The sequence below is a fragment of the Desulfomicrobium macestii genome (assembly GCF_014873765.1).
Classification (GTDB): domain Bacteria; phylum Desulfobacterota; class Desulfovibrionia; order Desulfovibrionales; family Desulfomicrobiaceae; genus Desulfomicrobium; species Desulfomicrobium macestii.
The window spans coordinates 54,471-104,696 of record NZ_JADBGG010000015.1; the positions used below are offsets into that span (position 1 = coordinate 54,471).

General features: G+C 59.5%; 44 protein-coding genes. 11 read left to right on the top strand and 33 right to left on the bottom strand.

All coding sequences use genetic code 11. From position 1 onward, the window contains the following. Positions 1 to 122: 122 nt before the first annotated feature. A complete protein-coding gene (locus H4684_RS10950) occupies positions 123 to 362 on the bottom strand; it encodes a hypothetical protein (RefSeq protein ID WP_192623756.1) in 240 nt (79 codons plus the stop codon). A gap of 192 nt (positions 363 to 554) precedes the next feature. On the opposite strand from H4684_RS10950, the gene H4684_RS10955 reads away from it, so the two are divergent. The 4 genes from H4684_RS10955 to H4684_RS10970 are packed head-to-tail and all read left to right on the top strand — an operon-like array spanning position 555 to position 3,845. Continuing rightward, complete coding sequence (locus H4684_RS10955; RefSeq protein WP_092192110.1) at positions 555 to 2,150, top strand: peptide chain release factor 3; 1,596 nt, start codon at positions 555 to 557, stop codon at positions 2,148 to 2,150. A 16-nt stretch (positions 2,151 to 2,166) separates the two neighbouring features. Next, entirely contained in the window at positions 2,167 to 3,057 is an 891-nt protein-coding gene (locus H4684_RS10960; RefSeq protein WP_192623757.1) for a zinc dependent phospholipase C family protein, read from the top strand. Further along, the gene (locus H4684_RS10965; protein WP_192623758.1) at positions 3,029 to 3,388 is read left to right on the top strand and encodes a hypothetical protein; all 360 of its coding nucleotides are present in this window, start codon (positions 3,029 to 3,031) and stop codon (positions 3,386 to 3,388) included. The genes H4684_RS10960 and H4684_RS10965 overlap by 29 nt, the downstream gene beginning before the upstream one ends. 31 nt (positions 3,389 to 3,419) lie before the next feature. Further along, positions 3,420 to 3,845 carry an FKBP-type peptidyl-prolyl cis-trans isomerase gene (locus tag H4684_RS10970; protein WP_192623759.1) on the top strand — a complete coding sequence of 142 codons (426 nt, stop codon included), beginning with the start codon at positions 3,420 to 3,422 and terminating at the stop codon, positions 3,843 to 3,845. A 252-nt stretch (positions 3,846 to 4,097) separates the two neighbouring features. Here H4684_RS10970 and H4684_RS10975 read toward each other — a convergent pair whose 3' ends face one another. After that, positions 4,098 to 6,245: a RelA/SpoT family protein gene (locus H4684_RS10975; RefSeq protein WP_192623760.1), complete on the bottom strand. Its 2,148-nt coding sequence runs from the start codon at positions 6,243 to 6,245 to the stop codon at positions 4,098 to 4,100. 504 nt (positions 6,246 to 6,749) lie between these two features. On the opposite strand from H4684_RS10975, the gene H4684_RS10980 reads away from it, so the two are divergent. Together H4684_RS10980 and H4684_RS10985 are read left to right on the top strand one after the other, a co-directional pair. Beyond that, on the top strand, positions 6,750 to 9,956 hold the full coding sequence (locus H4684_RS10980; RefSeq protein ID WP_192623761.1) for a DEAD/DEAH box helicase: 3,207 nt from the start codon (positions 6,750 to 6,752) through the stop codon (positions 9,954 to 9,956). A gap of 57 nt (positions 9,957 to 10,013) precedes the next feature. Then, the gene (locus tag H4684_RS10985; RefSeq protein WP_192623762.1) at positions 10,014 to 10,394 is read left to right on the top strand and encodes a DUF2784 domain-containing protein; all 381 of its coding nucleotides are present in this window, start codon (positions 10,014 to 10,016) and stop codon (positions 10,392 to 10,394) included. 4 nt (positions 10,395 to 10,398) lie between these two features. Here the strand turns inward: H4684_RS10985 and H4684_RS10990 are convergent, their stop codons facing one another. The 12 genes from H4684_RS10990 to H4684_RS11045 form a co-directional block, all read right to left on the bottom strand. Next, complete coding sequence (locus tag H4684_RS10990; RefSeq protein ID WP_192623763.1) at positions 10,399 to 10,920, bottom strand: NlpC/P60 family protein; 522 nt, start codon at positions 10,918 to 10,920, stop codon at positions 10,399 to 10,401. A 68-nt stretch (positions 10,921 to 10,988) separates the two neighbouring features. Further along, a complete protein-coding gene (locus tag H4684_RS10995) occupies positions 10,989 to 11,603 on the bottom strand; it encodes an NlpC/P60 family protein (RefSeq protein ID WP_192623764.1) in 615 nt (204 codons plus the stop codon). A 293-nt stretch (positions 11,604 to 11,896) separates the two neighbouring features. Further along, positions 11,897 to 13,021: an alanine racemase gene (gene alr, locus H4684_RS11000; RefSeq protein WP_192623765.1), complete on the bottom strand. Its 1,125-nt coding sequence runs from the start codon at positions 13,019 to 13,021 to the stop codon at positions 11,897 to 11,899. Positions 13,022 to 13,045: 24 nt separating this feature from the next. After that, positions 13,046 to 14,380 carry a trypsin-like peptidase domain-containing protein gene (locus tag H4684_RS11005; RefSeq protein ID WP_192623766.1) on the bottom strand — a complete coding sequence of 445 codons (1,335 nt, stop codon included), beginning with the start codon at positions 14,378 to 14,380 and terminating at the stop codon, positions 13,046 to 13,048. Positions 14,381 to 14,468: 88 nt separating this feature from the next. Beyond that, positions 14,469 to 14,927 (bottom strand): Hsp20/alpha crystallin family protein, encoded by a 459-nt coding sequence (locus H4684_RS11010; protein ID WP_092192134.1) that lies wholly within the window; start codon positions 14,925 to 14,927, stop codon positions 14,469 to 14,471. Between the two features lie 70 nt (positions 14,928 to 14,997). Next, positions 14,998 to 15,495 carry a zinc ribbon domain-containing protein gene (locus tag H4684_RS11015; RefSeq protein ID WP_143077883.1) on the bottom strand — a complete coding sequence of 166 codons (498 nt, stop codon included), beginning with the start codon at positions 15,493 to 15,495 and terminating at the stop codon, positions 14,998 to 15,000. A gap of 5 nt (positions 15,496 to 15,500) precedes the next feature. After that, a complete protein-coding gene (locus H4684_RS11020) occupies positions 15,501 to 17,816 on the bottom strand; it encodes a GspE/PulE family protein (RefSeq protein ID WP_092192138.1) in 2,316 nt (771 codons plus the stop codon). Between the two features lie 99 nt (positions 17,817 to 17,915). After that, positions 17,916 to 18,434 carry a response regulator gene (locus tag H4684_RS11025; RefSeq protein WP_092192140.1) on the bottom strand — a complete coding sequence of 173 codons (519 nt, stop codon included), beginning with the start codon at positions 18,432 to 18,434 and terminating at the stop codon, positions 17,916 to 17,918. Further along, positions 18,431 to 22,210, bottom strand: a complete 3,780-nt coding sequence (locus tag H4684_RS11030) for a response regulator (protein WP_192623767.1) — start codon at positions 22,208 to 22,210, stop codon at positions 18,431 to 18,433. The genes H4684_RS11025 and H4684_RS11030 overlap by 4 nt, the downstream gene beginning before the upstream one ends. Before the next feature lie 69 nt (positions 22,211 to 22,279). Then, entirely contained in the window at positions 22,280 to 22,699 is a 420-nt protein-coding gene (locus H4684_RS11035) for a response regulator (RefSeq protein ID WP_161949121.1), read from the bottom strand. Next, positions 22,696 to 24,453 carry a phosphate ABC transporter substrate-binding/OmpA family protein gene (locus tag H4684_RS11040; protein WP_192623768.1) on the bottom strand — a complete coding sequence of 586 codons (1,758 nt, stop codon included), beginning with the start codon at positions 24,451 to 24,453 and terminating at the stop codon, positions 22,696 to 22,698. Before H4684_RS11040 ends, H4684_RS11035 begins: the two co-directional genes overlap by 4 nt. Before the next feature lie 37 nt (positions 24,454 to 24,490). Further along, on the bottom strand, positions 24,491 to 24,982 hold the full coding sequence (locus tag H4684_RS11045) for a PilZ domain-containing protein (protein ID WP_092192148.1): 492 nt from the start codon (positions 24,980 to 24,982) through the stop codon (positions 24,491 to 24,493). Positions 24,983 to 25,673: 691 nt separating this feature from the next. Between H4684_RS11045 and phrB the strand changes: the two genes are divergently transcribed. From phrB to H4684_RS11060, 3 genes are read left to right on the top strand one after another with little or no spacing between them, the layout of a single operon-like run. Next, complete coding sequence (gene phrB / locus H4684_RS11050) at positions 25,674 to 27,032, top strand: deoxyribodipyrimidine photo-lyase (protein ID WP_192623769.1); 1,359 nt, start codon at positions 25,674 to 25,676, stop codon at positions 27,030 to 27,032. Positions 27,033 to 27,048: 16 nt separating this feature from the next. Beyond that, complete coding sequence (locus H4684_RS11055; RefSeq protein WP_192623770.1) at positions 27,049 to 28,824, top strand: autotransporter assembly complex protein TamA; 1,776 nt, start codon at positions 27,049 to 27,051, stop codon at positions 28,822 to 28,824. Further along, the gene (locus tag H4684_RS11060) at positions 28,824 to 33,038 is read left to right on the top strand and encodes a translocation/assembly module TamB domain-containing protein (protein WP_192623771.1); all 4,215 of its coding nucleotides are present in this window, start codon (positions 28,824 to 28,826) and stop codon (positions 33,036 to 33,038) included. Before H4684_RS11055 ends, H4684_RS11060 begins: the two co-directional genes overlap by 1 nt. 41 nt (positions 33,039 to 33,079) lie before the next feature. Here H4684_RS11060 and H4684_RS11065 read toward each other — a convergent pair whose 3' ends face one another. The 13 genes from H4684_RS11065 to H4684_RS11125 form a co-directional block, all read right to left on the bottom strand. After that, positions 33,080 to 33,331 carry a hypothetical protein gene (locus H4684_RS11065; protein ID WP_092192156.1) on the bottom strand — a complete coding sequence of 84 codons (252 nt, stop codon included), beginning with the start codon at positions 33,329 to 33,331 and terminating at the stop codon, positions 33,080 to 33,082. A gap of 2 nt (positions 33,332 to 33,333) precedes the next feature. Continuing rightward, positions 33,334 to 35,442 (bottom strand): ATPase, T2SS/T4P/T4SS family, encoded by a 2,109-nt coding sequence (locus H4684_RS11070; RefSeq protein WP_192623772.1) that lies wholly within the window; start codon positions 35,440 to 35,442, stop codon positions 33,334 to 33,336. A 59-nt stretch (positions 35,443 to 35,501) separates the two neighbouring features. Next, the gene (gene ilvC, locus H4684_RS11075) at positions 35,502 to 36,491 is read right to left on the bottom strand and encodes a ketol-acid reductoisomerase (RefSeq protein WP_092192160.1); all 990 of its coding nucleotides are present in this window, start codon (positions 36,489 to 36,491) and stop codon (positions 35,502 to 35,504) included. Between the two features lie 61 nt (positions 36,492 to 36,552). Further along, positions 36,553 to 37,041: an acetolactate synthase small subunit gene (gene ilvN, locus H4684_RS11080; protein ID WP_092192162.1), complete on the bottom strand. Its 489-nt coding sequence runs from the start codon at positions 37,039 to 37,041 to the stop codon at positions 36,553 to 36,555. 9 nt (positions 37,042 to 37,050) lie between these two features. Further along, entirely contained in the window at positions 37,051 to 38,739 is a 1,689-nt protein-coding gene (gene ilvB, locus H4684_RS11085; protein ID WP_192623773.1) for a biosynthetic-type acetolactate synthase large subunit, read from the bottom strand. A gap of 6 nt (positions 38,740 to 38,745) precedes the next feature. Next, positions 38,746 to 38,976: a DUF465 domain-containing protein gene (locus H4684_RS11090; RefSeq protein WP_092192166.1), complete on the bottom strand. Its 231-nt coding sequence runs from the start codon at positions 38,974 to 38,976 to the stop codon at positions 38,746 to 38,748. A 17-nt stretch (positions 38,977 to 38,993) separates the two neighbouring features. Further along, entirely contained in the window at positions 38,994 to 39,314 is a 321-nt protein-coding gene (locus H4684_RS11095; protein WP_092192168.1) for a DUF167 domain-containing protein, read from the bottom strand. 5 nt (positions 39,315 to 39,319) lie between these two features. Further along, positions 39,320 to 39,613 (bottom strand): YggT family protein, encoded by a 294-nt coding sequence (locus tag H4684_RS11100; protein WP_012805615.1) that lies wholly within the window; start codon positions 39,611 to 39,613, stop codon positions 39,320 to 39,322. 54 nt (positions 39,614 to 39,667) lie between these two features. Then, positions 39,668 to 40,342: an HAD family hydrolase gene (locus H4684_RS11105; RefSeq protein ID WP_192623774.1), complete on the bottom strand. Its 675-nt coding sequence runs from the start codon at positions 40,340 to 40,342 to the stop codon at positions 39,668 to 39,670. Positions 40,343 to 40,344: 2 nt separating this feature from the next. Further along, positions 40,345 to 41,997: an AMP-binding protein gene (locus H4684_RS11110; RefSeq protein ID WP_192623775.1), complete on the bottom strand. Its 1,653-nt coding sequence runs from the start codon at positions 41,995 to 41,997 to the stop codon at positions 40,345 to 40,347. Positions 41,998 to 42,022: 25 nt separating this feature from the next. Further along, positions 42,023 to 42,592 (bottom strand): helix-turn-helix domain-containing protein, encoded by a 570-nt coding sequence (locus tag H4684_RS11115; protein WP_092192174.1) that lies wholly within the window; start codon positions 42,590 to 42,592, stop codon positions 42,023 to 42,025. Positions 42,593 to 42,608: 16 nt separating this feature from the next. Beyond that, positions 42,609 to 43,373 (bottom strand): hypothetical protein, encoded by a 765-nt coding sequence (locus H4684_RS11120; RefSeq protein ID WP_092192176.1) that lies wholly within the window; start codon positions 43,371 to 43,373, stop codon positions 42,609 to 42,611. Between the two features lie 20 nt (positions 43,374 to 43,393). Next, positions 43,394 to 43,768 (bottom strand): hypothetical protein, encoded by a 375-nt coding sequence (locus H4684_RS11125; protein WP_143077884.1) that lies wholly within the window; start codon positions 43,766 to 43,768, stop codon positions 43,394 to 43,396. 166 nt (positions 43,769 to 43,934) lie between these two features. On the opposite strand from H4684_RS11125, the gene H4684_RS11130 reads away from it, so the two are divergent. Next, a complete protein-coding gene (locus H4684_RS11130) occupies positions 43,935 to 44,132 on the top strand; it encodes a twin-arginine translocase TatA/TatE family subunit (RefSeq protein WP_012805609.1) in 198 nt (65 codons plus the stop codon). A 54-nt stretch (positions 44,133 to 44,186) separates the two neighbouring features. On the opposite strand, the gene H4684_RS11135 is transcribed toward H4684_RS11130, so the two are convergent. The 5 genes from H4684_RS11135 to H4684_RS11155 all read right to left on the bottom strand — a co-directional run bounded on the left by H4684_RS11135 (position 44,187) and on the right by H4684_RS11155 (position 48,790). Continuing rightward, entirely contained in the window at positions 44,187 to 45,062 is an 876-nt protein-coding gene (locus tag H4684_RS11135; protein ID WP_192623776.1) for a hypothetical protein, read from the bottom strand. A 67-nt stretch (positions 45,063 to 45,129) separates the two neighbouring features. Then, positions 45,130 to 46,059, bottom strand: coding sequence for a tRNA (adenosine(37)-N6)-dimethylallyltransferase MiaA (gene miaA, locus H4684_RS11140; protein WP_192623777.1), 930 nt, complete (start codon positions 46,057 to 46,059; stop codon positions 45,130 to 45,132). After that, entirely contained in the window at positions 46,056 to 46,598 is a 543-nt protein-coding gene (coaD, locus tag H4684_RS11145; protein ID WP_192623778.1) for a pantetheine-phosphate adenylyltransferase, read from the bottom strand. The genes miaA and coaD overlap by 4 nt, the downstream gene beginning before the upstream one ends. After that, positions 46,583 to 47,143, bottom strand: coding sequence for a 16S rRNA (guanine(966)-N(2))-methyltransferase RsmD (rsmD, locus tag H4684_RS11150; RefSeq protein WP_192623779.1), 561 nt, complete (start codon positions 47,141 to 47,143; stop codon positions 46,583 to 46,585). Before rsmD ends, coaD begins: the two co-directional genes overlap by 16 nt. 3 nt (positions 47,144 to 47,146) lie before the next feature. Beyond that, positions 47,147 to 48,790, bottom strand: a complete 1,644-nt coding sequence (locus tag H4684_RS11155; protein ID WP_192623780.1) for an MBL fold metallo-hydrolase RNA specificity domain-containing protein — start codon at positions 48,788 to 48,790, stop codon at positions 47,147 to 47,149. Positions 48,791 to 48,939: 149 nt separating this feature from the next. On the opposite strand from H4684_RS11155, the gene H4684_RS11160 reads away from it, so the two are divergent. Beyond that, on the top strand, positions 48,940 to 49,791 hold the full coding sequence (locus H4684_RS11160) for an HDOD domain-containing protein (protein ID WP_192623781.1): 852 nt from the start codon (positions 48,940 to 48,942) through the stop codon (positions 49,789 to 49,791). Between the two features lie 3 nt (positions 49,792 to 49,794). On the opposite strand, the gene H4684_RS11165 is transcribed toward H4684_RS11160, so the two are convergent. Continuing rightward, on the bottom strand, positions 49,795 to 50,115 hold the full coding sequence (locus H4684_RS11165; protein ID WP_192623782.1) for a hypothetical protein: 321 nt from the start codon (positions 50,113 to 50,115) through the stop codon (positions 49,795 to 49,797). Positions 50,116 to 50,226 lie beyond the last annotated feature (111 nt).

The following is a 50,226-nucleotide window of genomic DNA, read 5'->3' on the forward strand; positions in this document are numbered from 1 at the left end:
AAGCCCCCACACGAAAACCCTTGGCGCAGAGGCTTTGATCACTGCTCTCAAGCAAGGCGCGTGATCGCGCCATGACGGGAGTAAATCAATGAAATCCGGTCATCCCGGCGTTACGCGAAACATCAGGCCTTCTTGACCTCCAAGGCATCCTCGAAAAATGCGGTCAGCGCGAAATTCCTGCCGCCGATGTTCACCGTCTCGCTCTGGTTGGGAAACAGTTCGAATGTCGGCTCAAAGCTGCTGCCGATGAAAATCGCCTTGGCTTCACCGTTGCTCTCCCAGCGCACCTCGTTGCCGTCATCCAAAACAAGCAGTTCACCATCGTGCACCCGAACAGGCAGATCTTTTTCTGAATACTGCATTGAGCACCTCCATAACTGGTTGAATGGTCGAACACTATTTTGGTTCAACATACCAGAGCGGGGGGCAGGGTCAAGGGTGCATCCGCATTTTCGCCAATTTGAAAGCCATGGCGGGTTCCTTGACTGTTCCCATGATCGCGCCTACTGCCTCCTAGGCCCTGAAGGCAGGGTTACACAGCATTTGGAGAGTCTATGAGCGCATTGGCAAGAGAAATACGACAGAATGTGGAAAAACGCCGCACGTTCGGCATCATCAGTCACCCCGACGCGGGCAAGACGACCCTGACCGAGAAGCTGCTTCTCTTTGGCGGAGCCATCACCCTGGCCGGCACGGTCAAGTCGCGCAAGGCTTCCCGCCACGCGACATCGGACTGGATGAAGATGGAACAGGAACGCGGCATCTCCGTGACCACCTCGGTCATGAAGTTCGAATACGGCGGGTACGACATCAACCTGCTCGACACCCCCGGCCACGAAGATTTTTCCGAGGACACCTATCGCGTCCTGACCGCCGTGGATTCCGCCCTGCTGGTCATCGACAGCGCCAAGGGCGTCGAGGCCCAGACCAAGAAACTGATGGACGTCTGCCGCATGCGCAACACGCCCATCATGACTTTCATCAACAAGCTCGACCGCGACGGTCTTGAGCCGCTGGACCTTTTGGCCGACATCGAGGACCATCTGGGCATCGAGTGCGCCCCCTTGAGCTGGCCCATCGGCATGGGCAAGGGATTCAAGGGCACCTACTCCATCCACAAGAAGCAGATCCATCTCTTTTCGGCCACCCACGGGGGGCGCATCCAGCAGGGCGTGGTCATCGACGACGTGAACGACCCCAAGCTCGACGAACTGCTCGGCCTGCAGGCGCAGGATCTGCGCCGGGATCTCGAACTGCTCGAAGGCGCGGGCAACCCCTTCTCCGTCGAGCGCTATCTGGAAGGCAGCCAGACTCCGGTCTTCTTCGGCAGCGCCATCAACAATTTCGGCGTGCAGGAAATGCTCGACACCTTTGTCGAGCTGGCCCCCTGTCCGCGCCCTCGGGCGACCCTGACCCGCGAAGTTTCGCCCTTCGAGGAGGAATTCTCGGGCGTGGTCTTCAAGATCCAGGCGAACATGGACAAGGCCCACCGGGACCGCATCGCCTTCATGCGCATCTGCTCGGGCAAATACGAAAAAGGCATGAAGATCCGCCACCACCGCATCGGCAAGGACGTGCAGATCTCAAACGCCACCATCTTCATGGCCCAGGACCGGACCGGCGTGGAGGAAGCCTTCGCCGGGGACATCATCGGCCTGCACAACCACGGGACCATCAAGATCGGCGACACCTTCAGCCTGAAGGAAGAGCTCAAGTTCACGGGCATCCCGAGCTTTGCGCCCGAGCATTTCCGCAAGGTCATCCTGAAAAGCCCGCTCAAGACCAAGCAGCTGCAAAAAGGCCTCCAGCAGCTCGCCGAAGAGGGCGCGGTGCAGGTGTTCCGCCCCACGCTCGGCAACGAGTACATTCTGGGCGCGGTGGGCGTCCTGCAGTTTGACGTGATCATTTCACGCCTTAAAGATGAATATGCCGTCGACGCCATCTACACCCCGGTCAACCTGTCCGCGGCGCGGTGGGTGCAAGCCGACGACAAGGCCCTTCTCGAACGATTCCAAAAGGATCTTCACTCGTCCCTGGCCACGGATTCCGAAGGCAACCTGGCCCTGCTGGCCGACAGCACCTGGCGACTTGAATACATCATGGAGCAGTGGCCGGACATCACCTTTCACACCACCAGGGAAAAGAACTAAACTCGGCTGGCGACCCATGGCTTTATTATTTGCTTTTCTTCTTCTGCTTCTGCTTCCCGGCGAGGCGCTGGCCTGGGGGCCGGGGGTGCACATGGCCATCGGCAACCATGTCCTGACCCATCTGCACCTTCTCGCCCCGGCGGTAGCCGCCGTGCTGACGGCCCACCCCGAGCAGTTCCTGTACGGATGCCTGTCGGCCGATATTTTCATCGGCAAGGGCAGCAAATTCACGCCCTCCCATTCCCACAACTGGGACACGGGCAAGGCCCTCTTGCGCCAGGCCGAAGACGGAAAGGCCCAGGCCTACGCCTATGGCTACCTGTCCCATCTGGCCGCCGACGTCATCGCGCACAACTATCTGGTCCCGAACATGCTCGGCTTCTCCGCCGGACGTGGCAAATTCGCCCACACCTATGTGGAGATGCTGGCCGACCTGCAGGTCGAATGGCCCCGCAAACAGGCCTCGCGCATCTTTCGCATCCCGCATCCCGAGGCCGACGATTCCCTGGTCCTGACCATGGGACAGAAAAAATTGCCCTTCAGCATCAAAAAACGCATCTTCCGCCAAAGCCTGCATCTGGTGGAGGAAAAATCCTACAAACGCTCCCTGCGCATGTTCCAGAGTTTTCTGCCCTTTGCCCGCAAGAAGGCGTTCATCGCCGAAGCCATCGCCCATGCCCAGAATCTGGTCATGGATCTGCTCAGAAATCCGCAACGCTCGCCGGTGCTGGAGTGCGACCCCATCGGCAGCCAGAACCTGGACCAGGTGCGCAGATTCCAGCGCAAGCAGCGCTCCTATTACACCGCACGCGGTGAAGGCATCATTTTTCCCATGGACACCCGTCTTGAACCCTGTCTGCAAGTTTTCGGAGGCACCGATGACCGATTTTCTCAATTTTCTGAGTGATCAGATCCGGCAAGTGCGGAACATCGAAAGCACCGCGCACGACCTGCTGCACAATGCGGGCGACGATGCCGGATATCGCGAGGCCATGCATCGCAAGGCGGAACTGCTGGCCAACCTGTCCGCCAACGCGGCCCCTTTTCTTGATGCGCTGAGCCTTGAACGGCGTCCCATGATCGAACACAAGCTGGACATGTTTTCCCAAAGCGCGCGGCGCAGCCTGGACATAGGCAGCGTCTTCTACATGTCCGCGCTGCTCTACCCGGACGACCACAAACCAGGAGAGCCCAACACCCTCGAACTCTGGCTTGCGGAACTCGAGCGGTCCAAATAAAACCAGTAACCTTAAATCCACAGGAAACATCATGACACTTGAAGCTGGAACCAAAGTACTGGTTCATTACACGGGCACGCTCGACGACGGCACCCAGTTCGATTCCTCCCGGGAGCGCGACCCCCTGGAGATCATCCTCGGCCAGGACATGGTCATCCCCGGCTTTGAAAAAGCCATCGTCGATCTCGAGCCCGGCCAGAGCGTCACCGTGACCATCCCGGAGGAAGAGGCCTACGGCCCGCACAACGAGGAAATGGTCATCCGCGTTCCCAAGACGTCCTTCCCCCCGGAGATCGTACCCACCGTCGGCGAACAGCTGGTGCTGCGCTCCCCCGACGGCAACGAGCTCCCGGCCCTCATCGTCGACGTCGATGACGACGAAGCCACCCTGGACGCCAACCATCCCCTGGCCGGATTCGCCCTGACCTTTGAGATCGAGCTGGTCAGCGTAGGCTAGGCGCAGACATTCAAGACAAAAGGCATGGGTTCCCGCCTGCGCGCGGGAATGACGTCGAGACAGCACGGCGGGCAACGCCTTCAAACGGTCCAGAAACGCCATTGTCATTCCCATGAAGACTGGAATCCATGCCTTTTGTCAGCATTCTCCCGCCCCACCCGATTCAGACTCCGTCAAAACCCAAAAAAAAGGGATTCCGAGCTTTCCCCGAAATCCCCCGTCCCAGCCGGACAGCCCGGCTTCAACCAGGCCTCAACCCGCCGAAGTCCGCGTAACCTCCTGCACTGCCTCAAGATTCCGCAATTTCTCGATGATGGCGTAAAGCTGGGTCGTGGTCTTGACCTCGATGACGAAATCGAGCTCCGACATCCCGTCCACGGCGGACGTGAACTTGCCTGAATCGATGTTGATGCCTTCCTTGGCCAAAAGCCCGCTGACCAGACCCAGAACGCCGCGCTCGTTCTTGCAGACGACCTTGATCCTGGCCGGCAGGGGCTTGGTTTCCTCCTGACCGCCCCAGCTCACGTCAAGCAGGCGTTCGGGCTCCATGTTGGCCACGTTGGGACAGTCCTGGGTGTGAACTGTCACCCCGAGGCCCCGGCTGATATAGCCCACAATGGGGTCCCCGGGCAGCGGATTGCAGCACTGGGCATAGCGGATGAGCACCCCGTCGACGCCCTGGATGCTGATGGAATCGGGATCCTGGGGCTTGGTCTGGGGCGCGGCCGGACCCGTGGGCTTGCGCTCCTCGGTTTTTTGCTCCTCCTTGGGCAGAAGCTTCCGGAGCACCTGCCGGGCGGTGATGCGTCCATGCCCCACGGCGGAAAAAAGGTCGTCGAGCTGGCGAAAGGAAAACTCCTTGACCACGGGGTCGAAATCGCCGCTCTTGATGGCCTTGGCCACGTTGATGCCCATGCGGCGACCCTCCTTTTCCAGGAGTTCCTTGGCCAGCGACAGGCTGCGCGCCCGCTCCTCGGTGCCAATCCAGTGCTTGATGCGCGACCGGGCCTTGCCGGACTTGACGAACTGCAGCCAGTCCCGGCTCGGATTGCGGGAGGCGTCGGTGATGATTTCCACCGTGTCGCCATTCTTGAGCGGCGTGTTCAGCGGGACGATGCGCCCGTTGACCTTGGCCCCGGCGCAGTGGTTACCGACCTCGGTGTGGATCAGATAAGCGAAATCCACGGGCGTCCCGCCTTCGGGCAGCTCCTTGACCTGGCCGCGCGGCGTGAAGACGTAAACCTCGTCCTGGAACAGATCGAGGCTGAGCGTCGACATGAAATCCCGGGAGTCCTTCAGGTCTCCCTGCCAGTCCAGGATCTGGCGCAGCCAGCTGAAGCGGTCCGCGTCCTGGGCCTTCTTGCTGCCCCGCTCCTTGTAGGACCAGTGCGCGGCCACGCCGTTCTCGGCCAGCTGATGCATCTCCTCGGTGCGGATCTGAATCTCGATGCGCTCGCCCTCCGGGCCGATGACCGTCGAGTGCAGACTCTGGTACATGTTGGCCTTGGGCATGGAGATGTAATCCTTGAACTTGCCCGGCACCGGCCGCCACAGGGAATGCACGAGCCCAAGCACCGTGTAGCACTCCCGCAGATTATTCACGATGACCCGAAACGCGATCATGTCGAAGATCTGATCCAGGGTCAGCCCGCGCTGTTTCATCTTGTGATAGATGGAATAGATGTGCTTGATGCGGCCCTTGACCCGCCCGTTGATCTCGTTTTCGTGCAGGACGTCCTGGATCATGGCGCTGACCTTGTCGATATAGGCCTGGCCCTGATCCTGGTAACGATTGATGCCTTCGGATATCTGGGCATACACGTCGGGCTTCATGTACCTCAGGCCATAATTCTCAAGCTGCACCTTGATGCGGTAGAGACCCAAGCGGTTGGCCAGCGGCGCGTAGATGCCGAGGGTTTCCTGGGCAATGGCGCGCTGCTTGTATTCCTTCTGGAATTCAAGGGTGGATATGTTGTGCAGGCGGTCGGCGAGCTTGACCAGGATGACCCGGATATCGTCGGCCATGGCCAGGATCATCTTGCGGATGTTTTCGGCCTGGGCCTGCTCCTTGGATTCGAAGTTCATCTTGCTGATCTTGGTCACGCCCTCGACGATGGCGCCGACCTCGGGCCCGAAAAGCTCGACGATCTGCGGGATGGAGGCTTCGGTGTCCTCCACCGTGTCGTGCAGCAATCCGGCCACGATGGTTGCCGCATCCAGTCGCAAATCCACAAGAATATTGCTCACTTCCAAAGGATGGGACAGATAGGGCTCGCCGGAAAGCCGGATCTGCCCGGCATGGGCGGCGGCGGAAAAGACATAGGCCTTCTGGATAAGAGCCACGTCCAGCGGGGAGAGATATGTGGACGCCTGGTCCAGAATGTCGGTAATGCGAATCATGTTTTTTCCTGTAGGCCCGGGGATATGGAACCAAATCCAGCTTGAAATTGGCCTTCAGACCATAAAATGTCAACTTCTCTTTGGCGCTCCTCCCTGGAGGCGACCGCAATGGACAAAAGCCCCCCGGGAGCCCTGGCAGGACAATCGCGACGCCGCCTGCGGGGTCGATGGCCAAATTCCAAAAAACTCCGGCCGAATTTTCGCCAACCTAGGTAGAGATACACATGGATAATCAGTTTAAAAAATGTCATACTGTTTTATCCAATGGACATGTCAATTCCACCCTTCCCGGTCCGAATTCTCGCGAGAACTGGGCATGTTAGCGCTCCGCGGATAATCTTCAAAAAGTTCTTTCCCAAATTGTCACAGCTCTTGATAAAGAATTGTGATTTGTTTAAATGGTTCAATTGTGCCGTGCCGTGCTTCGCATCCAACGCTCCGGAAGTGACGACAGGCCCTGACATATCACCGCCAATAGCGGTTTTACGGAGATAAACCCAAAACATGTCCCATTCCGACGAAGCACGCATTCAACGCATCGTGCACAACTTTTTGTCTGACAATATTCCCGAACACATCCGCGACGGGGCCCAATATCTCATCGCCGACGGTGGCATACAAAAAATCGACATCCGCCGCGAAGAGGAATCCTGGGATGTGGAAGGCCAGATCCAGGGCGATGATTTCCAGACCTATTCCTCGGAACTGGGCATCAACCTCGACCAGGGCACCGTCCATTCCTACTGCAACTGCCAGGATTCGTTCTCCGGCATCTGTCGCCATGTAGCGGCCACGGCCCTGGGCCTTCTCTCCAAGCTCGACGTCAAGCGCGAGGTGGAGTCCCAGCCCATCAAGTCCGAATGGAAACAGAGCTTCCGCTATTTCTTTTCCACCGCCCTTGAGCCGGAACCGGGCCATCATTATTTCATTTACCGCTTCTTTGCCGAGACCGGACGGTTGCAGGTTGAATTCTTCCGCGCCCGACAGAACAAGTCGGGGCTGTCCACGGTCCAGAACCCCGTGACGCTGGAACAGATCATCCGCAACCCGGAATGGTGCGAGATCTCGCCGGAGCTGCCCAAGGTGGCCGAACAGATCGGCCAGTATCTCGACTATTACGGCCACAGGGTCGAGATTCCCTTCGGGCTCATGACCTGGTTCTTCTGGGCCATCAAGAACGAATACTACCAACTGTGGGAAGAATCCGAGCAGCCGGTGCGCATCGAAAGCACGCCCATGCGCCTGCAACTGCGGCCGAAATTCACCGACGAGGGCCTGTCGTTCGACATCATGCTCGGACGCGAGGGCAAGGTGCCCTTCTCCATCCTGAACCAGAACGTGTCCTTCTACGGCCACCTGCCCCTGTGGGTCTGCCTCAAGCACAGCTTCTACCCGGTGCAGACGGGCCTGCGCCCAAGCCTGATCCAGGAGCTGGTGATCTCGCCCCCGATCATCCCGCATGCGGACATTTCCGAATTCCTGGACCGCGTCTGGACCCAGATTCCGGCCTCGGACCTGCACGGCCAGGAAGAGTTCCTGGAGCGCATGCAGCCCATTTTCGTGCCCGCGAACTACAATCCGAAGCTCTTCCTGAACGAGGAAGGCAGCCTGCTCACCCTCGAAATACAGAACATCTACGAGACCGAGCACGGCGACATCTCCCTGCCCGGCCCGAACCAGGACCTGCAGACCGGCAGCTACCAGTTCGAGGGCAAATCCTTCCTCATCCGCCGCGATCAGGAAGAGGAAGAGGCGCTCCTGACCACGCTCATGGACATGAATTTCCAGCCCCGAAGCAGCGCCATGTGGTTCCTGGAGCCCGAAGAGGCCATCACCTTCCTGCTCGATGCCTACCCGAAGCTGGTGGAGGCGTACCGCGTCTACGGCGAAAAGGATCTGGCCCGCTACAAGGTCCGCCTGACCCCGCCCAACGTGGTGGCCACGGTGGAGACGCAGGAAGAGGACAAATGGTTCAACCTGGAGATCAACGTCGAGTACGACGACATCTCCGTCCCCATCGACAAGATCTGGAAGGCCTGGACCCAGGGCAAGCGCTATGTGCAGCTCAAGGACGGCTCCTACACCAGCCTTCCCGAGTCGTGGCTTGAAAAGCTCGGCCACAAGCTCATCGCCCTTGGCCTTGATCCGGAAAAGCCGCCCAAGAAGCGTTTCGAGAACTTCGAGGCTCCGGTCCTGGACAAAATCCTCGAAGACATCCCCGAGACCACGTCCGACGGATTCTGGGACACCCTGCGCGACAAGATCAACGACTTCCAGGAGATCAAGCAGGTCGAAAAACCCAAGGGCCTGGACGCGACCCTGCGACCCTACCAGTTGCAGGGCGTGAGCTACCTGAACTTTCTGCGCGAATACCACTTCGGCGGCATCCTGGCCGACGAGATGGGCCTGGGCAAGACCATCCAGACCCTGACCTTCCTGCAGTACATGAAGGAGCAGGGGCACAAGGGCCCCAACCTGATCATCGTACCCACCTCGGTTCTGCCCAACTGGGAACGCGAGGCCCAGAAATTCGTGCCGGACATGAAACGTCTGGTCATCTATGGCGCGCGCCGGGAAAACCTGTTCAAGAAGATCGAGTCCTCGGAACTGATCATCACCACCTACGCCCTGCTGCGCCGGGATTTGGACGAACTTCTCAAATTCGAGTTCAACGCCGTCATCCTGGACGAAGCCCAGAACATCAAGAACCCGAACACCATCACCGCCAGAAGCGTGCGCAAGATGCAGGCCCGCTTCCGCCTGTGCCTGTCGGGCACGCCCATCGAGAACACGCTGCTTGAGCTGTGGTCCCTGTTCGAATTCCTCATGCCCGGCTTCCTGGGCTCCCAGGCATCCTTCCAGAAGGGTTTCGTCAAGCCCATAAAAGACGGCGACGACGACAGCCTCGGCTACCTCAAGGCGCGGGTCAAACCCTTCATCCTGCGCCGGACCAAGAATGAGGTCGCCAAGGATCTGCCGCCCAAGATCGAGAACATCTACTACTCCGCCCTGCTGGACGATCAGCGCGATCTGTATTCGGCCCTGGCCAAGAAACTCAAGGAACAGGTCCTGCAGGACGTGGACGAGAAGGGCATCGGCCAGAGCCAGATATCCATTCTCGACGCACTCCTGAAGCTGCGCCAGATCTGCTGCCATCCGAGACTTTTGAAGCTCGACATGCCCGGCTTCAACGCCAACCTGTCCTCGGGCAAGTTCGAGGCCTTCAAGGACCTTGTCACCTCCATCATCGACGACGGCCACAAGGTGCTCGTCTTCTCGCAGTTCGTGCAGATGCTGCATATCATCCGCAACTGGCTGCACATGGTCGAGATCCCCTTCTGCTACCTCGACGGCACCTCCAAGGACCGCTTCGAGCAGGTGGACAAGTTCAACAACACGCCCGAGATCCCCATCTTCCTGATCTCGCTCAAGGCAGGCGGCACGGGCCTCAACCTGACCTCGGCCGACTACGTCATCCACTACGACCCGTGGTGGAACCCGGCCGTGGAAGATCAGGCCACCGACCGCACGCACCGCATCGGCCAGACGCGCCAGGTCTTCGCCTACAAGATGATCTGCGAGAACACGGTCGAGGAGAAGATCCTGAAGCTTCAGGAATCCAAGAAAGGCATCGCCGACTCCATCATCCCCGGTCAGTCGGCCTGGAAGAGCCTGACCAGGTCCGACCTGGAAATGCTCTTCGAAATCTAGACAACCTGAGGGGAAAGGCACGCGTCCTTTCCCCTCTTTTCATTCGGGCAAGGCTCCATGGCCCACCTTCTCGCCGCCAACGCGGTTCTCATCCTGCACCTTCTCTTCATCTGCCTGGTCATGCTCGGCGGCCTGGTCGTGCCCAGATACCCGCGCTTCGCCTTCGTTCATGTCCCGGCGGCGATCTGGGGCGTTCTGGTCGAAGCCTTTGGCTGGTATTGTCCGCTGACGGATCTGGAGAACGCCCTGCTGCGCCGGGCGGGAGAGGAGGGGTATGGCGGAGGATTCGTTGAGCGCTACCTGCTCGCCGTGATCTACCCTGACGGACTGACCCGGGAAACGCAGATGCTGCTGGCCGGGATGGTCGTGCTGGTCAACGTGGCCGTGTATGGATGGGTGCTGAAGAAAAGATCGAAGCGCAGGCAGGCTCAAAAATGAACGCTCAGGACAGGACGCGCTGGACCCGCCTGAGTCTCGGCCACCAGTAGGCGTCGAGGGTCGAGAGCGTGACCCCCCGACTCGCCGAGGCGTGTAGAAACGTCCTGTCCGCGACAAGCACGCCGATGTGATCACCGCCCTTGTCCGTGAAATACACCAGATCCCCTGGACGCATCTGCCCGGTTTCGACGCGTTGTCCCATCCGGCTCTGATCACGCGAGGTGCGGGGCAGTTCCACCTGAAACGCCTCCCTGAAAATGGCCTGCATCAGTCCCGAACAATCCACCCCCTGACGGTTGGTGCCGCCGATGCGGTGGCGCACGCCTTTCCAGGCATTGAACTGGGAAAACAGGATTTCGGAAACCGACTCGTCAGGTCCAGTGGATGAAGAAGGCGGGATCACGGGAGGCTGAATAACGGCCTTGGAAGCGCAGCCGGATCCAAGCAAAAGCAGGCAGGCAAAGACCATCAAGGACAAAAATGACATCCCGGAACGGAATGATGCATGGCTGTTGCGATCGTTCATATGCACGCAATTCCCGTACGCTTCCATCATGAGTGCGGCGGGCGGTGGTTCCGCCTTGCGCTCAAGGATCAGCCGCCGCTGCTGGGAAAAGCCGCCACCTGCTGCTCTTCGTCATCCAGAATGCGACGAACGCGCTTCAAACGCGGATTCCAGTAGTCGTCGAATTTGGACAGAGTCACGCCTTTCTTGCGTGAAGCGTGCAGAAACTCGCGCTCATTCACGGCCACGCCTACGTGCCTGCGGCCCCGATCGATGAAATAGAGCAGGTCGCCAGGCTGAATTTGGTCACGCGGCACGGGTTGCCCCAATTTGGCCTGCTCGCTGGATGTGCGCGGCAAATCCATTTCAAAGGCGTCCTTGAAGACCGCCTGAACCAAGGCCGAACAATCAATCCCGCGGTAGTCCGTACCGCCCAGACGATAGCGCACTCCGCGCCAATCTTCGTACTGATCCAGAACGATGTCACCGATGGAAGGGACCGGCTCGATTTCGTCCGTATCTGTCACGGAAGAGGAATCGGCGGAGTATTCCGAATCCGCCGTGGAGAAATAATCGTTGTCGCGGGAAAAAAGGTTCGAATACTCGAATTCGCGGTGCCTTACAAAATCGGCTTCATTACGGAACACGTCCGAATATGCCGAGGAATCCCGTATGGCCGCGGAAACATCCGAAGTGGAATCCACATGCTTGAGCGAACATCCGCCCAAGAAGCAAAGAACAAAGAAGAAAAGCGCAAATTTGGGCAAAGCCGAAAACTCTCTACGGGGGCCTTGCCCACCTTGCGGAAAATCCATAGCTTATCCCCCTGTACTCATTCTGTACTCACTCTGTACTCATTTTCAGGGTTTTCGGTATACTAAAAATCACCCTACGTCAAAACACTTGCCCCCGAGTTTACCGCCCGGTTCTCCCCTTCAGCACCCCGGGCGCGAAAGGACGCCGTCCCCAGCGGGGCCGGCGTCCTGAATGAGCGAGGCTACTCTATATACTCACGCGGATTCTGTCCCAACAGGCAGAACACCTCGTAGGTGATCGTCCCCCACCATCCGGCGAGTTCATCGGCCGAGATGGCAAAGGGTCCTTCCCCACCGAGCATGAAGATCTCATCGCCCGCCGCCGCTTCCGGCACTCCGGTCAAGTCCACGGCCGTGAGCTGCATGCAGACCCGGCCCAGAACCGGAACACGTTTGCCGTGAAGCAGCATCCGCGCCTTGCCCGACAGTCCGCGCGAATAGTTGTCGGCATAGCCCACGGCCACGATGCCCACGCGCATTTCGGCAGGAGCGGTGAAGGTGCGTCCGTAGCTCACGCTTTGACCGGCAGGAATGGTTCTGATCTGCATCAGCCGACTGGAGACCTGCATGGTCGGCTTCAGGCCACCCCCCTTTTCCTCCCAGGGCGTGCCGTGAAAGGGATTGACTCCGTAGAGGGCAATTCCCGGACGCTGCAGATCGTGATGCAGATCGGGATGCCCGAAAATGGCCCCGGAGTTGGCCAGGCTGGCCCGCACATCAAGCCCCCGGGCATGCAGGGTCTTGAGGATGCGTGCAAACCTGTCACCCTGTTCGCGCACGTATTCGACCTGTCCGGGATCGTCGGCCGTGGCCAGATGGGAGCAGGCCATGGTCGCCCGGACATGCTCCAGCCCGTCCAGCGTGTCGGCCACTCCCGCCGCCTCGTCCGGCGCGAAGCCAAGCCGGGCCATGCCCGTGTCGAACTTCAGGGCGACCCGGACCGTTGTCCCGGCGTGACGAGCGGCCTCTTCCAGAAGCAGCAGCTGCTCGGTTGCGCCCACAAAGGCGACGATGTCACGCTCGCACACGCAGGCGTAATCCCCGGCGTCCAGCGGACCGAGCAGGGATATGACCTCGGCCTCGGGCACGGTGTCCTTGAGGACGGCAGCCTCGCCGACCGTGCCTGCGGCCATGGTCCTGGCCCCGGCCGCAAAGAGAGCCCCGGCCGCCTCGGGAAGCCCGTGCCCGTAGGCATCGGACTTGATGACCGGCGCAGGGTTCATGGCGCGGCCGAGGATCAGCCTGTAATTGTCCACCAGCGCCTGCAAACGGATGCGTGTACGCACATGATTATACCAGATGGTCATGAAATGCTCCTTGAGTGATGATCGTCAGACCCGCAGCCGCACGTGATAGCCCCGCCCGTCCCGGGCCACAAGCAGGAGCACCGTGTTGGCCATGCGGTAACGCTTGAACGCGCGGGCATAGTCATCCGCGGTCGACAGCGCGTCTCCCGCGACCTTGAGCAGCAGATCGCCGCTCCTGAGCCCCAGCTGCTGGGCAGGGCTCCCCGGCCGGACCTGTGACACGACCAGGTTGCGCCCCTGGACCCGCACCGTCATGCCCCAGCGTCGGTCGGCCATGTCCAGTGCCTTTTCGTTCGTGAAGGCCTGCAGCTTCACGGATGCCCTGCGCTTTCCCGCCTGCCCGGCAATATCCAGACGCAGCTCCTGTCCGAGGGTGAAATTCCTGAGTATGCGCTGATAATGGTTGCGGTCCTCGACGGCTACCCCGTTGACCGAGGTGATCACGTCTCCGGGCTCGATCCCGGCCTTTTGCGAAGAAGCCTCATGCACCTGGGTCACGAGCATGCCCCGAGCCTCCTCAAGGCCCAGATACCGGGCAATGCGCTCATCCACATCCTGGCCTTCGAGTCCAAGCCATGCTGCCTGCACGCGGCCGAAGCTGACCAGTTCTTCCACGACCCGCTTGGCCTTGTTGATGGGGATGGCGAACCCGATTCCCTCGGCCCCGGCATGGATGGCGGTGTTGATGCCGACCAACTCTCCGGCCAGATTCATGAGCGGGCCGCCGCTGTTGCCGGGGTTGATGGCCGCATCGGTCTGGATGAAGTCCGTGAAGGTGCCCTGCTTGGTCTCGATGGTGCGCTCCACGGCGGAGACCACTCCCGTGGTCACGGTGTTGCCAAACCCGAACGGATTGCCGATGGCGATGACCGTCTCGCCGATCATCATGTCCGAGGAGTCGCCCATGGTGGCCTGCGGCAGATCCCGGGCGTCCTTCAGGTGCAGGATGGCCAGGTCGAAGTCCGGATCGGAGCCGACCAACTCGCCGTCGAACTGCCGCCCGTCCAGCAGGCGCACCCGGATGGTCGAGGCCCCCTCGATGACATGGGCGTTGGTCAGCACCAGCTGCTTGCCCGCGTCAATGATCACTCCGGAGCCAAGGCTGCGCTGTTCGAACCGGCGAGTCAGATCCTGCGAGCCGAAAAAATGGCGGAACAAGGTGTCGTCGAACATGGAGCCAAAAGGATTGATCTCCTGCTCGACGATGCGCGCGGTATGGATGTTGACCACCGCAGGGGCCACGCTTTGCACGGTGCGCACCACCGGCGTCATGCGGATGTCCCGGCCCGAGGCATAAGAAAAATGGGCGCTCACGAGCGCCCAGCAAAGGATCACGGCCAGCAACTTGATCAGTTTCATGGCAAAATCTCCTTGAAAATCATGGCCTCAATCGGGGCCATGCAAAAAAGGGCCTTTTTCCAGATCAAGGCCCAGTTGTCATGTCAAATCATTCATCCAGGGAAATGGGGATGGTCCTGTTCACCGGGCGTCGGGCCCGCTTGGGCACCCGCACCTGCAAAAGGCCCGCCTTCATGCTGGCGGCCACGGCCTGGTCGTCGATATCCTCCGGCAATTCGAAGCGGCGTGAAAAACAGCCATATGACCGTTCCATGACCTGAAAGGCCGCGCCCTCGACATTCAAAGGCGGCTGGCGTTCGCCGAAGACGGCCAGTTCGTTGCCGTGCACCTCGAGCCGCACATTTTCACGCTCAAGCCCCGGTAATTCGACCAGAACGAAAAAAGCGTCCTCGACCTCGATCACATCGGCCACGGGCCGGAATCTGGCCAGCCTGCGCCCATTCTCAACAAGGGAGGAAGAGCAGGCAGAGTCCTCAATCAGACGCTGCATCTCCTCTTTCAAATCTTCCATCTCAAGCCAGGAATTCCACGGAAAAAGCTTTGCCATAAATCACCGGGGGTTACGTCGTTTGAAGCGTGAAACCGCCACGCCGCCCAAAAAGCCGCGCGAGCGGCTCTCAAATAAAAAACAATGCGCCAAGCGCCAAAATCGCGACAATTATGAGCGCGATCCAGATTTTGCTCTTTTCCTCATCCACGAACATGGCGCTGCCGATTTGCGTACTACGGATGTTTTCGCTCTGGGCCTGGGCCAGGCGGCGCATCTCCTCGGCTTCGGCCTCAGCCTGCAGCTCGTGGCCACGGCCCTGGCGGCGCACTTCCTCCATGGCCAGGGCGTACACCACGCCGCATTTGGGGCATTCAAAAGGGGTCGCAAAGGCGTTGTCGCCCTCCTGCCTTTCGTAATGGCACTTCGGGCATTTCTCCAACCGCAATTTGAGGTTCGCGGGGATGACCACGGCCTCGTCGGCCATTGCGGACCTGAGGGTCTCGGCGCCGTCGGAATTCTCGTGAACGCCTGAAGTCTCGGCACCATCAGCAGACCCGGGAGCAGCTTGAGTCTCGACGCTTGCGGCAAGCTCGGGGGTGTCTTTTTTTTCAGTACTTTTTTCCATTTCAATCACTCGGAAGTCGTCACTTTCTGCAGTTGCAGTATATCTATGTCCCCTTTGAAAATCTTCGCGATCCCGTCCTGATAGAGAGTCCGCATGCCCTGCTCGATGGCCATCTGCGCGACCTCTTCCGACGAGTGCTTGCGGGCAATGGCCTTGCGGATTTCAGGAGTCGCGACCAGCAACTCGTGAATTCCGGTTCGCCCCCTGTAGCCGGTCTGGCCGCACCGTCCGCAGCCTTTTGCCCTGTACACGCGGGCGCTGGAGCGCTCGATGCCGAGCTCGGAAAAAAAGTCCTCTCCGTACTGGGTCAGCAGATACGCCCACTCCTCGTCGGAAGGAGCGTAGGCCTCACGGCATTGCACGCACAGGGTCTTGACCAGGCGCTGGGCCAGAATTCCATGCAACGCTTCAGAGAAGTTAAGAGATTCTATGCCCATGTCCAGAAGGCGCGTCACAGTTTCCGACGCGGAATTGGTGTGCAGGGTCGAAAAAACCATGTGCCCCGTCAGCGAAGCCTCCACGCCGATCTGCGCCGTCTGGAAATCGCGCATCTCGCCCACGAGGATCACGTCCGGATCAGCACGCAGAAAGGCGCGCATGATGCGGGGAAAATCAAGGCCGATGGCGCTCTCGACCTGGACCTGCTGGAGTCCGGGTTGCGTGATCTCAACCGGGTCTTCGACGGTCCAGATCTTCTTGTCCGGGGTGTTAATGCGCGCAAGAATGGAGTGCAGCGTGGTCGTTTTTCCGGAACCCGTCGGTCCGACGACCAGAAAAATTCCGTGCGGCTTGAACATGAGGCGCTCGATCTGGGCCTTGTTGGCATCGCTCAAGTTCAGCTTGTCGAACGGGAGGGCCTTGCCGGAGGTGAGCATGCGCAGGACCGCGCTCTCGCCGTGCACGGTGGGGAGCGTGGCAACGCGGAGCTCAAGCTCGCGTCCCTTGAAACGAACCTTGGCCTTGCCGTCCTGCGGCAGCCGCCGTTCGGAAATGTTCAGATTGGAGAGAATCTTGATGCGTGACACCACGGGCTTGATGATGCTCTCGGGAACGGTCAGCACCCGCACGCAGGTGCCGTCGATGCGCATGCGCACCACCCCGGGACGCCCCGTCTTCGAGGGCTCGATATGAATGTCCGAAGCCCCGGTCTTGTGCGCGTGCATGATGATCTTGTTCACGAAGCGCACGGCGAGCTGGCGGCTCTCCTGGGAAATGTCCTCCTCCTCGACCTGCGCGAGCTCAAGGCTCTCCTCGGAGACTCCTTCCAGGTCGGCCAGGGCCTCGGAGAGGTCGTCCCCGTCGTCGTACTCGTCAAACTCTTCCTCATGCCCATCCTCGTCCATGTCGTCGTCATAGGCATCCGCCATGCCTTTCGAGACGACGCCGGACTTGGGCAGCTGGCTGCGATCACCGAGAAAGGCCAGAATCTCCTCGGGCAAGCCCACCCGGAATTCATACTCCTTCGCGGTCAGGATCCGTTTTATTTCCTCGATCTGTTCGGAGTCGTGGGGATTGTGGATAAGGATGACGACCCGCTCGCCCTTGGCCTGGATGGGCACCCACAGGTTGTTGAGCAGATACTGACGGTTGATGCCTTTGAGCATGTGCTCGGAGACGGGATTGTCCTGATAGCGCACAAAGGGCGTCTGGTAATAGATCTCCAGCGATGCGCCTATGTCGTCCGGACTCACGCCGTAATCCAGCTGAAGCAGGCGGGAGGTTGAAACCCCCTTCCTGGCGGAGCGCGATATGGCATCATCGAGCTGCTCGCGGGTCAGTACTCCCTGGAAGACAAGATTTTCGTACGGTCCCTTGGGCAGGCTGCGCTCCTCGAACATCTTCTGCCCCATGATGCTCACGATGAGGCGGCAAAACGCCTCGTCCTCACGGGAAAAATCGCCCTCCTGCTTGTTCAAAAGCTGCAACACGCCCAAAAGCTCATTTTCGTGCTGGATCGGCATGGAAATCACATTGCGCGTTTCAAACCCGACCAGCTGGTCATACTGGCGATCAAAACGCAGGCTCGGATGGATGGCCTCGAGTTCGTCAAACTCGATGCTCCTGAGAATGAACGGCATCAGCGACTGGGCCGTGTAACCGGCAAGGCTCGATGTCGAAATCGGCAGCCGCACCTCGCGGGGCCTGCCGTCCTTCAAAACCAGAGCGAACAATTCCGCGTGTTGCGCATCGCACTTGTACAGACGTATCTGCTCGACCTGAAACAGGGCCTTCAGATCGGGCAGGCACTTGTTCCAGGCCATCTCGAAGGCCTGGGCCGCCTGAAATATCTTCTTGATGTCGATCAGCTTGGACTTGAGCATACAACCTCGCCTTCCCGGCCTTTGCGTGCGGTGTGAACAAGAAACGGGACCGGGAAATGAGCATCCGGTCCCGTGAAACGACAACTCATGGACAAGGGATCAATCCAGATATGGGGAGGAAAGGCCGTCGTTGTTCTGGCCCGACATGGCCCTTATCTTCATGATCAGCTCGTCGCGCTGCTGCTTGTATATGTACCGCTCCGAATGGCAGCGGATCCGGGCAACCAGATCGGTTTTGTCCGGCAGCTTGATCATGTAGTCGTTGGCTCCAAGAGCGATGGCCTTCTTCTTGAGCTCGGGCTCCTCGCGGGCCGACAGCACGATGAGGGGCACGTCGCGAAAATCCTCGCTGCTCTTGAAGAACTTGACCATGGTCAGCCCGTTCACACCCGGCATGACCAGATCGAGCATTATCACGGTGGGCTGGACACCGATGGCGGTTTCCAGGGCCTTGTCCGGCTCCTTGCAGTAGTTGAAGATGATGTCCGTCTCCGAGGAGAGCTTGATACGCATGGCTTCGCCTATCAAGAATTCATCATCAATGAGCAGGACCGATATCGGCAAACTGGTCACATACTGATCCGCAATGGAATCTACGTCCTGACTGTACATGTTCATCCTTTGCGCTCCACGATATGTACATTTTCGAGATACTTGATCATCTCTTTGAGCAATTTCTGAACTTCATCCGCATTCTTCTGCATCCCGGCCGTTTCGATCTTGTACCCGATATGGCTCAGATAATCAAAACCATAGGTACTCCCGAGCCCCTTCTGGCTATGGCCGTGACGGCAAATGACATCAAAGTTCTTCTCGGGCAATGCTTCCTGCATTTCGGCGACATTAGAATGCATGGTGTCCATGAAGAGAGGCACGAGCTCGTAAAGCTCGGCATCAACCTCGACCGTGTAATCCTGCACGTCCTCGGCGATCTCCTCGGGCACCGAGGCCGCCGGCACCGGCTCCTCGATTTCATCTTCGATGAGGTCGGCCTTTATCTCGTAAACGATGTCCACCCGCTCCAGGTAATTGCCCAGCGCCAGCAGCAGATCGGCAAGCTGTTCGGCATCCCGGGCCTCGGCGGCGGTCTGGATTTTCCGTCCGATGATGCTGATGTACTCGAAACCGTAGGTGCTGCCGAAGCCCTTGTGGCTATGCCCGAAGCGACGCATGGTCGGGAAATCCTTCTGGGCCAGAGCCTTTCCCATGAGCTCCAGATCCTTCTGCATGGCGTCCATGAGAAACGGAATGAGCTCGGACATTTCCGGCGCGACGTGAACCACATAGCGTCCATCCACCGGCGCGGGCAGATCATCCCCGGTCACCTCACCGGAAGCCTCCCCGGCCTGGATCTTCTGCGTCGTGCCCGTGTTCATGAACACGGACAGGTGGTTGACCGCCTCGACGACCACGGCCGCCTGCCTGCTCTTGGCCGCGCTCTCGATGATCTTGCCAGCCTGGCTGATCGCATCCACGGCGTAAGTGCTGCCCAGCCCCTTCAGGCTGTGGCCGCAACGCTGCATCGTGCCGAAGTCCTGGGTCGTGATGGCGTCGGCCAGCTGTGCCTGGAAATCACGCACGGTGCGCAGAAAGAGCGGTCGCAGATCCTGCAATTCTGGATCGATCTGGACCGGAGAGTCCTGTTCGTCATGAATGGGCGTGATCTCCGTGACCAGCAGGGGCTCTGGTTGCGCGATCAGGGATTCGCGCTGTCCTGCGAAGAGATCGATGATGTTGATGAGCGCCTGTTTCTTGATGGGCTTGGCCAGGAATTCAGTGCATCCCGCGTCCATGGTCTTCTGCCGGTGTTCCTGGAAGGCGTGGGCCGTCAGGGCGATGATGGGCGTCTTGTATTCGCGTTTCTCCTGTTCCCAGGCGCGGATGCGGCGCGTGGCCTCAAGGCCGTCCATGACCGGCATCTCCATGTCCATGAGCACAAGGTCGAAGTGTTCCTCGGTGAACTTCTCCACCGCGATCTTGCCGTTCTCGGCATGCACTATGGAGACGTTGCTGCTCTTGAGAAAAAGCTCGACCACCCGCCTGTTGGCCTCGACATCGTCGACCAGAAGCACCTTCCAGCCCTTGTCGTGCAGGTCCGTCATGCGCCTGCGCTGGGATTCGGACACCACCTCGTAGATCTTGTCGTGCAGAACGACGTCCCGCTCGCTCTTGAGGATATACGACAGCGGGCCGAAGTCGGTCGCCTTGGGCAGCCGCGCAAGGTCCTCGGCGGCCTGCACCGCCAGGACAAGGTTGGCCACGGGAATTCCCTGTCCGATGAGCAGATGCGCGATCTCGATTCCCGGCACGTTGTCGACCATGGAATCGATCAGGATGGCCTGGAAGGCAAAATCCTTCTTGTGCGCGTTCAGGGCGTCGATGGCCTTGGCCGCCGACGGACAGGAGACGGGGACAAGCCCCCAGCCGCGCACCAGCGAGCTTATGCTCCCCCGGCCTTCGGGCTGGTCCTCGATGATGAGCAGATGCGTGTCCGCCGGAATCTTCAAACGGAATTCCGGCTGCCTGACCTCCTGGTCGGGGGCGAGAGGCACCTTGAAGAAGAAGGTCGTTCCCTGTCCGGATTCACTCTCGACCCAGATCCGTCCGCCCATGAGTTCCACGAGCTTCTTGGAGATGGCCAGCCCAAGACCCGTGCCGCCGAATTCACGGGTCGTCGAGGAGTCGGCTTGCGCGAAGCTCTCGAAGACGGTGTTCAGCTTCGATTTTGGAATCCCTATGCCCGTATCCTTGACCGCGAAGAGGCAGCACGGCGCCCCGTCGTCCATGACGGACTCCGACACGGACATGGTCACCCCGCCAACGCTGGTGAACTTGAGCGCGTTGCCGACAAGATTGATGACGATCTGCCGGATGCGGGTCGGATCGCCGATGTAGCGTTGCGCCAGGCCTTCTGAAACCTTCTTTTCGAGTTTCAGGGACTTCTCCTCCGCCCGATAGACAAAGAGTTTGTTCACGTCGTCCACAAGCTCGCGCAGATTGAACGGAATGGATTCGAGCTTGATCTGGCCGACCTCTATCTTGGAGAAATCGAGGATGTCGTTGATGATGCCCAGCAGAAGTTCGCCAGCGGAGCTGAAAGTCTTGACGTATTCCAGCTGATCCTCGTTCAGGCTCGTCTCCTGAAGCATCTCGGCCATGCCCAGAATCGCGTTCATGGGAGTACGGATCTCGTGGCTCATGCGGGCCAGAAATTCGCTCTTGGAGCGGGTGGCCTTGTCGGCCTGGTCCTTGGCCACGCGCAGGTCCTCGGCGTGCTGGCGCAGCAGTTCGCTGGCCTTCTTGCGATCGGAGATGTCCTCGATGACGAAAATGACGCCCCGGCTCAAATCCTGCGGGTCGATGGCCTTGGCGGAAACCTGACTCCAGAAGACGCTGCCGTCCTTTCTGCGGAACTGATACTCCAGCTGGGTGATCTCCCGCTCGGCCAGCCGGTTGAAGAATTTTTCATTGAATTCATCAAAGTTCCTGCCGGAGACATGGAGTTTCTCGGGGCTCACAAGGGGCATCTCCACCACCGAATAGCCGAAAATGTTCGCGAACCTGCGATTCGCCCGGATCACCTTGTGATCGGAGCTCAAAACCGAAATGCCGACCAGCGAGTTGTCGAAAATGGCCTGCAACTCATGGTAGGCGTTGTTCAGGTCTTCCGTGCGCGCGTCGACCTTCTCTTCAAGGCTCTTGTAGAGTTCCTTGAGGCTGTGGCTCATGATGTTGAAACCGTGGGCCAGAACCCCGAGTTCATCCCGGCGCTGATCCAGGTTCGTGGTCACGAACTCGCCGCGCGACAGGCTCTGGGTGAGAACGGAGAGATTGACGACCGGCAGAATGTGCAGGCGGTTCAGGAAGACGTACAGAAAAAGCGCGATCAGGCCGAGCACCACGGCAAAAGCGGCCACGAGGCGAATGGTGGTCGCCTGGACCTCCTGCCGCGCCTTGTCGATGAACATGCCCAGCTTGACCTGGCCGATACTTTTTCCTCCCGTGAGGATGTCGCGGGTGACCACGCTCACGTCCCGGGCGCTGTAGGCGCTCATGAGGTCGTCCCTGGTCAGCCCGACCCGGACCTCGCCCTTGAGAAAGGATTTTCCGACCGGATCGACGATCTGGCAGTACGCGACAAGGGGGGAATACTCCGCCTTGATGGCCAGCTCCTCCAGCAGATAGATGCTTTCCCGCTGGATGGCGGGCACGCTTGCCTGGGCGACCATCTCCGCCTGCTCCATGCCCTGCCTGCGGATGTCGTTTATGAGAAAGTCGAGCTGCGTGACATAGATGAAATACCCCAGTGCAAAAAAGCATATGGCCAGAATGAACTGAATCCCAAGATGTATCTTGAACTGGAGCAGATTAAAAAATGATTTTTTTCTTTCCATATCCTACTCGTGCTGTAGCCGCCGACGGCAAGGCAAAGGTTTCATGAGATTTCGTCCGCCAGGAGAACATCAGGGCAAGGCCAGCACAGCCTGCACGGCATCGAGCAGGTCTTCACGCTTGATGGGTTTGCTCAAGCACTGTTTCGCGCCCATAAGCCGCGCCCACTTCAAATAATCCGTGGCGCCGCCCCTGCCTCCGGCGGACATGGCGATAATGCGAATCCGGCTGTTTTCCTTACGCAATTCGCGGATGATCTGAATTCCTTCCTTGTCCGGCATGATGAGATCGGTGATGACCAGATCAAAATCCTGGGACCGGTACAATTTGAGCCCTTCCTCGCCATCTCCCGCCTGAACGACATTGTAGCCGGCGGAAATAAGGATCTTGGCCAGGGCCAGACACATGAGCTTGTCGTCATCGATGACAAGAATATTCTGCATGACCGGCTCTTGTCCGGAATCGAAGCCATGGGCATTTGGTTGCGTCATTTGATCCATATCTCCACACGTCGATTTTTTTCTCTTCCGGCGCGGATGTCATTGCGGTCTACCGCGCCCTCTTCGCCGGCGGCCAGGACAACGATATCCTGCAACCTCCTTTTGCCCAGTGCCTCGGCGACGGCTTCCGCCCGCTTGCGCGAAACCGCCAGATTGGAGGCATAGGCCCCCACCGAGTCCGAATAGCCAACCAGGACAATCGTCTTGCCCGAATTCTTCGGCTCCTTCATCATGGCCACGATTCGGGCCAAATCCCTGCCACCCTGTTCATCCAACTCCAGATTTCCGGATTCAAAGCGGAAAACAAACGGCAGTTTCTGCGCCCCGTACACACCGTCGAGGTAGTCCTGCAGAACAGTCCTGCGGGCGCTCTCGGGCACCGCCTCACCGTCAAACTGCACCAATGGCGGAAGCGATTTCAAAGGGGGGGCTTTCAAAACGGGCGGAGGCTCCGTTGCCGGCAACTGCGCAAAAGAGGATTGCGAACCGTCAAGCGGGGTGTCCCGATCCGCTGAGGATGCGTCCCCTACGACCTCGCTGTTCCTCACGAATCCGAATTTCTTGACCACTTCCTGGCCGACGGGGCCCAGGGCAACGCGAATGAAGTCGCGGGCGTAGACGTTGTCCGTCGTGGCCCGAAGATAGAGATACAAGTTCCGGCCGGCCGGATAGACAAGCTTGCGGATGGAATCGGGCGTGGGTGCGACCGCGTCGGAATCCGCACCCGGCTTGAGGGGCATCTCGCGGCACTGGTTGGCCATCGTGATGCTGCTGAACCCGATCGCCCAGGGATCCTGGGAGACAAGCTCGGGCAACATTTCATGGATGTCGACGACGCGGGCCGAGGTAACAAAATCTTTCCCATTCAGAAAAAAGTCTTTGACGAAACGGCGTGTCGCAAAATTCTCCCGCAGGACAAAGACCTTGATCGGTGCCGAAGGGCCGCCCACCTGCTCCCAATTTGAGATCTCGCCGGAAAAAATGCCGCCTACCTGCTCAATGGTCAGGGACGGGACGGGATTGTCCTTGTGCACGAGCACCGCCACGGCATCCATGCCCAGCCTGTGTTCGCTCTGCGCCGTGATGACCCCTTCGCCGAAAATCTTGGCGTCCACGGCGGAGAGTTTGTGCACTGCCATGGCGATGTCGCAGTCTCCAGCCTTGAGGGCGGAGAACCCTGCGGCCGTTCCCTGGCCGCTTATTTCGATGGCGCGAATTTCCCGGGCCGCGTAAAAAATTCCTTCCACGGTCATTTCATCGGCGCTTTTGCCGGGAATCCTGCGCACTTCATTGGCACCGATATTCGTCAAATAAAATTCGGCCAGCTCCGGCACAAGACGGCTTGCAAGCGTGCTTGCTCCCGACAACTCGAGGATGGTCTGCGTGGAATACTGGACAGGCTTGTAAACACCCTCGACCCTGGCTCCGGTTTCGTCTTTTTTGAGCACAACGGGCGGGGGAGTCTCCCAGCCGGGAATCGGCTTGAACTCGACTCGATAAAGGTTGCCGGCCTCGTGAAGATCACCGGCCCCATGCCACTGGCTCAACAGTCTCCACTGCCCTCCTCCGACGGCAGCCTCCTGCGGAAAAATGGACACGTGCGCGACCGGATTGACGGACCCAAATGAAAACAGGTCCGGCCTGAGAAAAAAAGTAACCGCCGCACCCATGACGGCGAGAGCCAGCACTGCCAGAAAGAAACCAAAAATTTTTCCAGACGATCCAGATCCGTCCATGTCAGCCATATATACCGCTCCTCTTCGCCATCATCGTGATTTGAAACTATTTGGGAAGAATGTATTTTCCGAGAGCCTTGTCAAAACCACTTTCATCCTGAAAAAGAGCTCCGACTTTTGATCCTCTTATGGATTCTATCGATATCTTTTTCTCCATTCTTGAGCGCTCATCATCATCCAGAATAAATCTCAATACAAAAATAGATCCGACATCAAAATTAAATTTATTGTATTCGAAACCAATTCCAGTCAGAGATATGTCAGTTATTATAACATCACCTACAGGATCAATAGATCTTATAGAGTCAAATAGAAGCCCATGTATATATGTTTCTTTTCTGTAATATTTCCTAAAATTGAAAGAAACCTTGAATTTATACGAACATCTTCGACACGTTGCGTTCACATTCCAATGATAAACATCTTTAATTCTCTCAACTGCAACGTCTTTCTCCAACTTGCATTGTGGGCAGGCAAAAGACACCACCATTTTGTTATGCACGAAAACTTCAACATCTGATATTTTGTCGTCGCTCATATATTTTTCTTCATGTTAAAATTAAGATGCCGAAAATACGTCGTAAAATGCAGCTCTTTAAAAAAAGAATCTTCATGACCCAAGGCCCGAAAAATCACATAAAAAAACAGCACACCGGAACCCGGACTGTTTGTGCGAAATGACACGCGCAGCCGCTCGTTTCAAGCTAAAAATCACATTGTGAACAACTGGCGAAGCAAATATCTGTTCACGAAAAAAACGACCCGAAACCGCATGCCTCTCTTCAAGGACAAAGACCGCGAAAAGCGCTTCGGAATTCGGCCTCTCGCAAAGAAACGAAGCGGAACTGCCACGAAAATTGTAGCCGCAATGAATGCGACACCGGAAACACAAGATTCGGAAGTCAAAAAAATCGTTGAAATCTGTTGAATATCATTACAAATTCGAGTCGATAATGCAATCCATATAATCAGATTATCTCTTTCCCTGCACGGACTGCAAGGACCTCTTTTGCGCCATGGATTAAAATGCAATGCACGCGCAAAATGTACCAAAACCCCAATTGACAGCACAGTGCAACTGAACAAGGGTCATGTTGCATGTCATGCACCGCGTATCAGGGCAGCCGAAAGACGAAACGAACCCGTCTTGCCCGCCAAGGGCGGCCACTCGTCTTGAATGCGTGCAAGACAAACAATTTCAAAGGGCTGCCCCAAAGGAAAGACTCCGCATGAATCCACGCCGCGTACACATCCTCAAAGACGTGCCTGCAACCCGGGGGCCGGTGCTTTATTGGATGCACCGGGATTTTCGGGCCCGGGACAACTGGGGGCTGACCTACGCCCGCCTGCAGGCGCTAAGGACCGGACAACCCGTGGCCGTGATCTTTTGTCTGGCTCCGGAATTTGCGGACGCGACAGCGGTGCATTTCAATTTTCTGCTCGATGGACTGACGCAAACGGTGCACGCCCTCCGGCAACAGAACATCAGCTTTTTTGCCCTGACCGGAAGTCCCGGACTTGAAATCGCAAGTTTTGCCCGCAAGCACGGGGCCGGACTTATGGTCACGGATTTCGATCCGCTGCGCGTCAAGAGGCGATGGCATGAGGATCTGCTTTCGGCCTGCGAGCTACCCGTGCACGAGGTCGATTCGCGCAACATCGTGCCCGCACGCGTGGTTTCAGACCGGCGCGAGTTCATGGCGCGAACCATTCGTCCCAAGATCAAGCGCCTGCTGCTGGAATTCCTGGATGAATTTCCCGAGCTGCCCGCGCATCCGCATGATTGGCCGACAGCACCGCCGGAGCCTGACTTTCCCGTGTTGCGGTCAAAAATCAGGAATGACGCCCCACGGCAGAATCTGCTTGTCGAGCCAGGGGAACAGGCCGGCCAGGCCGTACTCCACAATTTCCTGAAAAGCAGGCTGCCCTTGTATGCCAAGCGCAACGACCCCAACCAGGATGTCTGCTCCAACCTCTCCGCGTACCTGCATTTCGGCATGCTTTCCGCCCAACGCGCGGCGCTGGAAACCCAGTCCTGCGGGCTTGCCGGAGAGCACGTCGATTCATTCCTTGACGAACTCATTGTCCGCCGCGAGCTTTCGGACAACTTCTGCCTGCATACCCAAAGCTACGACACCGAGGACGGCTTCCCCGCCTGGGCCAGGGAGAGCCTGCACAAGCATCGCAACGATCCGCGCCCCGTCATTTACTCACCGGAGGAACTTGAAAAGGCAGGGACCCACGACCCGCTCTGGAACGCCGCCCAGACCCAGATGCTGCGCAGCGGCAAGATGCACGGCTACCTGCGCATGTACTGGGCCAAGAAAATCCTGGAGTGGTCCCCCTCGCCGGCCGAGGCCCTGCGCACGGCCATTCTGCTCAATGACCGCTACAGCCTCGATGGCCGGGACAGCAACGGCTATACGGGCATTGCCTGGTCCATCGGAGGAGTGCATGACCGTGGCTGGACCGAACGTCCGATTTTCGGCAAGATCAGATTCATGAACTACGCAGGCGCGCGCCGCAAATTCGACGTGGACCAATACGTAAGGACCTGGATCGCGCCCCAGGATGACGCATCAATCTGACCCCCAGGAATCACGAATGTCCTTTTTGCAGGCCCGAATTCTTCTCTTGCTGAGCCTGACCCTGCTGGCCTCCCCATTTTTTGCGACTTCGGGCGAATGCGCGCCCATCGAATACACGGTCGAAATTCCGGCCCTGCCAGGCGGCCTCACCCCCCTGCTCTCCTCCGTCTCGGACTGCGTGGACCTGCAGAACAATCCTCCCGACACCCGGGGCCTGCTGCGCAAGCGTGTGGCCAACGACATCGACTCCTTCATGGACGCCCTGAAGGCCAAGGGATATTTCAAGGCTGAGGTCACGGGCGAATTGGACACCAACGTCACCCCGCATGTCGTGCGCTTCCAGATCGATCCCGGCCCGCGCTTTGTTTTCGAGAAGCCCCGGCTAGTCCTTGTCCCGGACGATTCCGCCCGCGAGCATCTGCGGGATGCCCTGCACAGGATCAAGGCGGGCGAGAAATATTCCTCCGGCACGATTCTGGATGTTGAAACGGCGCTTCTGGAACGCCTCAAGGAACACGGGTACCCCTCGCCCGTGGCCCGGGAAAAAAAAATCGTCGCTGACCATGCCACGGACAAAGTCGCTGTGAGCTTCACCATCGACACCGGACCGGCCGCGTCATTCGGCTCCACAAGGATTCTGGGGCTTGAAGATGTCTCGGACAGGGTCGTCATCGCCGAACTGGCCTGGGAGGAAGGGAGCCCGTATGACCGGCGCAAGGTGGACAAGACCCGCGAGCAACTCATCCGCACCGGTCTTTTCCGGTCGGTACGCATCGACGCGGACCACCCGGAAGGATCGACGGCCGTGAACATGAATCTGATACTGCTCGAAGCCCCGCATCGGAGCGTGCGCGCGGGTCTTTGGTATTATTCCGATCTGGGGCTTGGCACCAATGTAGGCTGGACGCACCGCAACATTTTCGGAGCCGGACAGGAATTGCGCCTCGATGCGGAAATCGCCGAAACCCTGCAAAGGGCCAAAACCGACCTGATCCTGCCCCGCATGTGGCATCCCCGTCAGAATCTCGGATTTTCGGCCCAGTACGAGCACGAACTCACCGACAGTTACGAAGCCACCAACCTTTCCCTCTCGGCTCTCGCGCGCCGGCCTTTTTCGGAACTGCAAGTCGGCTACGGCCTGGCCTATCGCCTGACCGAGGTGGACGACGAGGAACTGCGACGCTTCAATCTGATCTCCGTCCCACTGATCGCCGAATTCACCAATGCCGACAATCTGCTGGATCCCACCAGCGGGCTGACCCTGGCCGCGCGCATGGAACCGTTCACCGACATCGGGCAGAGGGAAACATCCTTTGTACTTTGGAATCTTTCGGGGCGGCATTACCTGCCGCTGACCAAAAACAAATCCATCGTCCTGGCCACACGTGGACGTTACAGCCTGCTGGCCGGAACCAACCGGGACAGCATCCCCGAAGACATGCTCCTGTACGCCGGTGGCGGGGGCTCGATACGCGGTTATGCTCATCAGTATGCAGGCGAACTCGACGAGGATGACGATCCCTTGGGCGGCGTGAGCGCCGTGGATTTTTCAGCGGAACTACGTTTTCGCATCAACCGGGAATACGGAGTCGCCCTTTTTGGAGACGGTGGCGGGGCCTTTTCCGGCCGCAACCCCTCGGACAGGGAGGATTATTTCTGGGGAGCCGGGGCCGGACTGCGCTATTACACACCCATCGGGCCGATCAGGGCGGATGTGGCCGTGCCCCTTGACCGCAGGGACGGCGTGGACTCTCCATTCCAGATTTACATCAGCCTCGGGCAGGCCTTCTGATGAATCACGCAACGATCAAACGCCTGCGAAAAACCTTCACGATCCTCGCGGTCTGCGTGCTGCTCGGCGTCGCATGCGCGGGCCTGATCCTGGGCACTGACAAAGGGCGCCAAGGTCTGCTGGACTCAATCTCCAGTCTCGCCGCCGCACCGGACTTCGGCCTGAAAATGGAAGGCCTGCGCCTTGGCGACACCTGGACCCTGGATCGGGTGACCGTCAGCGATGCCCGTGGCCCCTGGCTTGACGCCGAGAAGCTCGGAGTCCGGCCGCTCCTTGGCGAGTTGCTCCGGGGCAGGATTTCCCTGGAGCATGTCGGCATCATGCGCCTTGAAATCACCCGCCTGCCTGAGAGCGAAGAAACTGCTGACACCTCGGCCCCCCCGGGCCTGCCCCCTTTGCGCATCGGCGCCGTGGACATCGAGCATATTCGCCTCGGGCCGGACGTCGCCGGGCGCGAAGCCCTGCTCTCCCTGCACGGCGCGCTGTCCCTGGACCAGGACGAGCCTCACGCCCGGGTGCGCGTGGCCCGACTGGACAGAGCGCAGGATGCGGCGGAACTCGATGCGCGACTGCATCTTCGCGAGCGGACCCTGGACCTGCGCCTTAACCTGCATGAAGAGCCGCAGGGCCTTCTGCACTCCGCCCTCGGCATGAACGGCACACAGGGCATCATCCTGCAGGCGGCGGGCAGCGGCCCCTTGAAGGAATGGAACCTGAATTTCGAGTCCATGATTTCCGATGTCGCGCAACTGAGCGGCAACGCGACCGTCAACCTGGATGCCGATGCCGACGTCGATCTGCGCGCGCTGATCACGCCCGGTCCCGCCTGGAACCCGTTCACGGGTCTGCCGCAGGAGAGCTTGACCCTAATGGCCAGGGGGACGTGGCGCAGTCCGGTCCTGCACATTGCCCGGATCGATCTGCAGAGCGCCCTCGGCAACCTTGACGGCAACGCCACCTGGAATGTCGAAAGCGGCATCCTCGAATCCGGGGCCAATGCCCAGGGCGTGGCCCTGTCCTGGCTCATGCCCGATGACATCCAGGCAGGCCCCGTCAACGCTTCCGCCACCCTGCGGCTGGACCCGCAAGGCATGCGCGCGCAGGGAAAAATCCTGCTGCGCGACATGGATCTTGCCGGGCACGCCGTACCCGCCGTCACGGCGCACCTATCCCTGGATCTGCCTGCCGGGACGAAAGACTGGCAGGTCCAGACCCAGCTCGACGCGCTGACCCCGACCCTGCCCGAAGGACTACGCGCATGGACGGCCTCCGCCACCCTAGGCGGCGAGGGCACGGGCTTTTACGCCAAAGAGCTGCGCCTGGAATCAGACCGGCTGGGACTGACTGGCAACGGCACCCTCGATTCTCTCGTGAGCATGAATACACGGCTCGATCTGCGCCAGGTGCCAACCGGCCTTGGCCCCCTGTCGGCAATTCTCGACACGAAATTGGAGGGTCGGCTAAACCTTGCGGCTTCAAGCATGAACGCCAGCTTTGAAGCCACGACCATGCAGTTGGACGGCTTGCCTGAAGAGCTTGAAATGCTGCTTGGGCCAAACAGCCGTCTGCTGGCCAAGCTCAGCCTTTCCCCGCAACTGCTCGACGTGCACGAGGCGCGGCTCCAGGCGCGGACAACGGCGGAAGCAAGCGGCCAGTACGACCTGGAAAAAAACACGTTTCAGACCAGGCTTGGAGCCGCCTTCCCGGAAATCAGCTTCCCCGCCCTGCGCATCGCGCAAGGGACGACCCTGCGCGCCTCGGCCTCGGGCAGCCCCGAATCCTTCGGGCTGGACCTTGTCGCGGGCAGCGCCAGGATCAGCTCGGGGGAGCGTACCCTGTCCGATGTCACCGCTGCGGCCACGGTGCGTGGCCTGCCTGCCAAGCCCATGGCCACCCTGGACGCGAAAGCCATGGCCGGACAGGACCCCGTCAGCCTGGAATTGCGCATCGCGCCCGACAAAAATCTGATCCGCGTCGCCGAATGCACACTGCGGCTTCCGGAAACAGCCCTGCATTTCAACGGCTCCCTTGATCCGGACGCGATTCTTTTCACCGGGGACGCCGATTTTCAAAGCACTGATCTGAGCGCCCTGGGACGCATTTTGGGCAGCGAACTTGAAGGCGAACTTTCCCTGCAGGCCCGTCTCGACACGCTCAAGGGGAAACAAACAGCCACACTCGAAGGGCGGGGAAAATCCCTGTCCGCCTTCGGGACACGTATCGGCGAAGCTTCCTTGAGCGGCACGCTGGCCGACCCCGGACTGCCAGGCTTGATGGATATCGAGCTTGAAATGCGCTCGGCGGGTCTGCCCGGCATGCAGGCCGACATCATAAACGCGAGGATGCGTGGCGTGGCGACAGGCTACGGATTCGACATCGAACTGAGGCACGCTTCTCCCGAGGCTGATCTCTCGGTCCGGGGGGAGCTGTCTTCGGATCTGACCGGCCTTGCCGTTGAACAGCTTCGCGGAACCCTGCTGCAACAGGAACTGCTGCTGAAGTCTCCCTTCGACATGAGCATCACGTCCTTTGGAGCGAGCTGGCGGGAAGCTGACCTCAATTTCGGTCCGGCGCGCCTGCGGAGCGCAGGCGGCATCTCTAAAGAAATGACGAACATCAACGCCGAGCTGACCGATTTCGACCCCGCGCTGTTGTGGCCTCTCTTCCCAGACCTGCCCAGCGCCGTCATCAACGCCCGCCTTGACGCCACGGGCGACCCTTCGAACCCAGACGCCCGACTGCGGATACAGGCCGAAAAGATCCGTCTGGAATCCTCGGGCCTTGGAAATCTGCCCCGCCTGAGCGCCACGGCCGACGTGCGCCTGCGCCAAAACATGCTGGACGCACGCGCGTCCCTGACCTCGGAAAGCGCCATCGAACTTGACGCGAACCTCTCAAGTCCCATGCGGATCGACCTCTTTGCGCCTGCCTTCCCGTCTGACGCCCCTCTGTCCGGGCAGCTCAAAGGCCAAACCAGGCTCATGCTCTTGCCGCATGTTCTGCGCCTGGACGATCAGACTCTGGATGGAAATTGCACTCTTGATTTTCGGGTGAACGGCACCTGGTCAAATCCGGGGCTCGATGGCACGGCAAGCGTCCGAGACGCTCGCTATGAAAACTTCCGCAGCGGGACCGTCGTGCAAAACCTGAACATGAACGCCAAGGCCGCCGGATCGACCCTGTCGCTGGACCTGTCCGCAACGGACGGCGCCGAAGGCACGGCCGAGGCAACAGGACAGGTGGACCTGCTGACCCTGGAACACGTGCTTAACGTGCTCTTCAACAACTTCCGTCTGCTGCGCCAGGATCTGGTGCAAAGCACGGCCAAGGGCGACCTGCGCCTGCTGGGAAATCTGGACGGGACGGAACTGAGCGGCAAGATGACCCTCGACCCGACCACGGTTCGGCTCCCGGCGAAAACCCCGGCTGACCTGGCACAGGTCGAAGTCGTCGAAATCAACGTCAAGAACCCTCGCCCAAAAACCGAGGGCAGGACTTCGGACTTCCTGCTCGGTCTTGATCTGCGGGTGGCCATTCCGGCCCGCCTGTTCGTTCAGGGGCGAGGTCTCGAATCGGAATGGTCCGGGAACCTGCACATCCGGGGCAACCATTCAAAGCCCGTCATCAACGGCGAAATGAACCTGCTGCGCGGCAAGTTTGATTTTCTCGACCGCAGCTTCACCCTGACCAAGGGCTCCCTGTCCCTCAACGGCGAGACCCCGCCCAACCCCTTCCTTGAAGTGCTCGGGGAAACGCAGATCCTCGAAAACCTCATTCAGGTCCGCATCAGCGGTCCCGCCAGGGATTTTCGGCTGAACCTGTCTTCGATTCCGGCCCTCCCGCAGGACGAACTGCTGGCCCTGATCCTTTTCGGCAGGTCGCTCAGACAGATATCCCCGCTGCAGGCGGTGCGCCTTGCCCAGGCCGCCGCCGAAATGACCGGCCTTGGCGGCGCAAGTCCGGATTTCCTGGACTCCATCAAATCCAGCCTGGGGCTGCAGGAAGTGGACGTGACCAAGGACGACGAAGACAACACCGCCCTCGGTGTCGGCGGCTACTTCGGAGGCAAATATTACATTCGCACCCAAAGCAGCGTGTCGGGGCAGGACAGGACCAAGGTCGAAGTGCAGCTCAGTCCGAAAATCAGCGTGGAAACCGAAGTGGGATCAGATTCCCGGCAGGGCGGGGGCGTGATGTGGAAGCTCGATTATTGAATCAGTGGTGACAAAGCAGAGCGCGGTTTTCCGGCAGCCTGCTAAAGCTCGTCGTCGGGATCGGACGTGGCGGGTGCGGCCTTGATGGTCAGGGTCAGCACATCATGGAGCACCTTGCCCCGTTCCTGGGCCAGCTGCTTCCATTTCTTCTTTTCCTTCTTCATGGCCTCGATGGTCAAAAGCAGGTCCTGAATGGTGTGGGCGGGATATCCGTACTTGCCGTGCTTGCCCTTGCGCAGTTCTTCGTCATTGCGCTCCTTGAGGGCCCTAAGTTGGCTTGAGGAAAGTATCATGGCTAACCGCTCGCTGCCCTGACCTGATCCATGTCCGTCAGCCCCTGCAGGACCTTCATCATGCCGTCCTGCTTCAGCGTCAGCATGCCTTCGGCCACGGCCTGGGCGCGGATCTCCTCGGTGGGCTTGCGATGTTTGATCTGATTCTTGATGCCGGATGAATTGACCATGAGTTCATGCACTCCCACCCGGCCCTTGTAACCGCCCACGCACTGCCCGCATCCGACCTTGCGATACAGGGTCCGCTTGCCTTCCAAGAACTCCCTGGCCTGAACTTCCCAGCCCAGGCCGAACTCAAGGCCCATCTCCTCGATTTCCTCGTTTCCCGGAGTGTAGGCCTGCTTGCAGTTCGGGCACAGGGTCTTGACCAGTCGCTGGGCCAGAACACAGAGCAGCGAATCCGCGAAGTTGAACGGATCCAGATCCATGTCCAGCAGGCGGGTCACCGTTTCGGGAGCGGAGTTGGTATGCAGGGTGGACAGGACCAGGTGACCGGTCAGGGATGATTCCACGCCGATGTGCGCCGTTTCCTTGTCGCGCATTTCACCGATCATGATCACGTCCGGGTCGGCGCGCAGGAAGGAGCGCAGGGCCGAGGCGAAGGTCAGGCCGATCTTGGGATGGACCTGCACCTGCCGCAGGCCCTCCTGCGTGATTTCTACCGGGTCCTCGGCGGTCCAGATCTTGCGCTCGGGGGTGTTTATGTAACTCACAGCCGAATGCAGGGTCGTGGTCTTGCCCGAACCCGTGGGACCGACCACGAGGATGAGCCCGTAGGGCTTGTAGATGAGCTTCTCGAAGGCCGCCTTGTTCTGCGGCAGCAGCCCGAGCTTGTCCAGCGGCAGCGGCTTGCCCGAGGCCAGCACGCGCAGCACCACGTCCTCCATGCCTTCCAGCGTCGGGATGGTGGCCATGCGGTATTCCACGACCTTGTTGCGATCGGGCAGCTTGATCTTGATCTTTCCGTCCTGGGGCAGGCGGCGCTCGGCGATGTCCAGGCTGGCCATGATCTTCAGGCGCGAGACGATGGGCCTGGCCAGGGGCAGGCGGACCTTGCGAAATTCGTAGCAGGTCCCGTCCAGTCGGAAACGGAACATGCAGTAGCGGGACTGGGGATTGGGCTCGATATGAATATCGGACACGTTCTTGCGCCAGGCCTCCACCAGGAGGGCGTTGACCATGCGCACGACCTCGCTGTCCTGGTCGCTCAGCTCGGCCTCGTTCTCCTCTCCAGCCGAGACGATGTCGGCGGATTCGACATCCTCGTCAAAGGCGGCGGCCAGATCCTCGCCCGAGCTGAACTGCTTGTAGAAGTGCTCGATGTACTGCTCGATGTCTCCGGCCAGCGTGACCTTGGCCTCGACGTTGGACGTCCCGTAGATGAAGCGGATCTCATCCAGGCGGCCGAGGTCGAAGGGGTTGGTCATGAGCACGGTGATGGTGTTTCCTTCCTGGGCAAAGGGAAGCCAGCCATTCCGTTTGAGAAAGTCCGGGTCGAGCCGGCGCTTTTCGAAAAGCTCGAAGGGCGGCTCCTTGCCTGCGGAAAAGGGGACAAACTCCGTGCCGTAAAAACGGGCCAGGCTATCGCCCAGATCCTTCTTGGCGATCTTGTATTCCTTGAGCAGCAAGGCGTCCGAATCCTTGCCCTCCATGGACAGAACAGCCGAGAGTTGTTCCGCGGTGATGAGATTCTTTTCAAGAAGGTGGGAATAACGGCTGCTGCTCGACGCGACGGGTCGGGGAGTCAGGGCCTTGATGCGCTGCTCGATGCCCGGAAAATCGGGATCGAGAATACGCACTTTCTCAAAAATGGACCGCGCTTCCTGGTGGTTGTCCTGATGCAGGAAGATGAGACCGGCGCGAAAATAGAGCTTGGCCGCGACCTTGGGAGGATAATCGTTTTCACCCAGGATCTTGAGGGTTACCTCGGCCTGTTCCTGGACCTTGCCGAGCTTGTTCAGGCTGTCGAGCATGAGCCGGACCATGTCGTAGCTGCGCACGCCATGAGAATAGCCGCTCCGGCAGATGTTCAGGACTCCGGCATAGTCATCCTTGGCGAACAGATTCCAGGCCTGGGAGAGAAGTTGCTCTTCACTCTGCGGATTATCCATGCATCTCGCTCATACGTTGGTACGGGTTCGGGCGGCCGAAAGACGGCCGCCCGAGGGGATTATTTCTGTAACCAAGCCATCATTTCGCGCAGGCTGTCTCCAACCTTTTCCACCTGATGCTCGTGGCTCTGACGCCGTCTGGCCAGGAAGAAAGGCAGATTGGCCTTGTTTTCCAGGATCCAGTTGCGGGCGAAGGTGCCGTCCTGAATCTCTTCGAGCACCTTCTGCATGGCCTTGCGGGACTCATCGTTGATGACCCGGGGGCCGGTCACGTAGTCACCGTATTCGGCCGTGTCGCTGATGGAGTGATGCATCTTCTTGAATCCGCCCTCGTAGAGCAGGTCCACGATGAGCTTGAGTTCATGCATGCACTCGAAGAAGGCGATCTCGGGCTGGTATCCGGCCTTGGTCAAGGTCTCGAAACCGGCGCGGATCAGTTCGCTCACACCACCGCAGAGCACGGCCTGCTCGCCGAACAGGTCGGTTTCGGTCTCTTCGCGAAAAGTGGTTTCAAGCACGCCGGAACGGGTTCCGCCGACGCCGGCCGCATAGGCCAGGGCCTTGCCCAGGGCCTGCCCCGTGGCGTCCTGATAGACGGCCACCAGACAAGGCACTCCGCCGCCCTTCTCGAATTCACGGCGCACCAGATGGCCCGGGCCCTTGGGCGCGATCATGACCACGTCCACATCCTTGGGGGGGATGATCTGGTTGTAGTGGATGTTGAAACCGTGACCAAAGACAAGGGTCTTGCCCGGGGCCAGATTCGGAAGGATTTCCTCTTCGTAGACCTTAGGCTGATACTGGTCCTGGACCAGGATCTGGATCAGGTCGGCCTTCTTGGCCGCTTCGGCCGCGCTGACAGGCTCGAAGCCGTGCTCACGCGCCAGCTGCCAGTTGGGTCCGCCGGGACGCTGGCCGATGACGACCTGCACACCGGAGTCGCGCAGGTTCTGCGCATGGGCGTGCCCCTGGCTGCCATACCCGATGATGGCCACGACCTTGTCCTTGAGTATATTCAGATCGGCGTCCTTGTCGTAATAAACTTTCATGTTGTCTCCTTCTCTCGTGAATATTGATACCCGAAAAAACGGGTCCTCAGCCAATTGATCTTCAGTCGGCAAGCTGCATGCTGCGGCGCATGGCCACGGTCCCGGCGCGGATGAACTCCTTGACGCCGAAACGCTGCAAAAGGGCCACCACGGCCTTTATCTTGCCCTGATCACCGGTGATTTCAAGGGTCAGCTCGTCAGGGCTGACATCAACCACCTTGCACCTGAAAATATCCGCTATGCGCAGCACTTCCGCGCGCTTGGCGTCTTCCGCACCGACCTTCATGAGCACGATTTCCCTCTCGACCGCCTGCAAGTGCGTCAGATCGACGACCTTGATGACGGTGATGAGCTTGTGCAGCTGCTTCATGATCTGTTCGATGATCTGTTCGTCACCGCTGGTGCAGATGGTGATGTGGGAAACTCCCGTCTCCAGGGTCGGGCCCACGTTCAGGGATTCGATATTGAATCCCCGGCCGCTGAAAAGGCCGACCACGCGGGACAGAACTCCAGGTTCGTTCTCAACAAGTATGGATAAGACATGTCTCATGGCGGCCTCCTAAACCAGCAACATTTCCGACAGGGCCGCGCCTGCCGGGACCATGGGCGCGACGTTTTCCTCCGGCTCGACGCGTACATCGACGATGACCGGACCCGGATAGGCGAAGGCAGCTTTAAGCGTCGCCTCCAGATCCTCGGCCTTGTCGACCAGGAAGCCTTCCGCTCCGTACGCCTTGGCCAGGGCCACGAAATCGGGATTGGTATGCAGGCAGGTGGCGCAATAGTTCTTCTTGTAGAAAAGTTCCTGCCATTGCCGGACCATGCCGAGGTAGCCGTTGTTCAGGATGACGATCTTGACCGGCACATTGTAACTGACCGCCGTGGCCAGTTCCTGGATGTTCATCTGGATGGAGCCATCGCCCGCGATATCTATCACCAGCTTGTCCGGAAAGGCGAACTGAGCCCCGATGGCCGCCGGAAAACCGTAGCCCATGGTTCCAAGGCCGCCGGAGGTCAGAAGAGTGCGCGGCTTGCGGTAGGTATAGAACTGCGCGGCCCACATCTGGTTCTGACCGACCTCCGTCGCGATGATGGCCTCTCCCTTGGAGAGCTCGTGGATCTTCTCCACCACCCACTGCGGCTTGATGGTCCCGCCGTTCTTGGCATAGCCTAGCGGATGGGAGGCACGCATCTCGGTCAGGGACGCGTTCCAGACCTCGTGCTTGGCCTGCCAGTCCACACCCTCGATCTTCGCCGCTTCCTCGATGAGCCCGGCCAGGCCCTGCTTGCAGTCCGCGACGATGGGCACATCCACGACCACGTTCTTGCTGATGGAGGTGGGGTCCACGTCGATGTGAATGATCTTGGCCCGGGCGGCGAAGGAATTGATCCGACCCGTGACGCGGTCGTCGAAACGCGCGCCCACGGAGATGAGCAGGTCGCAGTTGTTGACGGCCATGTTGGCCGTGAACGTCCCGTGCATGCCGAGCATGCCGAGCCAACCGGGATGATCGCCCGGGAATGCGCCAAGCCCCATGAGAGTGGTCGTGACCGGCAGGTGAAATGTCTCGGCCAGCTGCTTCAGTTCGGCGGCGCTGTCGGAGGAGATGACTCCGCCACCGGCATAGATCACGGGCTGCTTGCAATGGGCGATGAGTTCCGCTGCCTTGCGCAGCTGCTTGCGGTTCGGGTTCACGTTGGGATTGTAGCTGCGCAGACTTATGGTCTCGGGATAGGAAAACTTGGTCTTGGAATTGACCACGTCCTTGGGCAGATCGATGAGAACAGGACCCGGCCGACCTGTCCGTGCGATATAAAATGCCTGCTTGATGGTCGTGGCCAAGTCGCCGACGTTCTTGACCAGATAGTTGTGCTTGGTGCAGGGCCGGGTGATGCCCACGATGTCGGCTTCCTGAAAGGCGTCGTTGCCGATCAGGTGCGTGGGCACCTGCCCCGTGATCACAACCATGGGAATGGAATCCATGTAGGCCGTGGCGATCCCGGTCACGGTGTTGGTCGCACCGGGTCCGGAAGTGACCAGGCACACGCCCACCTTGCCCGATGCCCTTGCAAAACCGTCGGCTGCGTGGACCGCGGCCTGTTCGTGACGGACCAGAATATGTTTGATCGGGTGCTTGGGGAGCTCGTCATAAATGTCGATGACCGCACCCCCGGGAAACCCGAAAATGAGATCAACCCCTTCCCGCTTCAAACACTCCATTAGAATCTGGGCACCGGTGAGGACCATGGCTTCCTATCCCTCCTGACGTTTGTATTTCTCAAGCAAAGTCTGGATCCGGGTCTTTCCGGCCAGCTTTTTCTTCTTGTATTCCTTCACTTCCAGATCTTCGGCAGGGGAAAGCACTGCTTTGCCCGAGTAGCGTTCCAGAATTTTTTCAAAACCAACATGTTCCTCCCACAGACTCTTGAGTTCCTCGTCGTGACCCAAATTCGCCGCAATCAGTTCGAGGTCTTGCTGTTCCATAGGATGTCTCCTTAGCGTTATGGTTTGCCCAATGCCTTCTCCGAAAACACGTTCCAGTCAGGCTCTTCCTCCACGTCCAGCAGCAGGTTCTTTTGCCGGGACGCATGCCCGGACTCGATGACCACCTGCGAAGCCTTGATTCCCAAAATTCTGGACACGAATACGGTCAACGCGCTGTTGGCCTTGTTGTCAACCGCCGGGGCCTGCAACCGGATCTTCAGATAGTCCCCATGCATGCCCGCGACTTCGGTTTTCCTGGCCCCGGGCTGAACCCAGAGCCCAAGCCGCCAGCCTCCATTCTTGGCCGGCGCGGCGAAAACCGGGTGATCCGTACACATGAGTACTAAAACATCATCTGCGACATCAGTCGAGCCAAAAAAACCTGTACGAACTTGATGCCAAGGACCACGACAAACGGCGAGAAATCAATCCCGCTTATATACGTAAACGGCAACCACTTGCGGATACGGTAAAAAACAGGCTCGGTCAGGCTCCTGATCCCGCGCACGATGGGATTGTAAGGGTCGGGGTTGACCCAACTCATGACCACGGAGGCGATGACCACCCAGAAATACAGGGACAACACGCTGTCGGCCACATAATAGACGGCCGCAAAAAGACTCGAAAAAACAGGCATTTAATATTCCTCTCAGAAGGCGCGGACGCTTTGCGTGAGCGCCGTGTTTTCAGACTAATCGATTATCTCGCAAAAACCCGTCTCAAACCATTGCCGCAGTTCATGGAAACTGTCCACATGCAGTTGGGCCGTCAAATCCCGGTTCCTGTAGGCCCAGAAAGGGACCCCGGCCCGGTTCGTGGTTTCCTGATCCACGGACGAGTCCCCAAGGTAGGACATCTCCCGCTCAGGCAGGCCCCAGGTTTCGACAATGCGCCGCATGCCCTCGGGATCGGGTTTGGGCAAGGTCACCTTGGCCGCCGTCATGACAGGATGGAAGAACCGGGTCAGCTCGAACCGTTCCAGCACCATCTCCATGGAATTCTTGCGGTTGGTGTTGACGGCCATGCGCACGCCCATCTTCTCAAGGACATGAAGCAACTCAAGAAGCCCCGGCTCCGGCACCATGCGGTCGATGAAGTCGTCGTAGGTCATGCGCCCCTGCACATGCGCCGCCTCGGGCAGGAGTTCGGCCGGGATGATCCGGGCCATGGCCTTGTCCACGGTGTGCATGAACGCGTAGTCCTCTTCCTCCGGGCTCATGGGCGCAAGGCCCAGGGCGCCGCGAATGTGGTTGTAATAGTGACGGTTCACATCCCTGGAATCGAACAGCACTCCGTCACAGTCAAACACGACGCCGCGAATCCGGCGCAAGTCGAAACGGCGGGGCTGGCCCGCGTCAGCTGTCATGTCTATTGCATGGCCTCCGGAAAATACTGCCCGGCCAGGTCGCGCAGCTTGAATTTCTGAATCTTGCCGCTCGCCGTCATGGGATATTCATCCAGAAAAACGACATATTTCGGGATCTTGTAACGCGAGATCTGACCACGGCAGAAGTCGCGGATATCCTCGGTGGCGTAGTCGAAGCCTTCTTTCAGGATGACGAACGCGCCCACTTCCTCGCCGTATTTGCGACTGGGCACGCCGACGACCTGCACGTCTTTTATGCCTTCCATGCGGTAGAGGAATTCCTCGATCTCGCGCGGATAGACGTTCTCGCCGCCACGAATGATCATGTCTTTCAGGCGGCCGGTGATGCTCAGGTAGCCGTCCTCGTCCATGGTGCCGAGGTCTCCGGAATGCATCCAGCCGTCGGGGTCGATGGCCTGGGCCGTTGCGTCGGGGTTGTTGTAGTAGCCCTTCATGACATTGTAGCCCCGACAGCAGACCTCGCCCTGCACGCCCGGCGCGACGGGCTCGCCCGTCTCCGGATCGACGACGCGGACCTCGATCTCGGGCATGGCCCGGCCCACGGTGCGCGTGCGCTGCTCGATGGAATCGTTGACACGGGTCTGGGTCATGACCGGGGAGGTCTCGGTCAGGCCGTAGCAGATCGTGATTTCCTTCATGTTCATGAGATCCATGACCTTTTCCATGACCGGAGCAGGACAGGGCGAACCGGCCATGATGCCCGTGCGCAGGGAGGAAAGGTCGTAGCGCGGAAAGGAGCGATGTTCGAGCACGCTGATGAACATGGTGGGCACGCCGTAAAGCGCTGTGCACTTCTCCTCTTCCACGGCTGAAAGGACCATCAGCGGGTTGAAGCCTTCGAGGATGACCAGGGTGGCGGCGTGGCTGACCGCGGCCAGGACGCCAAGCACGCAGCCGAAGCAGTGAAAGAGGGGCACGGGCAGGCAGACCCGGTCCTGGTGGGTGAATTTCTGGTTTTCGCCGATCCAGAACCCGTTGTTGCCGATGTTGTAATGCGTCAGCATGACACCCTTGGGAAACCCGGTGGTGCCCGACGTGTACTGCATGTTGACCACATCGTGGGGATCGAGGGAGGCCTGCCTGGCCTTGTAATCCTCTTCCGAGGTCACGCGGCTCAGCGCCAGCAGCTCGGGCATGGAGTACATGCCGCGATGCTTCTCCTGACCCAGAAAGAACACCCGTTTGAGATCAGGGAATTTTTCGCTGCGCAGATAGCCCCGCTCCTGGGTTTTGAGTTCAGGAACCAGATCATACACGGTCTGCACGTAGTCCGTGTCCCTGAAGGAATCGATCAGGAGCAGGTTCTCGCACTCGGACTGCTTGAGCAGGTATTCCAGTTCGGCCGTTTTGTAGAAGGTGTTGACCGTCAGCAAGACAGCCCCGATCTTGGCCGTGGCGAACTGGAAAGCGACCCAGTAAGGCACGTTGGTGGCCCAGATGGCCATCTTCTCGCCTTTCTGCACGCCCATGGCCATGAGGCCCTTGGCCAGATTGTCGACCAACTCCCCGAATTCCCGGTAGGTCATCCGAAAATTCCGGTCCACGTAAACCACGGCTTCGTTGTCAGGGTGCTGCATGATGGCTTCATCAAGCATCTGGCCCAGGGTAATTTCTCGCAACGCAGGCTTGTCCATGACTCCCCCTTTGGATGACACCGGACTATTCCGGAAAATAGAGCACCGCATAGATGGAGGCCGGGGCGTTCCCGCCAGCCGCCACGTGATGCGGAACGATGGAATTGAGATAGATGGAATCTCCCTTGCCGAGAGTCAGCACGTCCTTCCCGTAGGTGATCTCGATGCACCCCTCGTGCACGACGATGAACTCCTCGCCTTCGTGGCTGGACAGTTTTGTCTCGCCGCAGGCGGCAGGCATGAGCTCGACGAAAAAAGGCTCCATGTGCCGATCGGTCTTGCCCTTGCCAAGGGAATAGAACTTCATGTCCACGGAACAGCCCTTGCCGCCAAGCATGCTGAGCCCCTCCTCCCTTTCCCCCAGACGCACGATAAGCGGATCCTGCCCCAACTCGTCGTCCAGAAAAGTGCCCATGCGCACCCCAAGACCACGCGCCACTTTAAGCAGCGGTCCAAGGGACGGGTAGACGGAGTCGTCTTCCAGGGATTTGAGGAACGCAATTTCCAAACCCGTGCGCTGGGCCAGGTCTTCAAGACTGATTTCGTTCATTTCCCGGAATCGTTTGATACGCTTGCCGAGTTGCTCTTTGCTCATAAACCGTTCTCGCTGGTTAAAGATTCAGAGGGCGGGCCATAAGAATGACGGGCTCGGGCAAATCGATTCCGCGGCCGCAGACGCGCTCCAACGCTTCGGCGTCCATCGCGCAGCAGACGAGCCCGTCCGGCCTGTCCGCGCAGGGCGAAAATTCCAGGTCCATGGACACGAGCTCGCGCACCACGTCCTCGTCGGAAATGAAGAGCCGCGTGCCCAGAGGCAGAAACAGGAGCAGCGAAGGCAGGAGATTCTTCCACGGCAGCTCGACGCACGCCCTAGGGAAAAGTGCCTCGTCCGAGACGCCGGGCTGCGTGAAACTTTCCTCGTCGTCCAGCCCGAGCACCGCTGCAAAGCCGTCCCGCGCGGCTTCAAAACGCCCTTCCTGCTCGCCGATGGCCACGAACTGCTCCTCGCGGTACAGGGCCATGGCCAGCAGAAGCTGGGCCTGACGCCGCATGTCCGAGGGACTCGGCTCCTTGGGAGCATCCATCCCGGTCAGCTGCGACTTGATGTCCATTGTCGTGTCGGTGTAAAAATTATCGAGTCCCGCCGCCTGATAGGCCTGCATGTCCGAGGACCTTGGAAAACGCTCGCCGAATTCCATGTAGCTCCTGAGCATGCTCCGCACTTCGGCGGGTGGGCAAGGCAGTTCGGCCGAACGCCAACGGGGCTGATCCGTGACCATGTCCACGCCCGGATCGAAAAAAACAACGCCGTCCGGAAGGGAGCCGCGGCCCAATTTCGGATGCAACCAGGGAAAATGCACCACCATCTCACTCATATGTCTCTCCTTACACGCAATCATTTGTCATCAGGAAGCTCGTGGTGACGGCAACGTCCAAGGCAACGGGGCAGACGCAATACGCAAACGCCTTCGATGAAATGTCGGCAAAGAACTTCCCCGCCATCATCCTGCAGAAAATCGAAATTTGCACAGTCCCAGTCAATGTTCAAGGCTTGCGCCATGCGCTGGTCCCAAATTCGTCCAGCCTCTTCGGAGGTCAGCCCCAAAATCTCACCCCGCACCACGAATTCGTCGAACCGGCCTTCAAGGGCCCTTAGCACCGTACAGAAAAATTCCGTACGCAATCCCGGATTCATGGCCTCTTCGTAGAGGCAGCGACCGGCGACCCAGAAACGGCAGGCATCCCCGGGCATACGCAGCAAACGGCTCATGCAGTCCCCGCGAAGCGGCCGGGCCAGGCACGACAAATCAGGGGACGGCTATTTGACAAATACATTCCATCCCTTCGGAAACCAAGGTTTTTCTTCCGCAAGGAAGAGTTGACCTGCCCGGAGCGCTATGTGTATATGAGGCCCAATCATTCCCGAGGAGGCATACATGTTTGGCATTGGTATCCCTGAGCTTCTAATAATACTGGTCATCGTCCTGGTCATTTTCGGGGCCAACAAGTTGCCTGAAATCGGATCAGGTATGGGCCGGGCCATCAAAAACTTCAAAAAAGCCACCGGCGAACCCGAAGAAATCGACGTTACGCCCAAGTCCGAGTCCAAGGACGCATCCGACAAGAAAGAATGAATTTCCCCGTTTTCCCACAAAAAATCCCGGCCCGACCGGGATTTTTTGTGCGCGCTATCTGACCTCCACGGTCAAGCCCTGAGCCTTGGCTGCATCCCCGAGGCGCCTGGCCAAGGCATCCCTGGACCGGGTCTGAACCCGCCAGACACCCACCATGCCGGCCCCGTCCATCTCCACGCCGACCAATGTCTTGTGCTGGATTTCTCCGCCCCATGAATCCATGAGCCGATCGAATTCCATGGGCCCCATGCTCGACAGCCAGCCCGAAACACGGACCAGCAGGCCCGACTCACCCTGCACCGCAAGCCCGGGGCGGGAAAAATAGTCTTTCCACACCGCAAACCAGACCTCGTCCAGGGTCTTGGCCGTGCGGAAGGATTTCCATTCGCCCAGCGTCAACACCCCGGTCCAGGCACCCGCCTGGGAAAGCTCGAGGACAGGCACTTCCGGGGCCTGGGTCACGGTCGGTTTCAGGCCGGACAACTCCTGCAGCGCGCCAAGGCCCTTGGTGCGCGAAGGCTCCACGCCCGACAGTCGCAGCACGTAGGGCCACTGCTCCCGGGCCGTGAACAGGACGCCAAGATCGCGCAGCCGGGCCTTGAGGCCAGCGCCATGAACGCGCACAGCCAGCGTGCGCGAGGCATCCGTGGCGTTGACTTCGGCGTCCCCCGTGGTCGCGATCTCGCTGTAGCCCAGAATGAGGGTATCGCGCTCCTTGGACAAGACGCCCATGAGCGCGGCCATTCGCGGCTGCGCAAGTCGCATCCCGAGAATGGCCTCGACCTCCTGCGTCAGGGCCGCATCGAACGCCCTGTCCACAAGCGAAGCCTGGCCCTCGCCGCCGTCCACGGACACGACTACCCGCTGGTCCGCTGCGGCGGACACGACGCAGGACAACATCAGTATCAAACAAAACACGCATCTGAGCATGGGTCTCTCCTTCAGGAAAAAATTCTACCGCGCGCCCCGGCGGGCCGCAACCTCCACACGGACAGGATCAGGAAGCGGCAGCCGACTCCAGGAAACGCCCGGCCCGATCCACGATGCCGCGCACATCTTCGGGCTGGTGCCAGAAAATTTCGTTGTCCTTGTTGAACCAGGTCAACTGGCGCTTGGCGTAGGCCCGGGTGCTGCGCAGCCAGTCACGGCGGGCCTGGTCGAGGCTCACGCCGTCAAGCAGAACCGCCAGCAGTTCCGGGCATCCGATGCCGGAAAATCCCGGAGCCATGCGGTCCGGGCAGCTCTCATAGGCCAGCCGTACTTCCTCCTGGGCCCCCGCCTCAAGCATCAGGTCGATACGCCGGGCCAGGCGCGGCGTCAGGGAGTTCAGATCGGCGGAAATCCCGATCTTGAGCACCCGCAAGCCCGCCGGCCGGGAGGTTTGGCCGTGCCACCAGGTCAGAGTCCGCCCGGTGGCGGCGATGACTTCCAGGGCGCGGCAGATGCGCTGGGGATCGTTGGGATGGATTTTGGCGGCATAGTCCGGATCAAGGAGCTGCAGACGGCCGTGCAGAACCTGCGATCCATGGGCCCGGCATTCGCCGACCACTTCCTCGCGGATGCGCGGATCGATGTCGGGAATGGGAGCCAGGCCGTCCACGAGACTTTTCAGATAAAGGCCGGTCCCCCCTACAAGGATGGGCGCCAGGCCCTTGTCCCGGTAAGCCCGGACCTGATCCATGATCTCGCCGGCAAAGGCCCCGGCGCGAACGGGAGTGTTTATGGGCAGGTACCCGTAGAGGGCATGCGGGCAGACGGCCCGCTCCTGCTCCGTGGGCTGGGCCGTGACTACCCCGAGCCCCGCATAAACCTGCCGGGAATCGAAGTTGACCACCGCGCCGTCAAGCGCCAGGGCCAGCGCCAGGGCCGCCGCGGTCTTGCCCGTGCCCGTGGCCCCGACCAGACAGAGAAGCGAAATATCCGTCATGTCAGCTTCGGCTCTCCGGAAGCAGGCAGGGCCAGGGCGCTGCGCTTTTCATCCATGCGCGCGACCACACGGGCGAGGATGCTTTCGGGCACCAGCCCCTCGACGACTCCGCCCAGCCTGGCCACGTCCTTGATGATGGTCGAACTGATGTAAAGCCAGCGGTAGTCGGTCATCATGAAGACGGAATGGATGCTGGGCTTGAGTTTTCGGTTCATGAGGGCCATCTGGAATTCGTATTCGAAATCCGAGACCGCACGGAGCCCGCGCAGGATCGTGTTGGCGCCCTTGCTTGGCACGTACTCGACCAGCAGCCCGGAAAAGCCTTCCACCTCGACGCGCAGCTGACCGCGAAAAACCTCGCGGATCATCTCCACCCGCTCATCGAGCGTGAAAAGAGGGTTCTTACCCGAGTCCTTGGCCACGGCCACGATGACCTTGTCGAAGACTTCAAGGCCCCTGCGCACCAGGCTCAAATGCCCGTTGGTGAAAGGATCGAAGGTGCCCGGATAGACCGCCACCCGCTCTAGTTTCTGCGCCATATGCAAATCCTTGTTTGCCCGTAAAGTTTGTCCCGAAGAAGAATCAGATCCTGACGGGGAGGGTTTTCGAACCTGAGTCCCGCCTCCACCTCGACGCAGACGATGCCGTCCTGCGCGAGCGCTCCATGTTCCAGCAGCAACCCGAGAGTGGGCAGCAGCAGGTCCTTGCCGTAGGGAGGGTCGATGAAGACAAGCCCGAACGGTCCGCGCCCGCCGCTTGCAAGCCAGCGCAGTGCGTCGGCCTTGACCACGCCGCAACGCCGCCGCTCCACGCCAAGCGCCTCCATATTGGACCGAATGAGGATTGCCGCTTGGGCGGCCTTCTCCACGAAGACGGCATCGCGGGCGCCCCGGCTCAAGGCCTCGATGCCAAGAGATCCGCTGCCCGCGAAAATATCCGCCACCCGGGTCTGGGGCCATTCCACGCCCAGGGACTCAAGCATGGAGAACAGGGACTCCCGCACCTTGCCCGTGGCGGGCCTGTAGCCGGGCCCTTCGGTGGTGCTGATGCGTCTGCCCCTGTACTCCCCGGCGATGATGCGCACTTCCTAGTCCTGCTTGGGCTTTTGCTTCTGTTCGAACATCAGTTCCGACAGGATGGTAGTGAAACGCGAGTTGATGGCCAGCAGGCTGCCGCGAATCTCGACCTGGTTGGTCATGCCCATGCGCTGCAAGTATTCGACCCGGTCCTGAACCTGGGCCAGCTTTCCGGCGGTCTCCTCCAGCAGGTACTCCCAGTCGATGCGCGGAGCGGCCAGGGTCGGCCGTGCGGTCAGCTCGAAGCGCCCGCCCTTTTCGAGCAGACATTCATCAAGATAGTCCGGAATGTGCACGGTCAGTTTGAATTTCTCCCGGATCAGTTCGGCCAGGACCTTTTGCCCCGAATGCTCGCCATGAACCAGATAGACCTGCACCTCGGGGCTACGGAAATGGGACAGCCAGTCCAGGATCTGGGTCTGACCGGCATGGCCCGAAAAACCGCCGATGGTGAAGACCTTGGCCTTGACCGACAGCTCCTCCCCCAGAATCCGGATGCTCTTGGCTCCGTCGACGATGCGGCGGCCCGGCGTGCCTTCGGCCTGGAAGCCCACGAAAACTATGGACGCGCCCGGTTTCCAGATGTTGTGACGCAGATGGTGCTTGATGCGCCCGGCGTTGGCCATGCCGCTGCCGGCGATGACTATGGCCGGTCCCTGGGATACGTTGATGGCCCGTGATTCGTCCGGAGTCAGTGTGAAACGCAGGTTGGGCAGCTCCAGCGGGTTTTTGCCGTTCCTGACCAGCTCCTTGGTCTCCTGGTCATAGTAGTCCCAGTGACGCCGAAAAATCTCCGTGGCCTTGATGGCCAGCGGGCTGTCCACATAGACGGGCATGTCGTCCGGCAGCAGGCCTTCCTGGTGCAGAAGATGAAAACTGTAGAGCAGCTCCTGGGTGCGTTCCACGGCGAATGCCGGAATGATGACCTTTTCTCCGCGTTCATAGCTGTAGGCGATAGCTTCGGCCAGTTCCTGCCGACTCTGGGTCTCGTTCTTGTGATTGCGCGCGCCGTAGGTCGATTCCAGAAAAAGAAAGTCCGCCGTCTCGACCGTCTGAGGGTTGGGCACCAGCAGTTGGTTGGGACGCCCGAGATCACCGGAAAAAACCATCTTGGTCTCCTCGTCCCCTTCCTTGACCCACAACTCGATGAACGCCGAACCCAGAATATGCCCGGCGTCATTGAAGATCACGCGGATGCCCGGGGCCGGCTCGAAAACCTGATTGTATTCCTGGGTCTTCAGCTGCTGGAGGGCTTTCTGGGCATCCTCCACCTTGTAAAGCGGCTCCACCGGCGGAGCGCCGACCCGCTGCTTCTTGGTGCTGCGCCATTGGGCTTCCGTCTCCTGGATGCGGGCGCTGTCCTCGAGCATGATCCCAAGCAGGTCCTTGGTCGGGGCCGTGGTGTAGACCGAGCCCTTGAAGCCCTGGGAGACCAGGCGCGGGAGCAGGCCGGAGTGGTCGATATGCGCATGCGTGAGCAGGATGAAATCCAGGGATTCGGGACGATACATGCCGTTCTCGTCCCAGTTGCGTCCCTCGATGCTCCTGTTGCCCTGATGCATGCCGCAATCTATGGCGAATCGGGCCTGCTCGCATTCGAGCACATAACAAGAGCCGGTCACGGTGCGAGCCGCGCCAAGAAAAGTTATCTTCATAAATTTCTCCCTGTATTTCAGATAGATACATCAAGGCCAAAATATCAACCCATTGCCCTGCTCCATCCGCTTGTGCTAGCGCTCCCCGGATAAGAACACATCAAGGCCCACGGCCATGAAACAACCCTTTTCCACACAAAGACCACATCATGATCAACCTGGACAAACTCAGCGACCGCGATCTGCCCCCCTTGAAACCCATGGTCCTCAGACTGTGGCAGCTCCTGAACGCCCAGAATACCCGCCTGCAGGAAATCGTCGAGGCCATGAGCGCGGAACCAGTGCTCTGCGCCCGGATCATGGCCATCTCCAACTCGCCCCTGTATCGGGGGCTGGAAGAAATCAACAGCCCGCAAAAGGCGCTGGTCCGGCTGGGCTTAAACGAGGTCAAGGGAATCGTCTACTATTTGACCCTCTCGGATTCCGTGCGCAAAAACGCCTTTCCGCCCTCGTTCTCTGTGCGCAAATTCTGGACTCACAGCCTGAGCACCGCACTATTGTGCAGAAAACTGGCCCAGTTCTACCCGCACCTCTTCCCCATGACCCCGGAAGAGCAGGAAAGCACCTACCTGGCCGGACTGCTCCATGACATCGGCTACGTAGTCATGGCTTCTCTGCTGCCGGGGGAATTCACGACCATGACCAAACTCTGGGAAGCGGGAGGGAATCCGCCCCTTGAGATCGAGGACGAACTCTTCGGCGTCAGCCACCCCATCCTGAGCGCCAAGGCGCTCAAATTGTGGAAATTTCCGAAAAATGTCCAGCTCGCGGTATACGCCCATCACCGCGCCATTTCCGACGACTCCCCACCGCCGGCCATCATGCTCCTGAAACTCGCCGATTATCTGGCCACGGAGACGGGGTACCACTTCAATCCCATGTTCACGGCTGAACTCAAACGCCTGACCATTCCCGTCTTCCTCCTGGAGAACGACTTCCAGCCTGTGATCGAGGAAGTGGCTCTGAAAGTGGAGATGCTGGTCAGTCAGGCCTTCGATTGACGATCAGTCCTTGGGGGCGAGAGTCTGCGCGACCTGAAGGTTGAGATCCACGGTACCGGTGTAACCCATGATCCCCTCGGACATGGGTTCGGCCATCTTCTCGCGCAGCCAGCCCCACAGCACATCGCCGGTGCGCCCGAACTGCCTGTAGTCCCCACGTACACGCACGCACAGATAACGCGCCGCCAGGGAAACGTGAGTTGATGGTTCCGTGTTTTCCTGAAATTGGTACTCGCTGATGACCGAGGCCAGACGCGCCAGCAGAAAGCGCGTCCCCTCCTCGTTGAGGTCGGGAGAAATGAGGCACAGAAAACCGTTGTTCATGGATGCCAGACGGTCATATTACTCCGAGCCCTAAACAGTTAACATTTTAGGCTGCGTATCGAACATGTTGTCCGTGGAAATACTTCTGAACAATCGAGGGCCTTCTCTGGC

Excerpts from the sequence above, each read along its gene's own strand:
- H4684_RS11055 (WP_192623770.1), top strand. The coding sequence starts at position 27,049 with ATGTCCTTTTTGCAGGCCCGAATTCTTCTCTTGCTGAGCCTGACCCTG.
- H4684_RS11030 (WP_192623767.1), bottom strand. The coding sequence starts at position 22,210 with ATGGAAAGAAAAAAATCATTTTTTAATCTGCTCCAGTTCAAGATACAT.
- ilvN (WP_092192162.1), bottom strand. The coding sequence starts at position 37,041 with ATGAGACATGTCTTATCCATACTTGTTGAGAACGAACCTGGAGTTCTG.
- H4684_RS11105 (WP_192623774.1), bottom strand. The coding sequence starts at position 40,342 with ATGACAGCTGACGCGGGCCAGCCCCGCCGTTTCGACTTGCGCCGGATT.
- ilvC (WP_092192160.1), bottom strand. The coding sequence starts at position 36,491 with ATGAAAGTTTATTACGACAAGGACGCCGATCTGAATATACTCAAGGAC.
- H4684_RS11035 (WP_161949121.1), bottom strand. The coding sequence starts at position 22,699 with ATGACGCAACCAAATGCCCATGGCTTCGATTCCGGACAAGAGCCGGTC.
- alr (WP_192623765.1), bottom strand. The coding sequence starts at position 13,021 with ATGACCATCTGGTATAATCATGTGCGTACACGCATCCGTTTGCAGGCG.
- H4684_RS11020 (WP_092192138.1), bottom strand. The coding sequence starts at position 17,816 with ATGCTCAAGTCCAAGCTGATCGACATCAAGAAGATATTTCAGGCGGCC.
- H4684_RS11070 (WP_192623772.1), bottom strand. The coding sequence starts at position 35,442 with ATGGATAATCCGCAGAGTGAAGAGCAACTTCTCTCCCAGGCCTGGAAT.
- coaD (WP_192623778.1), bottom strand. The coding sequence starts at position 46,598 with ATGGCGCAGAAACTAGAGCGGGTGGCGGTCTATCCGGGCACCTTCGAT.
- ilvB (WP_192623773.1), bottom strand. The coding sequence starts at position 38,739 with ATGGTCCTCACCGGTGCCCAGATTCTAATGGAGTGTTTGAAGCGGGAA.
- H4684_RS11100 (WP_012805615.1), bottom strand. The coding sequence starts at position 39,613 with ATGCCTGTTTTTTCGAGTCTTTTTGCGGCCGTCTATTATGTGGCCGAC.
- H4684_RS11040 (WP_192623768.1), bottom strand. The coding sequence starts at position 24,453 with ATGGCTGACATGGACGGATCTGGATCGTCTGGAAAAATTTTTGGTTTC.
- H4684_RS11065 (WP_092192156.1), bottom strand. The coding sequence starts at position 33,331 with ATGATACTTTCCTCAAGCCAACTTAGGGCCCTCAAGGAGCGCAATGAC.
- miaA (WP_192623777.1), bottom strand. The coding sequence starts at position 46,059 with ATGACGGATATTTCGCTTCTCTGTCTGGTCGGGGCCACGGGCACGGGC.
- H4684_RS11165 (WP_192623782.1), bottom strand. The coding sequence starts at position 50,115 with ATGAACAACGGTTTTCTGTGCCTCATTTCTCCCGACCTCAACGAGGAG.
- H4684_RS10955 (WP_092192110.1), top strand. The coding sequence starts at position 555 with ATGAGCGCATTGGCAAGAGAAATACGACAGAATGTGGAAAAACGCCGC.
- H4684_RS11010 (WP_092192134.1), bottom strand. The coding sequence starts at position 14,927 with ATGGCAAAGCTTTTTCCGTGGAATTCCTGGCTTGAGATGGAAGATTTG.
- H4684_RS10960 (WP_192623757.1), top strand. The coding sequence starts at position 2,167 with ATGGCTTTATTATTTGCTTTTCTTCTTCTGCTTCTGCTTCCCGGCGAG.
- H4684_RS11025 (WP_092192140.1), bottom strand. The coding sequence starts at position 18,434 with ATGAACATGTACAGTCAGGACGTAGATTCCATTGCGGATCAGTATGTG.
- H4684_RS11045 (WP_092192148.1), bottom strand. The coding sequence starts at position 24,982 with ATGAGCGACGACAAAATATCAGATGTTGAAGTTTTCGTGCATAACAAA.
- H4684_RS10980 (WP_192623761.1), top strand. The coding sequence starts at position 6,750 with ATGTCCCATTCCGACGAAGCACGCATTCAACGCATCGTGCACAACTTT.
- H4684_RS11120 (WP_092192176.1), bottom strand. The coding sequence starts at position 43,373 with ATGAGTGAGATGGTGGTGCATTTTCCCTGGTTGCATCCGAAATTGGGC.
- H4684_RS11155 (WP_192623780.1), bottom strand. The coding sequence starts at position 48,790 with ATGAAGATAACTTTTCTTGGCGCGGCTCGCACCGTGACCGGCTCTTGT.
- H4684_RS11130 (WP_012805609.1), top strand. The coding sequence starts at position 43,935 with ATGTTTGGCATTGGTATCCCTGAGCTTCTAATAATACTGGTCATCGTC.
- H4684_RS11110 (WP_192623775.1), bottom strand. The coding sequence starts at position 41,997 with ATGGACAAGCCTGCGTTGCGAGAAATTACCCTGGGCCAGATGCTTGAT.
- H4684_RS10970 (WP_192623759.1), top strand. The coding sequence starts at position 3,420 with ATGACACTTGAAGCTGGAACCAAAGTACTGGTTCATTACACGGGCACG.
- H4684_RS11160 (WP_192623781.1), top strand. The coding sequence starts at position 48,940 with ATGATCAACCTGGACAAACTCAGCGACCGCGATCTGCCCCCCTTGAAA.
- H4684_RS10975 (WP_192623760.1), bottom strand. The coding sequence starts at position 6,245 with ATGATTCGCATTACCGACATTCTGGACCAGGCGTCCACATATCTCTCC.
- phrB (WP_192623769.1), top strand. The coding sequence starts at position 25,674 with ATGAATCCACGCCGCGTACACATCCTCAAAGACGTGCCTGCAACCCGG.
- H4684_RS11005 (WP_192623766.1), bottom strand. The coding sequence starts at position 14,380 with ATGAAACTGATCAAGTTGCTGGCCGTGATCCTTTGCTGGGCGCTCGTG.
- H4684_RS11115 (WP_092192174.1), bottom strand. The coding sequence starts at position 42,592 with ATGAGCAAAGAGCAACTCGGCAAGCGTATCAAACGATTCCGGGAAATG.
- H4684_RS11090 (WP_092192166.1), bottom strand. The coding sequence starts at position 38,976 with ATGGAACAGCAAGACCTCGAACTGATTGCGGCGAATTTGGGTCACGAC.
- H4684_RS10965 (WP_192623758.1), top strand. The coding sequence starts at position 3,029 with ATGACCGATTTTCTCAATTTTCTGAGTGATCAGATCCGGCAAGTGCGG.
- H4684_RS10990 (WP_192623763.1), bottom strand. The coding sequence starts at position 10,920 with ATGAACGATCGCAACAGCCATGCATCATTCCGTTCCGGGATGTCATTT.
- H4684_RS11060 (WP_192623771.1), top strand. The coding sequence starts at position 28,824 with ATGAATCACGCAACGATCAAACGCCTGCGAAAAACCTTCACGATCCTC.
- H4684_RS11125 (WP_143077884.1), bottom strand. The coding sequence starts at position 43,768 with ATGAGCCGTTTGCTGCGTATGCCCGGGGATGCCTGCCGTTTCTGGGTC.
- H4684_RS10985 (WP_192623762.1), top strand. The coding sequence starts at position 10,014 with ATGGCCCACCTTCTCGCCGCCAACGCGGTTCTCATCCTGCACCTTCTC.
- H4684_RS10950 (WP_192623756.1), bottom strand. The coding sequence starts at position 362 with ATGCAGTATTCAGAAAAAGATCTGCCTGTTCGGGTGCACGATGGTGAA.
- H4684_RS11095 (WP_092192168.1), bottom strand. The coding sequence starts at position 39,314 with ATGTGTACGGATCACCCGGTTTTCGCCGCGCCGGCCAAGAATGGAGGC.
- H4684_RS11135 (WP_192623776.1), bottom strand. The coding sequence starts at position 45,062 with ATGCTCAGATGCGTGTTTTGTTTGATACTGATGTTGTCCTGCGTCGTG.
- H4684_RS11015 (WP_143077883.1), bottom strand. The coding sequence starts at position 15,495 with ATGGAAAAAAGTACTGAAAAAAAAGACACCCCCGAGCTTGCCGCAAGC.